Raw genomic sequence first — 57,671 nt, 5'->3', positions numbered from 1 at the left:
TGGTCGGGCGGTCGAAGTCTCCTGGGTGGCTGCCGCGGGTCAGGGTGGAGTCAAGTGGGCTGGGCGGATGGACTGGGCGGCGGTCCACCAGATGCTGAGGATCAGGGCGAGTTCGCCGAGGTTGCCGGTCCAGAAGGCGACCGCGCCCAGTGCCGCTGCCACGAACATGGTGACCGCGCCGGCCAGGAGCCACGGCCGGCGGGCTCGGAGTTGCAGGGTGAGGCCGATGCCGATCAGCACCAGGATGGTGATCACGGCCGGGATCGGGGCGCCGTGGGAGGCGGCGTTCGTGTAGCGGAGGGTGTCGGCGTACCGGGTCGGTTCGAGATCGAGGTCGAGGATGTCGAGGTAGACGCCGGCGGCGATCAGCAGCACGGTCAGGGCGCCGAAGATGGCGGGGGCGGTGCGGCCGGTGAGCGACTGGATGCCGTGCCGGCGGCCGAGGCCGACGCCGACCATGATCAGCAGGGGCACGAGTAGCCCGTGTGTGATGTAGCGCGGGTAGGACAGGGCTTCCAAGGTGTCGCCCTCGCCGATCGTGGAGCCGAGCGCGATGATCGTGTTGTCCCAGATCAGGGCGAGGATGACGAGGATCAGCAGGGTGAGTGCCCAGTCCGGGTGCCGTCGCCGCATGGTGAGGACGAGGGCGAGCAGGACGACTTCCGCGACGGCGATCATGCCGAACAGCGCGCTGAGCATCCGCGACCCCATGTTCCATTGAGGGAAACGATGTTCCGTTAACGTAGGCGGAGCTTCGCCGTGAGGCAAGGTCCGCAGAGCGCGGTAACGGTATCTTCACGGACCGACGGAGGAAGCCGGCCGGCACCGGAAAGCGCCGGCAGGAAAAACGGTCGGCAGGGGAAAGGATCGGCAGGGGAAAGGGTCGGCAGGGAAGCCGGCCGACAGGGCAAACGGCCAGCACCAGACGCGCCGACAGGGCAAACGGTCGGCAGGCGAAACGGTCGGCAGGCGAAACGGCCGGCGGGTGAAAGCAGCCGGCAGGGGAAAGCGGCCGCCGGGGGAAACGGTCGGCAGGGGAAAGCGGCTGGCGGGGGAAAGCGGCCGGCCACCTCCGAGGGTGACCGGCCGCGAGTGTGGGGAAAGCGGTCAGCCGACCGGCAGCGGCTCCGGGGCGGACGGAACCGGCGCCTCGACCGGGAGGCGGCGCAGGCGGCGGGCCTCCCGGCGGGACTCGATCATCGTGTAGAGGACCGGGATCAGCACCAGCGTGAGCATGGTCGAGCTGACCAGGCCGCCGATCACGACGACGGCCAGCGGCTGGGAGATGAACCCGCCCGCCCCGGTGATGCCGAGAGCCATCGGCAGCAGGGCGAAGATGGTGGCCAGGGCGGTCATCAGGATGGGCCGCAGCCGCCGCAGGCCGCCTTCGACGACCGCCTCGGTGACCGTCATGCCGCGTTCGCGGTACTGGTTGATCAGGTCCATCAGCACGATCGCGTTGGTGACCACGATGCCGATCAGCATCAGGATGCCGATCAGGGCGGCCACGCCGAGCGGCGTGCCGGTGACCAGCAGCAGGGCGATCGCGCCGACGAACGCGAACGGGATCGACACCAGCAGGATCAGGGTCTGCCGGATGCTGCGGAACACCGCGACGAGGATCAGGAAGACCAGGGCGATCGCGACGGCGATCGCGAGTCCGAGCTGCGTGAAGGCTTCCGACTGCTGAGAGGCCACACCACCCATCTCGTACGAGGAACCGGCCGGCGCTGTCAGCTTGTCGAGGGCGGCCCGTACCGCCGAGCTGGCCGCCCCGGTGTCGTCGCCGACGGGGGTGGCGGTGACGGTGTTGGTGCGGTCGCCGTCGACGCGGGTGCGCTGGACCGGCCCGTCGACCTCGGTGACGGTGGCGACCTTGTCGAGCCGGACCGGCCCGGCCTGGGTCATCACGGTGACGGCCTTGAGGTCGGCCAGGTCGTCGGGCGCGGTGGCGCCGGTGCTGACGACCACGTCGTGCTGGGTGCCGTCGACGGTGACGCGGGTGACGGTGGCGCCCTGCACGGCCTGCCGGAGCGCGCCGACGATGGCCTGGTCGGTGAGCCCGTACCGGGCAGCGGCCTCGCCCTTGGCGACGATGCTGATCTGCGGGGCGCTCTCGGACAGGTCGCTGGTCACCTCGGTGACCTCGGTGACACCGGCGAGGGCTTCGGTGACCTGTGCGGTGGCGGCTTTCAGGGTGGCGTCGTCGTCGGCGTGCACGGACACCTCGATGCCGCTGCCGCCGAAGCCGCCACCTCCGCCGCCGACGCTGATCTCGCCGGCGCCGGTGATCGTGGCGAGTTTCGTCTCCAGGGCGTCCTCGACGGCTGTGGCGTCGGCGTCGTCGGTCAGGTTGAGCGTGTAGGAGACGTTGTTGCCGCCGCTGCCCCCGCCGAACAGGCCGCCCGAGGAGCCGATCCGGACCTGGTACGACGCGACGCCGTCCAGCCCGGTGAGGGCCGCCTCCACCTGCTGGGCGGCCTTGTCGGTGCTGGCCAGGTCGGTGCCGGCGGGCAGGGTCTGGGTGATGCTGAGGGTGCCTTCGCCGGACTGGTCGATGAAGCTGGTCTTGAGTCCGCCGGCCATCGCGACGGTGGCGACGAGCAGGGCCGCGGCGATGCCGAGGACGGTTTTGCGGCGGCGCACCGAGAAGGCGATCACCGGCAGGTAGATCCGCTGGAGCCGGCCCTGCCGCTCTTCGGCTTCGACCCGCTGCCGGTAGGTCTCCGGGTCGACTCCGGTGGCGTCGGCCGGGGCCTTCAGGAACCAGTAGGCCAGCGCCGGCACGACGGTGAGCGACACCAGCAGTGACGCCAGCATGGCCACGGTCACCGTGATCGAGAACGAGCCGAAGAGCTCACCGACCATGCCTGAGACGAACGCGATCGGCAGGAACACGGCGACCGTGGTCAGGGTGGACGAGGTGACGGCCGACGCGACCTCACGGACGGCGGTGATGATGGCGTGGCGGCGGTCTTCGCCGTACCCGAGATGGCGTTTGATGTTCTCCAGGACCACGATGGAGTCGTCGACGACCCGGCCGACGGCGATGGTGAGCCCGCCGAGGGTGAGGATGTTGAGCGAGTAGTCCTGCCACCACAGCACGATCAGCGCGATGAGCAGGGACAGCGGGATGGACACCGCGGTGACCAGGGTGGACCGTGCCGACCGCAGGAACAGCACGATGATCAGGACGGCCATGAGCAGGCCGAGGGCGCCCTCTTCGAGGAGGCCGTCGACGGATTCCTTGACGGCGGGGCCGTTGTCGGACACGACGGTGAGGGCGGCGCCGGTGCCGAGGGCGGTGGTCAGTTCGGGCAGCAGGTTGCGGACGTCCTCGGAGATCGAGGAGGAGCTGCCGCCGTGGTCCATCGTGATCGAGACGCCGAGGCTGGGCTGCCCGTTGGTACGCGTGATCGAAGCTGTCTCACCGTCGGCTAGCCGTACGTCAGCCAGGTTTTGAAGTTGCTCGGGGTTGGCTCCGGTTTTGATCCACAGGCTCTTGACCTGGTCGATCGATGTCACCGGGCCGCCGACGGCGAGACTGAGGTCGCGGCCGCCGGAGGTGATCGAACCGGCTGACGAGGTGCCGCCGAGGCTGCTCAGCGCGTTGATGATCGCGCTGGTGTTCGCCGGATTCTCCGGGGTGATCGTGAGGATCTGGCTGCGGGCGCCGGAGATGGAGACCTCGTTGACGCCGTCGACGGCCTGGAGGGCCGGGACCACCCGGTCGGTGAGGGCGTCGGCGGTCGTTCCGGTGGCCGCCAGCGTGATCGTCGGCAGGTCGCCGGTGCTGCCGGTCATCACCTGCGGGTCGACGTCCTGCGGCAGCCGGGCGCCGATCTTGGAGACGGCCTGTTCGACCTCGGCCGCGGCGTCGTCGATGTCGGTGTCGAACCCGAACGACAGCATCACTGTGACCGTGCCCTGCCGGGAGGTGGAGGTCATGCTCTCCACCCCGGTGAGGTTCTGCACGGCGTCCTCGATCGGCACGGTGACCTGCTGCTCGACCACCTCGGGGGAGGCGCCCGGGTAGGTGGCGACCACGGTGACGGCCGGGAACGACAGGTCGGGCAGCAGTTGCTGCTTGAGGGAGGCCGCCGCGTAGCAGCCGAGGGCCACGACGAGGGCGGCGACGATGGCCACCAGTTTGCGGTTGGCCAGACTGAGACGAGCGAATATCGACACCCGGAAAGTGTCGAATCCACGGGGTGCCGGATTCGTCGTCCAGCGGCGGACGAAACGGCTACCGCGAGTGCGGTAACCGGGGGCTTGGCAATACCGCCACCGTGGGCGCTGACAGCGGCGTCTCAGCCGGCTCTCAGCTGGGGGCGGGGCGGGACACGTTGACCAGGCCGCTCTGGTAGGCGACCACCACGAGCTGTGCCCGGTCGCGTACGCCGAGCTTGGCCATCGCCCGGTTGACGTGGGTCTTCGCGGTCAGCGGGGACAGGAACAGCCGTTCGCCGATCTCGTCGTTGGTGTAGCCGTGGGCGACCAGGACCAGCACCTCGCGTTCCCGCTGGGTCAGCTCGTCGAGCGGCACCGCCGTGACGGCCGGTCCGGGGCCGGGCTGGCTCTGCAGGTGGTCGAGCAGGCCGCGGGTGGCACGCGGGGAGAGCAGGGCGTCACCGGCGGCCACCACCCGGACCGCGTGGATCAGCTCGTCGGCGCCGACGCCCTTGCCGAGGAATCCGCTGGCCCCGGCCCGGAGTGCGAGCATCACGTTGTCGTCGTTCTCGAACGTGGTGAGCACCAGGATGCGCACTCCGGCGAGGTCGTCGTCGGCGGCGATGCGGCGGGTCGCCTCGATGCCGTCCATGCCCGGCATCCGGATGTCCATGAGCACCACGTCGGCGCGCTGCTGCCGGGCGAGTTCGACGGCTTCGCGGCCGTCCATCGCCTCGCCGACGATCTCGATGTCCGGTTCCGAGTCCAGGATCATCCGGTAGCCGGCGCGGATCAGCGTCTGGTCGTCAGCAAGTAGAACGCGAATCACTATTTTTCCCTCGAGAATAGGGCGGAACGCACCGTGAACCGGCCGTCCGTGGTCTCCTCCACCGACAGCGTCCCGTCCGCCGCCGCGGCCCGCTCCCGCATGCCGACGATGCCGTATCCGGAGCCCGGCCCCCGCCCGGCGGCGACATCGTTGGCGACGGTGATGGTCAGGCCGCCCGCCGTCCAGGCCAAGGACAGCGAAGCCGACCCGGTGCCGTGTTTGTGCGCGTTGGTCAGTGCCTCCTGCACGATCCGGTAGGCGGCCAGGTCGGTCACCGCCGGCAGTTGCCGCTCGTCGCCCGTGGTGTCGACGGTGACCACCAGCCCGGCGGCCGCGACGGTCTCCAGCAGCGCCGGGAGCCGGGACAGGCCCGGCACCGGTTCGGTGCTCACCACCGGATCGTCTGATTGCCGCAGCACCCCGACGATCGACGACAGCTCCTTGAGCACGTCGTCGCCGGCGTGCCGGATCAGGTCGAGCGCCGGGCGCACCTGCTCGGGCCGCTTGTCGAGCAGATGGCTGGCCGCCGCGGCCTGCACGCTGATCACCGCGATGTGGTGGGCGACCACGTCGTGCAGCTCCCGGGCGATGCGCAGCCGTTCCTGGATGACCCGCCGCTGGGCCTCCTCCTCGCGGGTCTGCTCGGCGCGGCGGGCACGTTCCTCGACCTCGGCCAGGTAGGCGCGGCGGCTGCGGGTGGCGTCGCCGAACGCGGTCGCCATCCCGATGAAGAAGAGCGTCGGCAGGCTCTGGAACGACGCCGGATGGCCGTGCGCGACGGCGTTGCCCACATAGACCGCGACACCGCATCCGGCGGCGAGGCTCAGCGCGGTCCGGCGGTCGGTGGTGACGGCGACGGTGTACGCGACGAAGCCGCACGCCAGCACCAGCAGCGGATGCCCGTGCTGGGTGACGGCGTTGTGCCCGATCACACCGGCGACGACGACGAGCAGCAGCGTCCGTGGCCACCGGCGGCGCCCGGCGATCGCCACCATGGCGAGCGCCGCGCCGAGCACGTCGGCCGTGGTGAGTTGCGGTGTCGGGACCCGGGCGGCGGTCATCTGGTAGAGCGCGAAGGCGCCGCCGGTCAGCGCGGTGGCCAGCGCGAGGTCGAACGCGTGCGGGTGTCGGCTGATCATGGCCTGGTCAACGGTAGTGCCCCCGGCCCGGGCGGGGCGTCATCCAGCGGCGGTAGCGGGCGGTACCGCCGCTGAAGTAATCACACCCCCGTCCACCTGGGGTTCATCTGCCGTTCCCATGAGATTCACAGGATTCATCGAGGTTGCTCTGTCCTCGCTATCCATAGATATGGGGCATGACGTCCCTGCACTCGTTCAACCGGTACGAGATCAAGTACCTGCTGCCCAGCGATCAGGTCCCGGACCTGCGCCGGGAACTGGTCGCCCGGATGGATGCCGACAGCCACAGCACCGACGGCGGTTACGGGGTGTGGAGCACCTACTACGACACCCGTGACCTGCGGTTCTACTGGGAGAAGATCGAGGGTCTGAGGTTTCGCCGGAAACTTCGGGTCCGCCACTACGGCGACCGGAACGACGTCAGCGACGACACCACCGTGCACGTCGAGATCAAACAGCGGGTCAACCGGGTCACCCAGAAACGGCGGGTGGCGCTGCCGTACCGCCTCGCTCGTGATCTTTGTGACGGCCGGCAGATGGTCGACCACGAACCGCGACAGGCCGCCTTCCTGGAGGAGGTCCTGGAGTTGATCTCGGTGCTCGACCTGCGGCCGGTCGCGATGACCGGCTACCAGCGGGAGGCGTACGTCGGCCGGGACGCCGACGTGGGCCTGCGCGTCACCCTCGACCACCGGGTCCGCGGCCGGGACCGGGATTTCGACTTCGCCGCGGACGCGGAGAACCGGCTGATCGTGCCGGCCCGCCTGTCGGTGGTCGAGTTCAAGGCCAACGAGCGGGTGCCGTACTGGCTCACCGATCTGGCCGCCCGCATGAACATGCAGATCGTGCGGGTCTCCAAGTACTGCCAGAGCGTGGAGGCCTTCGGCCGGGCCCCGCGCTCGATCTTCCACATCCCCGATTCCGAGACTGTCGAGGTCTGACCCATGCCCTTCGAAGTACAGGACCTGTCCGGCACGTTCAGTGTCGGTGACATCGCGATCGCGCTGTCGCTGTCGTTCGTGCTCAGCGCGTTCATCGCCTGGGTCTACCGGTTCACCCACCGCAACGTGTCGTACTCCCAGTCGTACGTGCAGACGCTGGTCATCCTCGGCATGCTGATCGCGCTGATCATGCTGGTCGTCGGGTCGAACATCGCGCGGGCGTTCGCGCTGGTCGGCGCGCTGTCGGTGGTCCGGTTCCGGAACGCGATCAAGGAGACCCGCGACGTCGGGTTCATCTTCCTGGTGATGGGCGTCGGCATGGCCGCCGGCACCCGCTTCTACACCCTGGCCATCGTGGCCGCGGTCGCGATCAGCCTGATCATCCTGGTGATGTACCGGTTCAACTGGTTCGCCTCCAACGTGCAGCGTCAGGTGGTCAAGGTGCAGGTGCCGCCGGACGGCAACTACACGCAGAACATCCAGGACGTGCTGATCGGGCTGACCAGCGAGTTCGAGCTGATCAGCATCGAGTCGATCCGGGGCGGGGCGCTGACCGAGCTGATGTACACGGTCCGGTTGAAGAAGGGCACCGAGCCCGGCGAGCTGATCAGCAAGCTCGGGGAGCGCACCGGCGGGCAGCGGGTCACGGTCCTGACCGGGTACGACCAGACGGACCTCTAATGAAGCGCCGGCTGGTCCACCGGATCCCGGTACGGGTCCGGCACTACTGGAAACTCCTCGCCACCTGCGCGGCCACTCTGCTGGCGTTCGCCGTCGTGTTCAGCACCGTCCGCGTCGCGCCGCTGGTCACCAGCGCCAGCAACGAGGACGGCGACAAGGTGACGGTGAACCTCGCCGGAACCGTCGACCTGTTCGACGCGACGCAGGCGCACAGCCTCAAGCTGACCTTCCACGACGACGACTACCAGCGGGTGCTCGACGCCTTCTGGAACGACGACGAGAAGGAGTACCTGGAGGCCGACCTGACCCTGGACGGCACCGTCATCCCGAGCGTCGGCATCCGGCTCAAGGGCAACTCGACGTTGCAGAGCGTCACCCGCAACGGCGAGTCCCGCCAGCGCGGCGGCTTCGGCGGCGCGCGTCAAGGCGGTCCGCAAGGCGGGGCTGCTCCGCAGGGTGGGGCCGCTCCGCAAGGTGGGGCTGCTCCCCAGGGCGGGGCTGCTCCGCAAGGCGGTGGCGGCTTCCGAGGTGGCGGCGGCATGGGCGGCCGCGCCTCGCTCAAGGCCGAGGAACCGGAGAACCTGCCCTGGCTGATCCGCTTCGACGAGTTCGTCGAGGGGCGCCGCTACCAGGGCCATCGCGAGGTCGCGGTGCGGGTCGGCGGCATGGGCGGCGGCGCCGCGGTGCTCAACGAGGCGGTCTCGCTCGACGTCCTCGCGGCGGCCGGGGAGATCACTCAGCGGTACGCCTACACGAGCTTCACCGTCAACGACCGCCCCACCACGGCCCGGCTGCTGGTCGAGCACCCGGACGACGAGTTCGCCGACACCGTGGCCACCGCCACCGGCCACTCCGGGGTGCTCTACAAGAGCCTGTCCACCAGCCAGTTCACCGACCAGGGTGACGACCCGACGGAGTACGCCGACGACTTCAAACAGATCAACAAGAAGGGCAGCCAGGATCTCCAGCCGGTCATCGACCTGGTCCAGTGGGTGAACAGCGCCAGTGACGCCGAGTTCGACGCGAAGCTGGCCGACCACGTCGACGTCGAGTCGTTCGCCCGTTACGTCGCCACCCAGAACCTGCTGGTCAACTTCGACGACATGGCCGGCCCCGGTCGCAACTACTACCTCTGGTACGACCTGGACACCAAGAAGTTCTCGGTCGTGGGCTGGGACTACAACCTGACCCTGTCCGGCTCGGCCACCCAGGACCCGTCCCAGTCGGTGAGCATGGGCGGCGGGATGCGCGGCGGCGGAGGCTTCCCCGCCGGGGGCGGCGACTTCCAGCTACCCGAGGGCATGCAGTTGCCGGAGGGCATGGAGCCGCCACAGGGCGGGCAGATGCCGCAGGGCGGCGGCCGGGGCGGTTTCATGAGCGGTCACAAGCTCAAGGAGCGTTTCCTGGCCAGCGCCGCCTACCAGGACGACTACCAGAAGGCGTACAAGGAGCTGTTCAACAAGATCTACGGCAACGCCGCGGCGCTCAACAAGATCACCGCGATCACGAAGGTGATCGGCACCGTCGACGGGGCGAACGCCGCCGCGGTCAAGACCGAGGCCGACAACCTGACCACCCTGATCCGGGAACGCACCCAGTTCCTGGCCACCCATCAGTTCATCACCGGGTGAGCAGGTGATACCCGGCCGGCTGTCCATGGCCCCCCATGACAGCCGGCCGGGTCTTTCCACCCGGTAACGATCGGGTCGACCGTCGGCACGGCCGGCCCCGAGTTGAGGAAATCAGCGAACCGGTTCGGTCAGGCCCAGCAGCCGGTCGAAGAGGCGGAACCGGAAGACCACGGTCAGGGTGAGATACCAGAGGATCAGCGCCGGCAGCACCACGAAGAACACCGGCCTCGACGGGCCCATCAGACCGAAATAGTTCCACAGCACAGGTACGCACAGGATCGCGCTGAACACCACGCACAGTCCCAGCACCAGCAGCGCCGGCCGCTTGTCACCGGTCGGTGCGGTCCACGCCGCGAACGCCCGGGACCGTGGCGCCAGGAACAGGATCAGCAGGAACGACGCGAAGCAGAAGAACGTCGACAGGCCGGTCTGGGCCAGGATCGTCGCCGACGCCGTGGTGAAGTCGGCGTCCACCCCGTACCGCAAGCCGGTGGTCTTCTCGAACTCGTGGATGATCCGCGCCGGGGTGCGGCCGGGCTGGAACCCGTGCGAGATCATGCTGTACAGCGCCGTGTAGATGGCCGTGCCGAAGGTGGCCGTCACCACCGACGCGGGCGCCACGAACCGGACCAGGTTGCGCAGCAGGTCCGGGTCGGGACGGCCGCGCCCGGCCCAGAACGTGAGGAACACCGTGGGGATGCCGACGGTGAACATGGTCAGGCCCACCTGCGTCGGCGAGTACGGGAACCCGAGCTGGAGCATCGTCACGGCCAGGATCACCAGGCCCTGGCTGGCCACGCGGGCCAGGAACACGTACAGCGAGATCCCGATGCCGTTGATGATCTTGCGACCCTCGTGCTGGGCCGGCGGGAGCGCCGCGAAACTGTCGTCGACCAGCACGATGTCGGCGACGTCCCGGGTCACCGCGCTGCCGCTGCGCATCGCCACGCCGACGTGCGCCTGCTTGAGGGCGCGGGCGTCGTTCACCCCGTCGCCGATCATCGCGACGTAGCGGCCCTGCCGGCGCAGCGACCTGACGATGCGCTCCTTGTGCTCCGGGGCGACCCGGCCGAACACGGTGGTCCGGGCGACGAGCCGGTCCAGCGCCGGATCGTCGAGATCGTCCAGGTCACGGCCGGGCACCGGGTCGGCGCCGTCCAGCCCGGCGCGGGCCGCGATGGCCGCGACCGTGCGCGGGTCGTCGCCGGACAGCACCTTCAGGTCCACCCCGTCGGCCTGGAACCGGGCCACCGTCTCGACCACGTCCTCGCGCAGCTCGTCGGCGAGCACGGCGAGGGCCATCGGCTCCAGCATCGGCAGGTCCGGCCGGCCCGCCGCGTCCCGCAGCCCGGCCTCCGGGTCCTCGGTCCGGGCCAGCAGCAGCACCCGCAGCCCGCGCCCGGTCCGGTCGGTGATCTCGGCGGCCTCGACCGGCTGCCGCAGCCGGCCGGCCAGCGCGTCCGGGGCGCCCAGCACCCACGTGCCGGACTCGGTGACCATTCCGGACCAGCGCAGCGACGACGAGAACGGCACCTCGTCGCGGACCGCCCAGACCGGCCCGCCCAGTGACCCGGCGATGGCGAGGCAGGTCAGGTTCGGGGTGACGGCGTTGTGGGCGAGGCCGCCGAGCACCTCGGCCGCCTCGTTGTACTCGCGCGCCCCGAGCGGGACGATCTCCTCCAGGGTCAGCTGCCCGGTGGTCAGCGTGCCGGTCTTGTCGGTGCAGACCACGTCCACGTTGCTGACCGACTCGACCGCGTTGACCTGCTGCACCAGCGCGCCGCTGCGGGCGATCCGGACCGCTCCGGCGGTGTAGGCGAGGGCGATCAGAAAAAACAGCCCATACGGTACGAGACCCGACAGCACCGCGGTGATCTGGACGACCCGCAGCACGCTGAACCCCTCCAGCGCCGCCTGCGCGAGGATGCACCCGCTCATCAGCGCGGTCAGCGCCATCACGACCCGCACGATGAACTCGATGCTGCGCTGAAGCGGCGTCCGGTCGGTGGTGGACCGCCGGGCCTCGGCGGTCAGCCGGCCCGCATAGCTGTGCACGCCGACGTCCCGGGCCTGCTGATGCCCGTCCCCGGCCACACACAGGCTGCCCGAGCGCAGATCGTCGCCCGAGTGCTTGACCACCGGGTCGGACTCGCCGGTCAGCAGCGACTCGTCGGCCTCCAGCCGGCCGCCGTCCAGCAGCGGCCCGTCCACCACGATCTGGTCGCCCGGCCGGACCCGCAGCACGTCGCCGCGGACCACCCGGTCGGCGGCGATCTCCACCTCGTGGCCGTCCCGGATCACCAGCACCCCGCCCCGGTCCAGCAGTTGCAGCCGGTCCAGTTTGCGTTTGGCGCGGATCTCCTGGGCCGCGCTGATCACCGCGTTGATCAGGCCCAGGCCGACGCTGATCAGGGCGTCGCTGTACTGGCCGAGGCTGAGCAGGGCGGCCCCGATCACGAACAGGATCAGGTTGAAGAACGAGAAGACGTTGGTCCGCAGGATCTCGGCATAACTACGCGACCCGCCCTGCACAGCGGTGTTCGCCTCACCGCGCCGCCGCCGTGCCTCAGCCTCCGCCTCGGTCAGCCCCTCGACCGGTGCGAGCATCACCTGTTCCATCAGATCGAAACCCCTGCCTTAAGGTACATATCGGGCAGGTGGCTGGGATCTGTTTCGGTGTCATTCGTAGTGGTAGCGGCAGGAGATGATGGTGATCTCGGCAGTCTCCACCGCGTACACCAATCGATGTTCGTCGTCTATCCGACGGGATCGGAGTCCGGCGAGATTGTTGCGCAGGACTTCAGGCTTGCCGATCCCCGTACCGTCCGGATCGCGTTTGATGTCGGCGATCAGCGCGTTGATTCGCTTGAGTGTCTTCCGGTCCTGGGTCTGCCAGTAGACGTAGTCGGACCAGGCCTTGTCGGTCCAGGACAGCTTCATTCTTCCGGACCGAGGTCGCGCTCCCGGGCCTGGCCCGCTCGCCACTGCTCGACACTCTCCATCAGATGCCGGGCGTTGGCGGGCGACCGTAGAAGATAGTTCGTCTCGACGATCGCGTCCCAGTCCTCCTTGCTGACCAGCACCGCGTTGCCGTGCTTGGAGACGATCTCGATCGGCGTGTGGTCCTGGTTGACGCGCTCGATGAGCGGGAACAGGGTCTTACGGGCCTCGCTGGCGCTGATGGCGCTCATTCTGCCTCCCCAGTGGTACCAGATACCGTACCACTGGACGGATGGTGTCCGGGCATGAGGAACTGCTCCATCCCGGCGATGAAGATGTTCAGGTCGAAGTCGAGCTGGGCGTCGCCGGGGGCGAACTGGTAGGGCTGCAACCGCCGCAGGACCGGGTGCTCGCCGGGTGGGGCGGCCTCCAGGGCCCGGTTCAGTTCGGCGGTCTGCGGGTGCACGCCGTCGTTGCGGGCGATCATGATGGCGTCGCGGGCCGCGGAGAACACGAACTCGGCCACGAAACCGATGCCGCGGGCCGCCTGCTCCTCGGTGAAACCGGCCGCGAGCAGGATCTCCGCGTAGCGCTCGGCGGGGGCGAACGCGGACAGGCCGCCACTGGTCGCCGGCACCCGCACGTACTCGAAGAGGGCGCCGGTGCGCACCATCCCGTCCCGGATGCCGTAGGCGAAGGTCCGGGTCGCCTCCCGCCAGTTCCCGGACGGCAGCCGGGCCTCGGAGACCTCCAGCTGCAACGTCTCCAGGGCGACCAGCTCGAGCAGGCCGTCCCGGTCGCTGACGTGGTAGTTCAGCGCCTTGCGGTCGACGCCCAGCTCCTCGGCGACGGCCTGCATGGTCAGGGTGGCCGGGTCCATCGCCCGGGCGGCCGCGACGATCCGTTCCCGGCTGATCCGCGGTGGGCGTCCCCGGCGGCGCGGTGCCTTGTTCTCCACCACGCCAGCATATTTCCCCGTACGGGAATTAAAAAGCTCACCCTCTTGACCAGCGGCGTCATCTGCTCGTAATTTTCCCGCCAGGGAAAATAAGAGCCTCCGAGAGGACCCGACGTGACTATGCGGTCACCCATCGCGCCGGACGCGCCGCCGCGCGGCTCCGTGCGCCGCCTGATGATCACGATCTTCCCCGCCAACGTCGCCATGTTCGCGCTCTGGGGCGCGATCCCGGGCATCCTCCTGCCGTTGCAGATCGAGGCGCTCGACCCGGCGAACAAGGCGGCCAACCTCGCCGTCGTCGCCACCATCGGCGCCTTCGCCGCGATGCTCGCCCAGCCGCTCGCCGGCGCCCTCTCCGACCGCACCCGCAGCCGGTACGGCCCACGCGGCCCGTGGATCGTCGGCGGCGCCCTGACCGGCGGGCTCGCCCTGATCGGCATGGCCTCGGCCAACGGTCTCGTGCAGATCGGCATCGCCTGGGTGATGGTCCAGATCGCCTACAACTTCGCGCAGGGCCCGCTCAGCGCGATCATGCCGGACCGGGTGCCGGTCGCCGTCCGGGGCACGTTCGCCGCGGTCGCCGGTTTCGGCTCGATGTTCGGCGCGCTCGGCGGCCAGATCGTCGGCAGCGCCTTCGCCGAGAAGGTCGGCGCCGGATACCTGGTCTTCGCCGGCATCGCCGCCGTCCTGCTGACCCTCTTCGTGGTGCTCAACCCGGACCGCGACAACCGCACCGGCGAGCGCCGGCCCTTCGACCTGCCCGCCCTGCTGCGCACCTTCTACTTCAACCCACGCCGGCACCCGGACTTCGGCTGGGCCTTCATCGGCCGGCTGCTGCTCTACCTGGGCTACTTCATGATCTCCAACTACCAGCTCTACCTGCTCCAGGACCATGTCGGACTCGGCGCCGACGCGGCTGCCTTCGTGCCGGTCGTCGGGATCGCGGGTCTCGTGCCCATCCTGATCGCCACCGCCGTCGGCGGACCGCTCTCGGACCGCTTCGGCCGCCGCAAGATCTTCATCTACCTGGCCGCGATCATCTGCGGCATCGCCCTGGTCATCCCCTGGGCGATGCCGACCAGGACCGGCTTCCTGATCTACGCGGTGGTCTCCGGTTTCGGCTTCGGGCTCTTCCAGTCGGTCGACACCGCCCTGGTCACCGAGGTCCTCCCGGCGCAGGAGGACGCCGCCAAGGACCTCGGCGTCGTCAACATCGCGGCCACCCTGCCGCAGGTCCTCGCCCCCGGCGTGGCGGGCGCCATCGTCGTCGCCACCGGCTACGCCGCGCTGTTCCCGGTCGCGATCGTCCTCATGATCCTCGGCGGCTTCGCCGTCGCCCCCATCAAGAAGGTGCGCTGATGTACCCGTACCAGGACGCCGTCCTGCCCATCGAGCAGCGGGTCGAGGACCTGCTGTCCCGGATGACCGTGGAGGACAAGGCCGGCCTGCTCTTCCAGCAGATCGCCGTGATCGGTGACTTCGACGCCCCCGGCCTGTTCGGTTCGGCGTCGGTCCGCGACATGCTGGACCGGCGGCTCACCCACTTCAACATCCTGTTCGCCCCGCAGGCCCGGGAGATCGCCGAATGGCACAACGCGCTGCAGGACGCGGCCCGGCAGCACCCGCTCGGCATCCCGGTCAGCATCTCCACCGACCCGCGGCACCACTTCACCGACAACCCGGCCACCGCGCTGATGGCCGGACCGTTCGCCCAGTTCCCGGAGACCCTCGGATTCGCCGCGATCGGCTCCGCGGAACTCGTCGAACGGTTCGCCGACCTGGTCCGGCGCGAATACCTGGCGGTCGGCATCCGGGCCGCCCTGCACCCGCAGATCGACCTGGCCACCGAACCCCGCTGGGCCCGGCAGAACACCACGTTCGGTGAGGACGCCGCGCTCACCACGCGGCTCGGGGTGGCGTACATCCGCGGTCTTCAAGGTTTTGAAGTGGGCCCGGAGTCGGTGTCCGTGATGGCCAAGCACTTTCCCGGCGGCGGACCGCAGAAGGACGGCGAGGACCCCCATTTCCCGTACGGGCGGGAGCAGGTCTACCCGGGTGGTCTCTTCGACCTGCACCTTTCGCCGTTCAAGGCGGCCATCGACGCGGGTGTCGCCCAGCTGATGCCCTACTACGGCATGCCGGTCGGGCTCCCGGGTGTCGAGGAGGTCGGCTTCGGGTTCAACCGGGACATCATCACCGGCCTGCTGCGTGAACAGCTCGGCTACGACGGCATCGTCTGCACCGACTGGGGCATCCTGTCCAACACCTGCTGGGGCGTCGAGCACCTGACCTTCGAAGAGCGGATGATCAAGGCGCTCGGGGCCGGTGTCGACCAGTTCGGTGGCGAGACCCGCGCCGACGTGCTGGTCTCGCTGGTCAAGAACGGGCAGATCGCCGAGTCCCGGGTGGACGAGTCGGCCCGCCGGCTGCTGCGCGAGAAGTTCCGGCTCGGGCTCTTCGAGAACCCCTACGTCGACGCCGATCGCGCCGGGTCCCTGATCGGCTCGGCCGCCGCACGGTCCGAGGGCCTTGCGGCCCAGGCGGCGGCGCACACCCTGCTCACCAACGCTGCCGCCGGTCCGGCCCGGTTGCCCCTCGGCTTTTTGAAGTTGTACGTCGAAGGCATCGCTCCCTCCGCCATCGGCGACCGCGCGATCGTGGTGGACACGCCGGGGGAGGCCGACGTGGCGATCCTCAAACTGGCCGCCCCGTTCGAGAACCGTGGCGACGGCATGTCGATCGAGTCGTTCTTCCACGCCGGATCCCTCGACTTCCCGGCCGCCGAGATCGAACGGATCCAGGGCATCGCCGCCACCGTCCCCACCGTCGTCGACGTCTACCTGGACCGGCCGGCCGTCCTCGCGCCGATCGCCTCCGCCGTGGCGTCGCTGGTCGTCAACTTCGGCGCGTCCGACGAGGCGATCGTCCGAGTCCTGTTCGGCGAGGCCGAACCCGAGGGGAACCTCCCGTTCGACATCCCGTCATCGATGGCCGCCGTCGAGGCGAGCCGCCCCGACGTGCCGTTCGACACAGTGGATCCCACGTTCCGCTTCGGGCACGGTCTGCGCTACCGACCGTCCCGGGGTTAACCTCGCGTTCGGCTGGCCGTGGTCCGCCCGGCTCGCTGTCAACCCCAGGTCCGGCTGGCTCGCACGGCTGTCTCGACGCCCGTGAGAGCCAGCCGGACTCGTTTCTGACACCGGCTGTTCGGCTTCTGTGCGCTGTCCGGCACGCTTCTGCTCGCCATTGCGGCGTCCGGCATTCACTTCGCCGCCGCCCGCCGCCCATAGCTTCGACTCGATCACGCCCGGCCGCGCCCGCTCCCCGGTGGCGCCCCTGCCCAAGCGAGTCGACTCATGCCTGCACACCCGGACGTCAGCGTCGTCATCCCCACGTGCAACCGCCCGGACCTGGCCGTCCGCGCGGTCCGCAGTGCCCTCGCGCAGACGCACGGTGACCTCGAGGTGATCGTCGTCGTTGACGGTCCCGACGACGACACCACCACCGCCCTCGCCGCCGTCGGCGACGACCGGCTGCGCGTCATCGTCCTGCCCCGGCGCGGCCGCGCCCCGCACGCCCGCAATGTCGGCGCCGCCGAGGCCCGCGGCCGGTTCACGGCCCTGCTCGACGACGACGACGAATGGCTGCCCAACAAGATCGAGGCGCAGCTCGCGCTGGCCGCCGGCTCCGGCGCGACCCACCCGGTCGTCGCCACCCGGCTGATCAACCGGACGCCCCGCGCCGACTCGGTCATGCCCCGCCGGCTGCCCGCCGCCGGTGAGCCGCTCAGCGAGTACTTCACCGTCCGGCGTGGCCTCTTCTACGGCGACGGGTTCATCCAGACGTCCACGATCATGGCGCCGACCGACCTGTTCCGGCGGGTGCCGTTCACTGTGGGCCTGCGCCGCCAGCAGGAACTCGACTGGGCGCTGCGGGCCGTCCGCGAGGAGGGTGTGGAACTGCTCTACGCCGAGGAGCCGCTCGTGCTCTGGCACCAGGACGAGGACCGGGACCGGATCAGCCTGCACAACCCGTACGACGAACAGCTCGAATGGCTGCGCGACAACCGTCATCTGTTCACCCCGCGGGCGTACGCCGCCTTCACCCTCAGCGTGATGAGCTCGATGGCCGCGCCCGGCCGGGAGGGCCGCCACTTCCGCGAACTCCTCGCCGAAGCCCGCCGCCACGGCCGCCCCGGCGCCCTCGACTACCTCACCCACCTGCAGATCTGGGCCCTGCCGCCGGCCGTCCGGGCCCGCCTGCGCGACCTGATCGTGGGCCGCCGGGCCGCCGCCGGCGCCGGCACCCCCGCGCCCGAGCCGGTCGATGTCGCCTGACCGGCGGCGGGTGGCCGTCTGGCGCAGCGCGATGCTGCTCGGCTCGGAGACGTTCATCCGCGCCCAAGGCGACGCCCTGACCCGCTGGGAACCGGCCTATCTGGGCGCCACCCGCATCGACTCGCCGCTGTCCCGCCCGGACGACGTGATCGTCTTCCCGGACGGCCCGGCCGGCCGCCGCGAGTTCCTCGGCCTGCGGCTCGGCGGCACCTCACCACGCCTGCGGGCGGTCCTCGCCCGGGTCCGCCCGGAACTGGTGCACGCCCACTTCGGTGGCGACGGCTGGCTGATCAGCCGAACCGCCCGGCAGCTCGGCATCCCGCTGATCGTCACCGTCCACGGCCACGACGTGACCCGGCAGCCGCAGAGCACCGGCCTGCACGGACTCCGCTACCGACGCAACCTGCGCGCCGTCTTCGACAGGTCCGCCCTGATCATCGCCGTCTCCGAGGTGATCCGCGGCCGCGCCGAGGCGTGCGGCGCCGACCCGGCCCGGTTGCGCGTCCACTACACAGGCGTGACCGTCCCGCCGTCGGTGCCGGTCGTGCCGAAACGCTGGGACGTCACGTTCGTCGGCCGTCTCGTGGCCAAGAAGGGCGTCGACGACCTGCTCACCGCCCTGTCCCTGGTCGACACCCCACGCCCGCGCGCGTTGCTCATCGGCGACGGCCCGCTCCTGACCGAGATGCGCACGCTCGCTTCCCGGCTCCGCGTCGACGCCACCTTCGTCGGCGCCCAGCCACCCGAGTCGGTCCAGCGGCACCTCGCCGAGTCCCGGATGCTCGCCGCCCCCTCCAAGACCGCCCCCGACGGCGACACCGAAGGCCTGCCCACCACCATCCTGGAGGCCGCCGCCCTGGGCCTGCCGGTGGTCGCGACCAGACACAGCGGCATCCCGGAGGCGGTCCGGCACGAACGAACCGGCCTGCTCACCCCGGAAGCCGACCCACCCGCCCTGGCCGCTTCGATGTCCCGCCTGCTCGGCGACGCTGAGCTGCGCCACCGGATGGGCACACAAGCCCGCGAACACGTGAGCGCCCACTTCAACCTGGACGCCCAAACCGCCCGCCTGGAGTCCCTCTACGACGAGGCCGCCGTCCTCATCACCCACCCCCGGTAGCCGAGGCCCCGACACCCGCCCGACGCGTCCCGCCACCGTCACTGAAGCCCGCCGCCCCGTCACTCGGCCGCCGTGTCCCGGCCACCGTCACTGAAGCCCGCCGCCCCGTTTCCGGCCACCGTTTCCGGCCACCGTTTCCGGCCACCGTTTCCGGCCACCGTTTCCGGCCACCGTTACTGAAGGCCGCCGCCCCGTTTCCGGCCGCCGTGTCCCGCCACCGTCAGTGCAAGGCCGCGGCCCGTCTCCGGTCGCCGATTCCGGCCCGACTCCACCCTCGTGGATCTTGCACGATCGTCCACCCTCGACTTTCGTACTTTCTGGTTCCCCTTCGCCGCACGCGGTGTTCCGGCGTCGGCGAGGCCCGTCATCCCGCATCTCATCCACCGGCTGGGGCAGGCCTGAACCGTGCACCACAAGATCTACTTTCGCGTGGGTGCGGGGCTGGGTGCGACGGCGCGGTCTCCATGGGGTTGCGCGGCCGGGCTCGTGGAGGTTGCTGCGACGACGGGAGCACACGTTGGCGTTACGTGTGCCGACGTCTTCGCTGGGACGTGGATGAACGCACGCGATCGGCCCAGCGCGTGCGCCTACCTTTGTCGGGGCGACGATGAGCGATCACGATCGGCCAACGTGTGCGCTGACCACCGCCACCGCCACCGCCACCGCCATCGCCGGAACAGGGAACGCGGACGAGTCCTTGCCGGCGGATCCTGCCGCAGCGATGGATCTTGCGTCACTGTTGGCCGGCATGCAGTCGCAATACCGCCGGGGCTGAAGTCCGCGACCGGTGTGATCTGCGGATGCGGGGCCGGGCAGCGGTTCACAAGTGCGAAAGTCGAGTCCACCCGCGTTGTCCGGGAACTGCTCCACCCGCGCTGCCCCGGAACCGCGCCACCCCATGCTGTCCAGGAGCTCCGTCGCCCCACGCTGTCCAGGAACTCTGTCGCCCCGCGCTGTCCAGGAGCTCCGTCGCCCCATGCTGTCCAGGAGCTCTGTCGCCCCGCGCTGTCCAGGAGCTCCGTCGCCCCATGCTGTCCAGGAGCTCTGTCGCCCCGCGCTGTCCAGGAGCTCCGTCGCCCCATGCTGTCCAGGAGCTCTGTCGCCCCGCGCTGTCCAGGAACCGCGCCGTCCATGGTGTCCAGCAACTCCGCCGAATCCTCGTGGATCTTGCAAGATTCTCCAGGCTTGTCGCGATCTTGCATGGTTCTTCACGTCTGGGCATGGTCTGTCGTGCAAGATCCACTGCGTCGGGGAGACCTTGCAGCTTTCTTCCCGTCGGGACGTGGAAAGGGCTGCAAGATCGGCGCGAGGGTGGGAATTCGTGCAAGATCCGCTGGGCGAGGCAAGGGCGGCGGCCCCGGTTGTGGCTCGGTGCCGGCCGTGGCTCAGGCGTCCTTGGGCCCGTCGAAAAACAACCCGTCGGTTTCCGATTTGTCGCGTGCCACCCGTGGCAACTGGCGTTCCTGCTGCTCGGAGCAGCCGCGCCAAGCAGCCTGCCCGGAGTCCGCGGCGTGAACTGCTGCTGAAAATCAGCGAGTTGTTCTTCGACGAGCCCTTCCGGGTCTGGAGTGTCCGCTCTGACTGACAACGGGCGGGCGACGACGGCCGACGGCCGATCAATGCCACTTAGCGTAAGTTGATCTTGCGCGGGCGCACTTCGGGTTCCAGGGGCTTGACCTGCACACATGCGGTTGCGGCATGAATTGTGGCCGGGCCGGACGCCGACGGCACTCGCCGAGGACCTGCAGGTCATAGCCTTGATCAACTTAAGCTAAGTGGCATTGACGGCCGATGGCCGACGACGGCCGACGGCCGATGGGCGGCGACTGCCGACTGCCGATGGCCGATGGGCGACGACGGTCGATGGGCGATGACGGTCGGCGGTGGGTGGGTTTGGGGTCAGCGGAGGCGGCGTAGGGCGGCTGTGGCCAGGTGTTTTCCTCGGCGTACACCGCCCAGGACGACGGTTGCCGCACGGCCGCCGGTCGTCGCCTTCAGCACGGTGATGATCTTGTGGGCTCGGGACAGGTCCGATTGCAGGGCGGCGGTCCTCTGCTCGTACCACAGCAATTGCGCCTTGGCCTCGGCCAACTGCTCAGCGAGACGGTCGTGGGAGGCGGTGAGCTCCCGCAACGTCGACGGGGTCGGCCTCGGCGCCGGAGCCGGGTCCACCGGAAGGCCCGACATGGCCGCCAGCAGCGAGTCCGTGCCCTCGGCGGGCCACCGGTGGGCCAGGCCCTCGTCGTGCAGGGCGGCCGCGAGCAGCTGAAGCGGCGGCATGCCGTCGTCGGCCGACGCGACAGCCGGGACCAGGGCGCCGTCCGGGGTGCGCAGCAGGGCGTCGGCCGGCAGGGTGGCGTGTGGGCCGGACTGCCAGGTGGTCAGCATGGCGCGGAACTCCGGCTGGTCGCCGGAACGGGCGGCGGCCAGCAGGGCGTCGTGGAGACAGATTCCGGCCGGCGCCGGGCCGAGGGCGGAGACGGTCCAACCCGATGCGGTACGCACCAGCGGCCCCGCGGCGAGCAGCCCGTCCGGCAGGGGCGCCGGATGATGGCCGGGGTAGGCGGCGACCACGATCCAGGCGGGCGCGAGCTCACCGGCCAGCCCGTGACGCAGCAGGCCGGCGGCGAGCGGCCGGAAGTCGGCGAGCAGTGGCCCGGCCGGCAGCCCGGCCCGGCGCAGTGTGGACGTCAGGAACCCGTGCAGGGCGGGTTCGGTCAGCGCGTCCTCGTTGAGCAGCGCCGACGGTGATTCCGGGGACGGGTACGCCGACCAGTCCCGCAGCACGTCGAGCCCGGCCGACCGCAGGTGGGCGCGCAGGGGTTCGAGGCCGGCGGGCCGGGTCGGGTCGGTGGCCGGGTGGTCCGACCAGGCTTCGTCGCCGGGGCCGGTGGCGCCCGCGTAGAGCCGGTGCAACCCGACCGGGTTCGGCACCGACAGCAGCAGCCGCCCGCCGGGGCGCAGCACGGCCAGCAACTGGGCGATCCCGGCCGCCCAGGGCAGGTCGGCGGTCTCGGTGGAGCCGGTACGGTCCAGCCCGTCCAGTGCCACCACGGTGTCGTACGCCGGAACCGCCGCCAGTTTCTCCAGGCTCCCGCAGCAGACCTGCACCCCGGCGCGCCCGGCCCAGCGTCCGGCCAGCGCGTCGGCGTCCGGCACGCCGCGTACCAGCACGGTCACCTGCCGGGCCGGGATGGCGTCGATGAGTTCCGGCTCGTGCGGGCCGACCACGAGCACGTGCCCGTGTGCGGTTGCGGCGAGTTGCCGCAGCACCGCGCCGCGCGCCGGGGATCTGTCGGACCAGTGCGGCATCTCGCCGCCGAGGAGGAGCGCCGTCATGTCTCGGTCCAGTGGAAGAGGTGCCGGAGCTCGGCAGCGGACAGGGTGCGGTCGGCGCCGAGCTCGTCGACGGCGATGGCGTGGGCGGTGGCCGTGTCGATCTTCGGGCCGTGCAGGTCGGCCCACTGCCGGCGGATCCGGTTCCGTCCGCCGAACAGGTCCTGTTCGCCCTGGAGCTGCATCGGATCGCCGTAGACGGCCGGTTCGCAGCCGGCCAGGATGCCGTAGAAGACGGCGGAGCACAGCCGGTTCGACGCGACCCGCCGGTGCCGGCGCTGTTCGGCGAGCTGCCGGGCCAGGAAACCGGGGTCGAGGTCCTTCCACCAGCCGCCCCGGTAGCCGTGGCAGATCACCCGGAACCCGGCCTGCTCGTAGCCGCGGCGGACCCGCGCGGTGCGGTACTCCTGCCAGTAGAGGCAGACGGTGACCGGGCCGGGTTCGGTGTCGCGGATCTCGGCGATCAGCCGGTCGTGGTCACCTTCGACGTGCTGGCCCTCCCAGCCGTGGAACGGGTACCAGATGGTGCCGTCCCGAGGGCCGTCCGGCGAAGGTTCCATCGCGGTCAGGTACGCCCACGGCGCCCCCACCACGTGCACCTGCCGGCGGCCCATCGACCAGGCCCGGCGCCGGGTCCGCTCACTCCAGACGAACGCCGGGATGCCGGGGACGAACTCGTGGTCGGGGGCGAGGCCGTCGCCGATGTTCCACCCGTGCTGGAGATAGCCGTGGATCCGCGGCGGATCGGCGTCGAATCCGCAGTAGCGGGCCAGCACGTAGGAGTGCCCGTAGTAGTGGTTGGCGTGGTGCACGCCCCATCCCACCGTGGACAGGCGTACACCACGCAAACAGCAGGAGATCAGCCGGTGACGGCGAACAGGGCGGCGGCGTACGCCTTGTGGCCCTCCGGAGTCGGGTGGTACGACTCGGACAGGTTGTCCCGCAGCCCGTGGATCCACGGCTCCTTGGTGCACGCCTCGTGCCCCTCGAACGCCTTGCGCACGTCGACGAAGGTGAACCCGGCCGCGGTGACCCGGCCCTTGATCACCTCGTCGAGCGAGTCGGCGCCGTCGTTGAGGGCCGTGCGCCGTGCGTCGCTGAGCGCGTCACAGGACACTCCGGCGGCGCCCGGGGCGGCCACCAGGTGCGGGTACCCGGTGACGAACACCTTCGCGTTCGGCGCCGCCTCCTTGATCATCTGGTAGAGCGCGTCCAGCTCGGCAGGCAGGTTGCTCTCCACCGCGGTGACCGCGGTGGAGACCGACGTCTTGCAGGTCTCGTCGGTGCCCAGCAGGCACGTCTGGAGCGACTTGGTCCAGCCGGCGTCGTTGCCGCCGACGGTCAGGGTCACCCACCCGGTGTTCTCGTTCAGCGCCCGGAGCTGCTCGAACCGGACATCGTTGATCTTCGCCCCGGCGCAGGTGGCGTCGGTGATGGTGCCGAACGAGGCGACCGTGCGCAGGGCGGCCCACAGGTGCGGGTAGCCGCCGTCCTTGCTCTGCACACAGTCGGGTTTGTCCCCGTAGTTCCCGGCGCCGAGACCGGCCGCGTACGAGTCGCCGAGCGCCACGAAATCACGGGCTTCCACGGCTTTCGTGGCGGCCTCCTCGGCGCCGCTACAGGCCGTGAGGGCGGTCAGCACCGCCACGGTGGTCGCGACCGGTATCCAGCGTCGCTTCAAGGCAACTCCTTAACGAAAGATAGATCCCGTGAATAATGCATGACGGCCGCGGTCCGGCATACTGCTGACCTGTGACGACTCGCGAACCCCGCCTGGAGATCGAGTACTGCACGCAGTGCCGCTGGCTGATGCGCGCGGCCTGGACGGCGCAGGAGCTGCTCACCACGTTCACCACCGACCTGGGCGAGGTGGCCCTGGTCCCGGGGATCGGTGGGGTGTTCGAGGTGCGGCTCGGCGAGGAGACCCTGTGGTCACGCAAGGCCGAGGGCGGCTTCCCCGAGCTGGCCCACCTCAAGCGCCTGGTCCGTGACCGGATCGCCCCGGGTCGATCACTGGGGCACAGCGACGGGCACAAGCCCGGCGAGCCGGCCGGGAGTAGGGCAGAGTCGGACGGGTGATGTCCCGCTGGACGATCCACGTCCCACTGCTGGCCCTGCTCACTCTGATCGCGACCTTCGGCCGGGACCTGCCGGTGGCGGTGGTGGCCGTGGTGTCGCTGCTGCTGGCGGGCGCGGTGCTGGCCGCCGTGCACCACGCCGAGGTGGTGGCGCACCGGGTCGGGGAGCCGTACGGCTCGCTGATCCTGGCCGTGGCGGTGACCATCATCGAGGTCGCGCTGATCGTGACGCTGATGGTCAGCGGCGGTGAGAAGGCGCAGTCGCTGGCCCGGGACACCGTCTTCGCCGCCGTGATGATCACCTGCAACGGCATCCTCGGCATCTCCCTGCTGGTCGGGGCGCTGCGCAGGCGGTTCGCGGTGTTCAACCCGGAGGGCACCGGCGGCGCGTTCGCCACGGTCACCGCGATCGCCACGCTCAGCCTGGTGCTGCCGACGTTCACCACGAGCCGGCCCGGACCCCAGTTCAGCCCGGCCCAGCTGGCCTTCGCCGCGGTCGTGTCGCTCGGCCTGTACCTGCTGTTCGTGGCAGTGCAGACCCGCCGGCACCGGGACTACTTCCTGCCGATCACCACGGCCGGCGAGGTGATCGACGCCGAGGAGCACGTCGACCCGCCGTCCGCGCGGACCGCCCTGCAGAGCCTCGGCCTGCTGCTGGTCGCCCTGATCGCGGTGGTCGGGCTGGCCAAGGGCGTGTCACCGGCGATCGAGTCGGGAGTGGCCGCCGCCGGGCTGCCGCAGTCCGTCGTCGGCGTGGTGATCGCTCTGCTGGTCCTGCTGCCGGAGACCATCGCCGCGGTCCGGGCCGCCGCCCGCGACCGCATGCAGACCAGCCTCAACCTGGCGCTCGGCTCGGCGATGGCCAGCATCGGCCTGACCATCCCGGCGATCAGCGTCGCCATGATCTGGCTGGAGGGCCCGCTGCTGCTGGGCCTCGGCGGGACCGAGACGGTCCTGCTGGTGCTGACCGTCGCGGTGGGCACGCTGACGATCGTGCCCGGCCGTGCCAACATCCTCCAGGGCGGCCTGCACCTGTCCCTTCTGGCGGTCTTCCTGTTCCTGGCCGCGAGCCCGTGAGCCGTGATCCACGCAGCACGGTAGATTGCTGCCGGTGAACAAACAGGCCCAGGCCGTCGTGCTGTTCCTCTTCGGCGGCGCGATCCTGAAGGCATCGCTCACCGACCTCTACCTGCGCTATGTGCAGGAGGCGCTGCGCCCGTTCCTGATCGCCTCCGGCGCGCTGCTGGTGTTCGCCGCCGCCGCCACCCTCTGGTACGACCTGCGCCGCCGTAAGGACCCGGACGAGGAGCACCACCACCATCACGAGCCGCGGGTCGGCTGGCTGCTCATCCTCCCGGTGCTGGGCCTGCTCCTGATCGCGCCGCCGGCGCTCGGGTCGTACACGGCCGAGCAGACCGGCACCGTGCAGATCGGCGCCGAGTCCGACTATCCGCCCCTGCCGGAGGGCGACCCGGCCACGGTCAGCCTGCTCGACTACGCCTCCCGGGTGATCTACGACGAGGGCCGCAGCCTGACCGGCCGCCGTCTCCAGCTCACCGGCTTCGTGGCGGCCGGCGGCGACGGTGTGCCGATGCTGGCGAGGATCGTGGTGAGCTGCTGCGCCGCCGACGGCCGCCCGATCAAGGTGGGCCTGACCGGCGGCCCGCCGATGGACGTGCCCGCCGGGACCTGGCTCCAGGTCACCGGGACGTACACCGACAAGCGCGGCAAGGACCCGGTCAACCAGGCCGACATCGCGTTCCTCCAGGTGCACGAGTGGCAGCCGGTCAGCCCACCGAAGCAGCAGTACGAATGAGCGCCCGCTCCACGGTGGCCCTCGGGGTCGCCCTGCTCGCGGCCGGCGCCCTGCTCGCCGGTGGCCTGCCCGAGCAGCCTGTCACGCCGGTGACGTCGGCTGCCCGGCCCACGGCCGAGCAGGAGTGGCCCCGGGCGGCCCGCGCCGACCTGCGGGACCTGACCGTCGAGCCGCTGCTGTTCCTGGACGCGACGACAGCGGTCGGCCAGGTGACCGACGGCGACTTCGTACGGCTGCTGGTGGAGAAGGACGGCATCGCCCGCGAGTTGCGCCGCCTGCCGGCCGCCGACGACCCGCGCTTCGAGGCGATGACCGTCTCCGGTGACGAGCTGATCTGGGCCGAGTCGTCGGGCAGCCGCCCGGTGGAGATCTGGGCGGTCCGGCGGGACGGCGGCGACGCCCGGCTGGTCACCGCCGACACCGGCAACACGCTGTTCTACGGCAACCAGTACGACCTGGTGGTCGACGGCGGCCGGGTGCACTGGGTGGCCGGCGAGGGCGACAAGACCACCCAGATCCGGTCGGTGGCGCTGACCGGCGGCAAGGTCGACGTGCGGGAGGAGCCCGGCCGCTGGTCGTTGTCGGCCTGGCCGTGGCTCACCGACGACACCGGCGCGCAGTCCGGCCAGGTCCGGATGCTCCAGATGACGACCCGCCGGGAGTTGCGGGTGCCGTTCTCCGGCGCCGAGTGGGGCATGTGCGCTCCCACCTGGTGCCGGGTGATGGTGATGAACGGCGAGGGCCTGGCCCGGATCGACGTGATGCGCCCGGACGGCGCCGACCGGCGGCGGGTGGCCGGGCCGGGCACCCAGGCCGCGGTCAGTGACGTGGCCGTGCTGGACCGGTTCGAGATCCTCTCCGAACCGGGGCCCGATTTCGACCTGACCGGCACGGCCGGCCTCGTCGTCCACGACCTGACGACGGGCCGGACCGTGACCCTCTCCGCGGCCGCCGACCTGGCCGCCACCAAGGACGGTGTGCTCTGGTGGTCGACCGGCACCCAGGAGACGGCCGTCTGGCACACCCTGGATCTACGAACCGTCTGACGGCCTGCCGCGCAGCGACATCAGGGCGTCCACCACCAGGAAGACGGCCAGCGGGATGCCGAACAGCGGCAGCGCCCAGCCGAGCGCGAAGACCACCGGCACCCCGGCCACGATCGCCCAGGCCGGCAGCCCGAGCCAGGCGCCCCGGGCCGGCGCCGCGCCGACCAGGGCACGGCGGTCGTCGCGGGTCGGCCGCCGCTGCCACCACATCCGGTAGCCCCACAGGATCACCGCGAGCAGGCCGATCGCGAGGGCGGCCAGCAGCAGCTGGTTGACGATGCCGAACAGGATGCCCATGTGCGCCTGCACGCCGAGTTTGGTGAGCTGGGCCAGCACCGGCCAGTCGGCGAAGTCGCTGCGCGCCACGACCGTGGCGGTGGCCGGGTCGACGGCGATCCGGTCCAGGCTGACCGGCCACGTGTTGTCGATGCCGGCGACGGTCCAGGCGGCGCCGCCGGTCTCCGGCAGGCTCAGCTCGACCGGGCCGGACAGGCCGCTGTCGCGGGCCACCTTCAGGACGATGTCGGCCTGGGCCGGGTCGACCGCGACCGGGGCCTCGCTGCCGGCGCCGTGGTGGCCACCGGCCGACGGGGTGGCGCCGGGAACCTCCAGGGCCGGGCGGCGGCCGTCCAGGGCGTCGAGCGCGATCTCGAAGTTGCCACCCGCCCAGCGCGACCAGGTGAGGCCGGTGGCGGCGAGGATGAGCAGGCCGAGGCTGATCCACAGGCCGGTCGCGGCGTGCCAGCCCCGGGTCCGGCGCACGCCTTTCTTCGCCGACAATTCCGGAGCGAGCATCTTGCGTACGCTGCGCCGGCGCCGCCACCACAGGACGATCCCGCCCAGGGTGAGCACCCACAGCCAGCTGGCGGCCAGTTCGGAGTAGTTGCGGCCGAGGTCGCCCAGGTGCAGGTTGCGGTGCAGGTCGTCGAGCCAGGTGGTGACCGGCGTCGAACCCCACCAGGTGGTGAGCTGGCCCTGCACCGCGCCGGTGTGCGGGTCGACGTAGACGGTGTGCTGGTTCTCGCCGAGGTCGGGCTGGGCGAACACCACCCGGGTGGTGCCGTCGCCCTCGGCCGGCTGGACCGCCGCGATCGTGCCGTCCGGGTGTGCGGCCCGGGCCGCAGCGATCTGGCCGGCCAGCGGGAGGACCGGGCCGCTCGTGGTCGCGGCGGTCAGCTTGTCGCCGTACAGGATGCCGTCGAGCTGGGGTGTCGCCGTGTAGAGCAGCCCGGTCACGGCCGCCACCACCAGGAACGGGGCGACCAGCACACCGGCGTAGAAGTGCAGGCGCAGCAGCAGCGCGCCGAACGCGCCGGTGCGGCGGGAACCGCGGGCCGGCGGCGCCGCCGGGGTCACCGGCGCGGTGGTCAGTTCGGGTGTCACGGCCATCGGCTGTCCTCGTCAGGGTGTCGGCGGCGCGGGAGTGCGCCGGCATCCAGGGGGAAACGCAGTCGACGCCCGGGCCTGGCGGCGTCGCACCATTGGTCGCCGCATGTGGCCCCGAAGTTCCCAGTGACTTTTCAGGGACTTGAGATCGATGAGCCGGGAACTACGTCCCGCCGTCCGGCGACTAACGGGCGTCACCGAGCTTGAGGAAGATGATGCTGACTCGTACCGTTCTCGCCGTCGCGGCCGTCACCTGCGCCGTTCTCACCGGCTGTGGCGGCGCCCCGGAAGCGGAGACCGCGACCGCGCAGGCCCCGGCTCAGGCGTCGTCCGCCCCGGCCGCCGCGCTCACCGTGCGTGACCCCTGGGTGAAGGCGGTGGACACCGGGATGACCGCGGCGTTCGGCACGCTGGTCAACAACACCGGCGCGGACGTGACGATCACCGGGGCCACGTCGCCGGCGTCGCCGATCGAGCTGCACACCATGGCCATGGAGGACGGCAAGATGGTGATGAAGCCCAAGGAGGGCGGCTTCACCATCAAGGCCGGCGGCACCCATGAGCTGGGCCCCGGTGGCGACCACCTGATGCTGATGCAGCCGTCTGCGGCGATCCGGCCGGGCGACGAGCTGTCCTTCACGCTGACCCTGTCCGGCGGCGGGACGGTGGCGTTCACCGCGATCGCCAAGCCGTTCGCGGGCGCTCAGGAGAGCTACGCCCCGGGCATGCACGGCATGCCGTCGGCCACGGCGACGGCTTCGGCGGGCGCGCACTCGTGACGCTGCGCAGGCGTGCCCTCCTGGCCGGCGGCGCGGTCGCCGGCCTCGGCGCGGTCGCGGCCTGTTCGTCCGCCACACCGTCGCCGGGCGGCGAACGGGAGGCGATGGTCCCGGCTTCCGATATCGGTACGGGCGTCGTGCCCTTCCACGGCATGCGGCAGGCCGGTGTCACCACCGAACCGCCGGCGCACGCGGTGTTCCTGTCCTTCACCGTGGCCCGGGGAACCGACCGGGCCGCCGTCGGCCGGATGCTGCGGCTGCTCACCGACGACGCGGCCCGCCTGACCCGGGGCGAGCCGGCGCTCGGCGACACCGAGGCGGAGCTGGCCCGGCACCCGTCCCGGCTCACCGTCACGTTCGGGTTCGGCCCCGGGCTGTACCGCGCGGCGGGCCTGAAGTCCCCGGTAACCGACCTGCCGGCGTTCCCCGTCGACCGCCTGGAGGCCAGATGGAGCGGCGGTGACCTGCTGCTCCAGATCTGTGCCGACGACTCGCTGACCGTCACGCACGCCCAGCGGATGCTGATCAAGGACGCCCGGCCGTTCGGCGCGATCCGCTGGGCGCAGCGCGGCTTCCGGCGCAGCGCCGGCGTGCACCCGGCCGGGTTCACCCAGCGCAACGTGCTCGGCCAGCTGGACGGCACGGCGAACCCGCGGGACGCCGCGATGGACACCGCGGTGTGGAACCCGGACGGGTCGACGAGCCTGGTGGTCCGCCGGATCCGGGCCGAGATCGAGACGTGGGACCTGCTCAGCGTCGCCGACAAGGAGAGCGCGGTGGGCCGGCGGATGGTGTCCGGCGCCCCGCTCAGCGGCACCGCCGAGTTCGACGAGCCGGACTTCACGAAACTCGACGACACCGGGCTGCCGGTGATGCCGGACTTCGCGCACGTCACCCGGGCCCGGCAGACCGATCCGCGGCTGAAGATCCTGCGCCGGCCGTACAACTACGACGAGGCTCCGGACGCGCAGGGGCGACCCGACAGCGGGCTGGTGTTCGCGTCGTACCAAGCTGACATCGACCGGCAGTATCTCCCCATCCAGCGGCGTCTCGCCGAGAAGGACCTGTTGAACGAATGGACAACACCGATCGGATCCGCGGTCTTCGCCATTCCTCCGGGCTGCGCCGAGGGCGGCTGGATCGGCGAGCAGGCGTTCGCCTGAGCCGGCCCCTGCTGGCCCTGGCCGCGCTGCTCGCCGTGCTGCTGCCCGGCGTCCCGGCGTGGGCGCACAACGCGCTGGCCGAGGCGAACCCGGCGAAGAACGCCACCCTGAAGAAGTCGCCGTCCGAGGTGAAGCTGCGGTTCCTCCAGAAACTGGACCCGAAGTACACCACGATCACGGTCAGCGACGCCGCCAAGGCGAAGGTGGAGACCTCGGCCCCGAAGGTGGACGGGGCGACCGGCTCGGTGACCTTCGCCGCGCCGCTCACCAACGGCGCCTACACGGTCGCCTACCAGGTGGTCTCCACGGACGGGCACACCGTGAAGGGGTCGTACCAGTTCACCGTGAACGACCCGGCGGCGGTCGAACCCTCGTCGGCCCCGCCGTCACTCCCGGCCACCACCGAGCCGGCGCCCGCGGCGACGACGGCGGCCGCGCCGACGCCGTCCGCGGTAAGCGATCTGGTGGAAAAGTCCGAAGAGTCGTCAAATTCTACGCTGTATGGTCTGATCGCCGGCATCGTGGTCGTCCTCGCCGCCGGCGCCGCTTTCCTGTTCATCCGTCGCCGCAAGGCGTGAAGGGGTCCCCCATGAAGCAGTCCGCGCTGCGGCGCGTCGCCACCATCTCCGCCGTCGCCGCCGTGTTCGTGCTCGGCGTGGCCGGTCCGGCCGCCGCGCACGTGACCGTCAACCCGGGCACGGCCACCCAGGGCGGCTACACGAAGGTGTCGTTCCGGGTGCCCAACGAGAGCGACAGCGAGTCGACCACCAAGCTCGAGGTCAACCTGCCGGTGGAGAGCCCGATCGGGTCGGTGTCGGTCAAGCCGGTGCCGGGCTGGACCGCGGTCGCCGAGAAGTCGAAGCTGGCCACCCCGGTCAAGGTCCACGAGAGTGAGATCACCGAGGCGGTCACCAAGATCACCTGGACCGCGGCGGCCGGCTCGGAGATCAAGCCGGGGACGTTCCAGGAGTTCGACGTGTCGCTCGGCCCGCTGCCGGAGGTCGACCAGCTGATCTTCAAGGCGCTCCAGACGTACTCCGACGGCACCGTGGTCCGCTGGATCGACGAGCCGGCCACCGACGGCACCGAGCCGGAGAGCCCGGCCCCGGTCCTGAAGCTCGCCGCCGCCGGAGCGGCTCCGTCCGCGGCGGCCCCGGCCCCGGCCACCGAGGCGGTCGCCGCCGAGGAGGGCGACACCGGCGACAGCGGCGCGGCCTGGGGCATCGCCGGTCTGGTCGCCGGTCTGGCCGGCCTGATCCTGGGCCTGCTCGCCTACCGCAAGGCCGCGACGGGCCCTACGCCGGCCCCCTGATCACCGCAGTTCGTTGTCGAGGCCGGCCGTGAGGCCGGCCTCGACGTCGTCCGGGGCCCGCATCCGCCAGGCATCCGTGATCAGCTCCCTCAGCCGTTCGGGTGAGACCTTCTCCAGCCGCAACATCACCAGTGGCAGCCCGTCGTAGCCGGGTGTGGTGAAGAACATGTCGGGCTCGCCGAGCAGCAGAGCCTGTTTCTCCGCTTCGTCGCCGACGAACAGAACCGCCACATCCGTACGGATCACACGCGGTTTTCCGGGTAGACGTTCCGGATATGACCAGACGAATCCCTTCCCGGAGACCCGGAAGTCGAAGCCGTCACTGTCGATCTCCTCGACCTCGGGCAGGCCGAGCGCGACCCGGCGCACGTCATCAGCGTCACTCACGGTGGTCATTCTGCAACATGTCTGTAGACATCTGTGGCAATTGATTGCTTGCCTACTGGTCCAGTAGGCTTCTATTCTCCGATCCAAGAACTAGGAATTCCCCCTCCCACTCCGGCGGTCCGACATGCAGAAGCTCCTCCTCCTAGCCCTGGTCGGGCTGGGTGCTCAGCTCGTCGACGGCAGCCTGGGCATGGCCTACGGCGTCACCTCGACCACGCTCCTCCTGGCGATCGGCACGAACCCGGCGGCCGCCTCGGCCACCGTGCACCTCGCCGAGATCGGCACCACCCTGGTCTCCGGCATCTCGCACTGGCGGTTCGGCAACGTCGACTGGAAGGTCGTCCTCAAGATCGGTGTCCCGGGCGCGATCGGCGCCTTCGCCGGGGCCACCGTGCTCTCCAACATCTCCACCGAGGTCGCCGCGCCGCTGATGGCGGTCATCCTGCTGGTCCTCGGCCTGTACGTGTTCATCCGGTTCACCTTCCAGGGCCTGCCCAAGGGTCAGCTCGGCAAGCCGCTGCGCAAGCGGTTCCTCACCCCGCTCGGCCTGGTCGGCGGTTTCGTCGACGCCACCGGTGGCGGCGGCTGGGGCCCGGTCGGCACCCCGGCGATCCTGGCCAGCGGCCGGCTCGAACCCCGCAAGACGATCGGCTCGATCGACACCAGCGAGTTCCTCGTCGCGATCGCCGCCAGCCTCGGCTTCATCTGGGGCATCGGCAGCGAGAACATCGACTACGGCTGGGTGCTCGCCCTGCTGATCGGTGGCGTCATCGCCGCCCCGCTGGCCGCCTGGCTGGTCCGGCACATCCCGCCGCGCGTCCTCGGCGCTGCGGTCGGCGGTGTGATCATCCTGACCAACACCCGCTCCCTGCTCCGCAGCGACTGGATCGACGCCCCCGACGCCGTCCGCTACGTGTTCTACGGTGTCATCTACGTCGCCTGGGCCGCCGCGATCGTCTACTCGGTGCTCCAGTACCGCAAGCACGCCGCCGAGGACCGCCAGATCATCGCCGAGGCCGAGGGCGCCACCACCGGCGCCACTCCCGACGACAAGGCCACCGCGAACGCCTGAGAAAGCGGCCCGCGGTCCGGAGGCGGCTGCGGCTCGTCGTTGCGGGCCCTCGCCGCGGCCCGGAACTGGCTGCGGGTCGTCGCTGGTGGCCAGAAGTCCGCGGGCTGAATTGAAGTAGATGCCGGGGTCCGCTGCGGACCCCGGCATCGCGCTTCTACGATGCGCCGATGTGGTGGAGGCGAAAGAAGCGCACGTTGCCGGACTTCTGTGAAGATCTGGCCCGGGGTGTCATGGCCCTCGACGAGGACGCGTCGGCGGCGGCGATGCGCGGGATCATCGGCTCCCTCGACGGGGCCGGCCCGGCCGAGCTGACCGAGGGTGTCCGCCGGCTGCTCCCGGCGGTCCAGCAGGTCTCGATCGGCAACGGCGGCCAGCTGGCCCAGGTCGCGGCCGGGCTGATCGAGGCCGGCGCCGACCCGTTCGTGCTGCTGGAGGTGCTGGTCGAGCGGGTGACGGACGGGCTCGAGCAGGCCGCCCGTTTCCCCGTCCTGGTCGACAAGGACGGCGGCGGATTCGACGCGCCGGGCAGCCAGGAGGAGGCCGACGCGCTGATCGACCGGGCCGCCCGGGCCGCCGCTTCGGCCGGGATCTCCCGGGAGGAGGGCATCCGGCTGACCGAGTCGTTCTTCACCATCGACGAGTGGATCCCCAGCCTGCTCCTGCCCCTGCAGCAGAAACGGGTCCGGCAGGCGTTCCCCGGCCGGGAACGACTGGCCGCCGCAGCCGACGCGATGACCGATCACGCGGACGCCGCACCGTGGATGTTCGGGCTGCTCCAGGTGCTCGACGACGAGCCGTTCCTGGTCATCCACCGCCCCACCGGGCGGGCGTACCGTCTGACGGTCAGCGGAGTCGGTGACAACTTCCAGCTGCACACGCTGCTGGCCGCGACCCTGATCGGCGATCCGGCCGAGGGCCTGATCGAAGGCGCCCGGCCCGCACCGGCCTGGATCGCCGCCGCCACCGACGGCCCCGACCTCCAGCCGTCCGGCGGGGTCCGCGGCCAGTTCGAGCTGTTCGGCGCGGACGGCGAGCGGATCTGGGGCGAGGGGCGCCCCGCCGACATCCCGGTGCTCGACGGCCACCGGGTGGTGGTGCTGGACAAGCCGTCCTACGCCCGCTCCTGGAACACCGGCCGCGTCTACCCACTGATGCACCCGGAGATCAGCCTCGACCAGAAGCTGCCCGAGCCCGAGGCGGCCACCTGGCTGAAAAAGATCACCGACCCCGAGGCGGGCCACTGACCGACGTCCACAAGATCGCCGACGGCGCGGCGCGTGGCGGTGGGGGGTCAGTGGTCGGGGGTGCCGGGCGGAGCCATGATCCGTAGGGCGTTGGGGTCCACCGCCACGCGTAGCGGGGTCGCGCCGCACGGTTCGCCGTCGACCTCCACGTGGGCCGGCCGGTCGGTCTCCAGCCACAGCTCGCCCACCGCCAGGAACGGCTGCTCACGCAGTGTCCGCCGGTGCCCGGTGAGCGCGTTGCGGGCGGTCTCGCGGACCAGCTCCAGCTTCGAGGCCCCGCCCACCGGGTACGCCACGAGCAGCCGGTCGTCAGCGTGCGCGTCCGCGGTGATCGGGCGCCCGGCGTGGAACCCGCCGTTGGCCACGTACACCTGGTGGGTGTGGTAGACGATCTCCCGCCCGTCGGCCCGGACCGTGACCTTCAGCGGCCGGTGCCGGGTGAGCAGCCCGAGCGCGGTGATCGGGTAGGCGATCCGCCCGATCACCCGTTTCAGCCGGCTCGGCACGTTGATCATGATTTCGGCGGACAGCCCGGCGCCGACATGGTTGGTGAACGGCATGTCGCCGGCGATGCCCAGGTCCACGTCGATGACCTTGCCGTCGACGAGCGTCGAGACCGCCTCATCGAGATCCGGGAGGATTCCCACCGTACGCGCGAAATTGTTTGTCGTGCCGAGCGGAAGCAGACCGAGAGCCACGTCGCGGTGGGCGAGCACCCGGCCGGCCGTGCTGATCGTGCCGTCGCCGCCGCCGGCGACCAGCAGGTCCGGGTGGTGCGCGAGAGCCGCCGCCAGGGATTTCTCCAGCTCGCCGGGCCGGTCCACGGCATAGGCGCCGAGCAGCTCGAACCCGGCGGCGAGCAGACGGGCGTGCGCGTCGGCGTAGAGCTGCCGCCCGCGCCGCGACCGCGCGTTCACGACGAGCGCCGCCCGCCGTTCGCGCCGGATGTCCTCGGTCAGCTCCTGCTTCGTCCGCACCGGCCGACCCTACCGTCCGGAGATCACATCACGTCCAGCCGGACCGACTCGTATCCACGCAGCACGAACCCCGGGTTACGGACCGGTTCCGCGGCCAGTTCCAGCCGCGGCGCGTGATCGAGCAGGGCGGTCAGGGCGGCCTGCATCTCGATCCGGGCGAGCGGGGCGCCCAGGCAGAAGTGCAGTCCCGCCCCGAAACTCATGTGCGTGTTCGGCACCCGGCCGGCGTCGAACCGGTCCGGGTCGGCGAACACCGCCGGATCCCGGTTCGCGGCCCCCAGCAGCGCCGCCACCTCGGCCCCCTGCGGAACCGTCACCCCGCCGATCGCCACATCGGCCGCGGCCGTCCGCACGAACAGCTGCGACGGCGAGTCGTACCGCAGCATCTCCTCCACCGCGGTCGGCACCAGCTCGCGGTCGGCCCGCAGCCGCGCCAGCTCCCCGGGATGATCGAGCAGCGCCACCATCCCGTTGCCGAGCCCGTTGACCGACGCCTCGTGCCCGGCGTTGAGCAGCAGGATCGCCGACGCCACGAGCTCCTCCGCGGACAGCCGGTCCGAGCCGTCCCGCACCGACACCAGATGGCTGATCAGATCGTCCCCGGGGGCGGCCGCCTTACGCTCGGCCAGCTCCCGCATGTAGTCGGCGAACTCCCGGCACGCCTCCAGCGCGGCCGCCTCCACCTCGGGGGTGCGGCCCACCTCGTACATCCGGACCATCGCCGCCGACCAGGGCCGCAGCCGGTCCCGCTCCTCCGCCGGAACGCCCAGCAACTCGGCGATCACCGTCACCGCCAGCGGCTCGGCGAGATCGGTCAGCAGATCGAAATCGGACCCGGCCGCCTCGACGAGCGCGGCCGCCTCCGCCACGACGGTGGCCCGCAGCCGCTCGATGTGCCCACGCGCGAACGCCTTGGCCACCAGCGCCCGCAACCGGGTGTGCACCGGCGGCTCGTTCTCCATCATCTGATGCCGGTGCAGCAGATTGAACGGCTCGAAGACCGCGGCCGGCTCCTCGTCCCGCCAGAACCGCCCGAGCCGCCGATCCCGCAGAACAGCGTCGACAGCCGCGTGGCTCACCGCCAGCCAGCGCCCGCTGGGCTCATGAAAACCCAGGTCGGCCTGCTCCCGCAGCCGCGCCAGAGCGGGATACGGATCCCGGACGAACGACGGGTCGGAAAACTCAAGGTCCACCCGGCGCAGACTATCCCTTTTCGGTACGCGCCAGCCCGCCCCGCCAGAACCAGACAGTTCCGTGAGCACACCGCGGCGCAGTCCCGGCGCAGGCCCGCCAGCGCGCCCGCCGGGCTGTCCTGCCCACTCACCGCCCTACCCCGTCCACACCCGCAATCAACCGAGCACATGCCCCTGACCTGCCCAAACGCAGTGCCGCGCGGTCGAGGTCTCGCACCGGTGCGCAACGCCGTCCCGCGTGGGCATCTGTGGCCCGAATCGAGCCGTATGTCACCACGCGGTTCTCCTCGCCCTTACGGATCTTGCACGGTTCTCCGGGCTCCTGGCGATCTTGCACGGTTTTGCATTTTCTGGGGTGAATTGTCGTGCAAGAACCACTTGGCGACGCGGATCTTGCAGTGCTTTGCATGCTCCGATGTGGAGAAACCTGCAAGATCCGCCCGAGGGTGCATATTCGTGCAAGATCTGGACGATGGCCGCTGTGGCGCGATCCGAACCATGGACTGGACGATGGCCGCTGTGGCGCGATCCGAACCACGGACTGGCGGGTTTGTACTGGTGAGGGCTATGAGACCGGGACGGGTTCTGCCGGGATGGTGGTGACCGGGCCGGCGAGGGCCTGGCGGTAGTGGCCGATCAGCTCGTCACCGATCGCCGCCCAGCTGCGGTCCTGCACCGCCGCCCGCCCGGCCGCGCCCATCGTGTGCCGCAGGCCGGGATCGGCGGCGAGCCGGGTGACCGCCGCGGTGAACCCCTCGGCGCGATGTGGTGGCACGAGGAAACCGGTGTGGCCGTGTTCGACCAGGTCGAGCGGACCGCCGGCGGCCGGTGCGACGACCGGCAGGCCGCTGGCCATCGCCTCCTGGACGGCCTGGCCGAACGTCTCGTACGGGCCGGTGTGAGTGAACACGTCGAGGCTGGCGTAGATCCGGCCGAGCTGGGCGCCGTGCCGGGCGCCGAGGAACACCGCGTCCGGAAGCGCCCGCCGCAGCTGGGGCGCGGCCGGGCCGTCACCCACCACCACGAGCCGCACCCCGGGCAGCCGTGAGACGTCGGCGAGCAGCCCGATCTCCTTCTCCGCGGCGAGGCGGCCGACGAATCCGGCCAGGATCTCGCCGTTCGGGGCGAGCGCCCGGCGGAGCCCGGAACTGCGATGCCCGGGGTGGAAGCGTCCGATGTCGACGCCGCGCCGCCACAGGTGCACCCGCCGCACACCGTTCGCCGCCAGGGCGGCCACCGATTCGGACGACGGCGCGAGGGTACGCCCGGACGCGTTGTGGACGGTGCGGATCCACCGCCACGCCATCCGTTCGGTGAGCCGCACCCGGTAGACGCGGGCGTAGGACGCGACGTCGGTCTGGTAGACGGCGACCGACGGCACCCCGAGGGCACGCGCGCTGGCCTGTGCCCACGCGCCGAGCACGAACGGGCTGGCCAGGTGCACGACATCCGGCGCGTGCCGGCGCAGGGCGGCGTGCAGGGCGGGGGCGGGCAGCCCGAGCCGTAGCTGTGGATAGCCGGGCATCGGCAGCGACGCCACCCGTGTCACCGGGTACGGCAGCCCGGTCACCGGCGCCCGTGATCCGGGTGGCGGCAGGGGCGCCACGACGAGCGGTTCGTGACCGGTGCGGGTGAGGTGGTCGGCCATCCGCGCCACTGAGTTGGCGACGCCGTTGACATCGGGAAGGAACGATTCGGTGACGAGCGCGATGCGCATGGGACCAGGGGAACCGGAATCACGATCCGGCAGGAGACCACCCTGTGACACCCGGCCGAACGATCAGCGGATTCTCAGCATCGGCCGAGGCGAGGCGAGGCGGGATGAGGCGGGGCGGGGCGGGGCGGGGTGAGGCGGGGCGGGGTGAGGCGGGGCGAGGCGAGGCGAGGTGGAGGGAAGCCGGGGTGAGGTGAGGTGAGGCGGAGGGGAGGCGAGGCGGAGGGGAGGCGAGGTGGAAGGAAGGCGGGGTGAGGTGAGGCGGGGCGAGGCGGAGGGGAGGCGGAGGCGTCAGCGCATGCGGAGGGTCACCGTGAGCAGGATGGCCGAGGTGATCTGGGCGCCGCCCAGCACCAGCGCCAGCAGGGCCGGCGACTGCTCGTAAAGAGCGCCCGCCAAGCCCCCGCCCACAAGCGCGGCCACACCCTGAACCGCGGCGAAGACGCCGTAGGCGGTGGCCCGCCGGGGTGCCGCGACCAGGTCGGCGACCAGCGCCTTGACCGTGGAGTCCTGTACCCCGACAGCAGCGCCCCAGAGCAGCGTGCCGGCGACGATGGCCGCAGTGCTGCCGGACAGCGCGAGCGCGGGAGTGGCGGCGGCCAGGACGGGCAGGGCGTACAGCACCCGGGCGCCCCACCTGTCGTACAGATGCCCGCTGACGAGAGCGGCGAGCGCCCCGGCAGCCATCGCACCGGCGTAGAGGACCGGCACCAGGGCGACCGGAAGCCGTCCGGTGAGGCTGGCGTGGTAGGAGATGAGCCCGAAAGTGACCAGCCCACCGGTGGCCGCCGCGGCCGACGCGGCGAACCAGTGGAACCGCCGCGGCAGCCGCCCGCCGTCGACGGCGCCGGATGCGGCCTTGGGAACGGGCGCCGGGAAGCGCCGGCTGATCCAGACCAGCAGCACCATGGCCGCCGCCCCGGGAACGGCGAGCGCCGCCAACGCCGGCCAGATCACCCCAGCCGAGGCTGTGACCAGCGCAGCGACCAGCAGTGGCCCGGCGAACGCGCCCACCTGATCGAGTGCCTTGTGGACGGCGAACCCGCGCCCCCGCCCGACCGCTCCGGCGGCTTCGGCGAGCAGCGCCGACTTGGCGGGGGAGCGGATCGCCTTGCCGATCCGCTCGGCGACGATCAGCGCGGCGGCGACGGCGAGTCCGGCACCGCCGAGGGCCGGCGCGAGAGCCAGCAGCGGTACGCACACCGCGGTCAGCCCGTAGCCGGCGATGGTGAGCGCCCAGTAACGGGCGGTGCGGTCGGCGAGCGGCCCGGACACGAGGCGGAACAGGAGTGCGGCAGCTTCGCCGGCGCCGGTGACGAGGCCGACCACGAGCGCGGAGGCGCCCAGTGCGGCGAGCAGCGGCCCGGTGATCGACCGGGCGCCCTCGTAGACCATGTCGGCGGCCAGACTGACCAGCCCGAATCCGAGGATGGCCCGCCACGGAGTGAGGGGCCGCGCGTTGGTCAGAGCAGAGGACACGGTCGTAACCATACGGACCGTGCACCGGAGTGGATCAATTCCGGCCAATGTTTGGTGGACCGGGGGAGACCAGCGCATGTTTGGTGTCCCCCCGAATCAGGAAGACCATCGCCGTGCATCCTCAGCCCCCGCGCCGCACCACCCACGCCTACGGAACGCCGAAGAATCTGCTCGTCTACGACCGCTGGGGCCGGTACGGCCGGCCGGTGGTGCTGTTGCACGGCCTCTTCTATGACCGGACCACCTGGTGGCCGGTCGCGGCCGAGCTCGGTGACACGTGCAGTGTGATCGCCGTCGACCTGCCCGGGCACGGGCACTCGGCGGCCCGCAACGAGAACGATGTGGCGGGCCTCGCCCGTGACCTGTCGGTGCTGGTCAACGGCTTGGACCTGCATCGCGCGCCGGTGCTGGTCGGCCAGGGCGAGGGCGCGCTGCTGGCCGAGGCGTTCGCCGACTCGTATGCGACCCGGGCGGTGCTGACCTTCGACGAGCCGGCCGCCGAGCCACCCGACTGCCCGGAGCGGCACCGGGCGGCCACCGACCTGGCCGGGGTTCCGGCGCCGTACCGGCAGTTCGCTCAGGCACGCTGGGACAGAAGCCTGCTCCGCTCGTACAAATGCTGGTTTGCCGATCGCAAGCAGACGATGAGCCGGAAGCGGCCCTGTTTTCCGCACCTGCGCGCCCCGGCGCGGTTCGCCGCGACCCTGAAAGATCTGATCTGACCGGAGAGCGGCCGCTCTGGAAGGGCGGCCGCTCCCGGTTCAGAGTCAGTCAGCCGTGCCGATGCCGGCGATGCCGATGCGTCGGCGGCGTCAGAGCGGCGGCGCTGATCACCAAGCAGACGATCAGAAGCGTGCCTACCAGGATGTCGACGAACATGGCGGTACCTCCCTCGGAACCGCTGGTCGGCTGCGGTGACAGCCGAGCTTCAACGGTCCACCCGTGGCTCCGGCCCGTCAACCGGAATGCCGGAAATACCAAGGTTGGCCTGGCTCATCGGGCGGCTCGTGCTTAAGCTGGCCGCGAGGGGAGTACCTCCGCGAGAGCGTGGCGGTCACCACGGGCATCCATATGCCCTCGTGCGTTCGCCCGCCGATGGCGGGTGAGGGAGACCTCGGACGATGACTCGTGTCCGAGGGGGCTCCGTGTTCCATTTACCGACCATCGCTTCTCCACAGCTCTGGGCGATCTCCATCGCCGTGCTGCTGGCCCTGCTGGCCGTCGATTTCGTGATCACCCGCCGCCCGCACGAGGTGGCGATGCGCGAGGCGGTCGGCTGGTCGCTGTTCTACCTGGCGCTTCCGGGCGCGTTCGGGGTTCTGATCTGGCAGCTGTACGGCCGTCGCCCGGCCGTGGAGTTCTACACCGGATACGTGGTGGAGAAGTCGCTGTCGGTCGACAACCTGTTCGTGTTCATGCTGCTGCTCGCGGCCTTCGCGGTGCCGCCGCAACTGGCCCAGCGGGTGCTGCTCTACGGCATCGCCGGCGCTCTGGTGCTGCGCGGGATCTTCATCGCCGCCGGCGCGGTCGTGATGCAGAGCGGCACGTGGGCGTTCCTGCTGTTCGGCGGGATTCTGCTGCTGACCGCGGCGAAGGTGCTGCGGGAGGCGATGCGCCACGAGGACTACCAGGTCGACATCGATTCGATGCGCAGTGTCCGGTTCATGCGCCGGCTGATGCCGGTGACCGGTGACTACCGGGGCGGGAAGCTGACGGTCCGGGAGGGCGGCCGTCGGGCGCTGACCCCGCTGGCGCTGGTCGTGGTCGCGGTGTTCATGACCGACGTGGTGTTCGCGGTCGACTCGGTGCCGGCTGTCTACGGGGTGACCGAGGACCCGTACCTGGTGTTCGCCACGAACGCGTTCGCGCTGCTCGGGCTCCGGGCGCTGTACTTCGTGCTGCACAACGTCCTGGACCGGCTGCGGCACCTGAACTACGGCCTCGCGATCATTCTGGCGTTCATCGGGGTGAAGCTGGTGCTGCACTGGGCGCACGGCCTCTGGGACGGCGTGCCCGACATCCCGATCGACGCGTCGCTGGCCGTCATCGCCGGCACCCTGGCGGTGGTGACCGCGACCAGCCTCTACGCCGACCGCAAGGAGCGCGCCTCCGCCCCCTCCTAGCGCCGAGCCGGGCCTACTCTGGCCGCCTGACCACCGATTTCGGTGTCCAGGCGACCAGGATCGGCCGAGGAGGTGGTGAGCGGAGCGCGGCGGATCTGGTCGGCGGCGTCCCGGGCCATCATGATCAGCGGCCGGGCGGCGGTGAAGGTGACCACCGCCGCGTCCAGGTCACCGGCCCGGGCAGCGGTCTCGATCCGGCCGCATGCGGTGGTCGCCGGCCCGGCTCCCAGGTTCGCCAGCACCCCCATCAGCTGGTGCGCCTCGATACGGAGCTGGTTCGCGTCGTCGAAGGCGAGGGCCTGCTGCATCCGGTCCAGGTGTTCCGGGATCTTCGCCGACAGCGACGCGAGCAGGCCGGCGAGCGCTCCTGCGGTGGCCGCCGGGTCGGGGCCGCGCAACTGGTCCAGCCGCCGTTCGATCTCGGCGACCATCGCCGGCAGATCGGCGGCGGGTTCGGCGCTGATCCAGTGCTCCAGCACCCGGGACACGTCGGCGGGGATGAGCGGCTTGGCGATGTGCTCGTCCATGCCGGCGGCCAGGCAGCGGGCCCGGTCCTCGGCGAGTGCGCCGGCGGTCAGCGCGATGATCGGCACGTGCCGGTCGGGCGGTTCCCGGCGGCGGATCTCGGCGGTCGCCGCGTAGCCGTCCATCTCCGGCATCAGGCAGTCCATGAAGATCGCCTGGTACTCCCGGCGGGCGGCCAGATCGACCGCCTCCCGGCCGTTGACCGCCACGTCGGCGCTGTAGCCGAGGTTGGCCAGGATGCCGAGCGCGACCGTCCGGTTGATCTCGTTGTCCTCGACCACCAGCAGATGCCCGCGACCGGGCTGTGCCTCGGTGGTGGCGCTGACCGTCCGGTCGCCGGCCCGGTCGCCGATCACCCCGACCAGGGCGTCGTAGAGCTGCGACTGGCGTAGCGGCTTGGCGAAGGCGGCCGCCACCCAGGCCGAGTCGGGCTCGTCCGGCAGGTGCTGGGCGTCCTCGGCGAGCAGGATCGTCCGGGGCGGCGGGCAGTCCGGCGGGGTGATCGCCGCGGTGTCCTCGGGCGACGTGTGCATGTCGACGATGAGCAGGTCGATCGGCCGTCCGGCAGCGGCCGCGTCGCGCATCACGGCGATCGCCTCGACCGTGTCGGCGACCCCGATCGCGTCCATCGACCAGGCGGCCAGCTGTTCGGCGAGGACCGTACGATCCCCGGCGTCCCGGTCCACCACGAGCACCCGCAGCCCGTCCAGGGCGTGCCGTTCGACGAGGTCCAGGTGCTCCTGTGCGGTGCGCAGCGTGACCGTGAACCAGAACGTGCTGCCCCGCCCCGGTTCGCTCGCCATCCCGATCCGGCCGCCCATCAGCTCGACCAGGTCCCGGCTGATCGCCAGGCCGAGCCCGGTGCCGCCGAACCGCCTGGTGGTGCCCGCGTCGGCCTGGGTGAACGCCTCGAACAGCTCGCCCTGCCGGTGTTCGTCGATGCCGATGCCGGTGTCGTGCACCTCGAACCGGATCGGCACCGCCTCCGGGCCGCAGTTCTGCGTGGTGTCCAGGCGCGCGGCGACCGTGATCGTCCCGTGTGGGGTGAACTTGACCGCGTTGCCGGCCAGGTTGAGCAGCACCTGCCGCAGTTTGGCCGGGTCGCCGCAGACCGTGGCAGGCAGTCGCTCGTCGCAGATCGCGGTGATCGAGACCCCGTCGTGCGTGTCCGGCGGGGCGACCAGCGACACCACGTCGTCGAGCAGTTTGCCGATCCGGAAGTTCGCCTCCTCCAGCAGCACCTTGCCGGCTTCCAGTTTGGAGAAGTCGAGGATGTCGTTGATCACCGAGAGCAGCGCCGAGCCGGCCGAGCTGATCCCCTCGGCGTAGCGGCGCTGGCGTTCGTCGAGTGTGGTGCCGAGCAGCAGCCCGGTCAGCCCGATCACCCCGTTCATCGGGGTCCGGATCTCGTGGCTCATCGACGCGAGGAACTGCGACTTCAGCCGGGCCGTCTCGACCGCCTGGTCCCGGGCCTGGCCGAGGGCCTGCTCGGTCTGGCGGCGGGCGGTGATGTCGCGGACGAACCCGTGGAAGTGCGCGCCGTTGTTGTGCCTGATGCGCCACATGGTCAGCTCGACCGGGATCTCGTGGCCGTCCCGGTGCGCCGCGGTCATCTCGGTGGGCCGGTCCAGCAGCCACTCCCACCGGCCGGCGAGCAGCCGGTCCAGCGCCGGGTGGTAGCGGGCGGGCAGGATGGTGCCGGTCACGTCGCGGCCCAGGATCTCCGGGCGCCGCCAGCCGAAGACGTGCTCGGACTGCCGGTTCCACTCGGTGATCACGCCCTCGCCGTCCATCGTGAAGAACGGGTCGCTGGCCGCCTGCATGATCATTTCGAGCTGTTCGCGCTCCCCCCGGCGGCGCTGGTCGGCCTGGACCCGGGCGGTGATGTCGTGTGCGACGGTGGCGGTGCCGATCACCTCGTGGTCGGGGTCGCGCATCGGGGCCATGCTGAGCGACACCTCGATGACCGTCCCGTCCTTGCGGCGGCGGCGGGTCTCGTACCTGGTGAGCGCCTGGCCGCGGCGGACCCGGGCGAGCAGTTCGCGCTCCTCGCCGAGCCGGTCCTCGGGCAGCAGCCGGCACACGTCGCTGCCGACCATCTCCTCGGCGGTGTATCCGTAGAGCCGTTCGGCCCCGGGGTTCCAGCTCTTGATGGTGCCGTCCGGGGTCTTGCTGACGATCGCGTCCTGGGAGGCCTCGACGATGGCGGCGAGCCGGGCGTTCTCCAGGGCTTCGGTGCGCCAGCCCGCCTCGGCCCAGGCCGCCGCCTTCCGGGAGCGGTGGGCCAGCAGCACCGCGGTGACGCCGGCGGCCACTCCGGCCAGCAGAGAGACGGCCCTACGCAACACTGCGGCCTCCGAGGATCCGAATCCGATTCAGCATCAACGTACATGCGACCTTCTTCTGCTTTAGCCTTATTACGGACATAGCACCCACCGACTCGCCGCAAGGGAGCCGACGTGGCGACAGTGATGGTCGTCGACGATGTGGCCGCCAACCGGGAGATCGTGCGCATGCTGCTCGGTTTCCGCGGTCACGACGTCATCGAGGCGCACGACGGGGCCGACGCGCTCCGGCTCGCCCACGCCCACCACCCGGACGTGGTGGTCTCGGACGTCCTGATGCCCGGCATCGACGGCCTCGAACTGGTCCACCGGCTCCGCGCCGACCCGGACCGGGAGGCCGCCCAGGCGCCGGTGATCTTCTACACCGCCAACTACCTGGAGCCGGAGACCCGGCCGATCGCCGAGGCCTGCGGGGTCAGCCAGGTGGTGCTGCGCTCCCAGGACCCGGACGCGCTGCTCGACGCGATCGACATGGCGCTCGCCGCCGGCCCGGTCGACGTCAGCGTGACCACCGACGAGGTCTTCGCCCAGGCCCACCTCCAGACGGTCAACGCCAAGCTGATCGAGAAGGTCCGGGCGCTGCACGACACCGAACGGCTCTTCGAGGCGATGGCCGTCGCGTCCCCGGTCGGGATCGGGATCATCAACCGGCGGGGCAGCGCCGACTACCTGAACCCGCGGCTCGCCGAGATCCTCCAGCTGCCGATGGACCACCTCGCCGATTCGCCCGCCTGGCTGTCCCGCCTCGGTCTCGCCGGCCCCGACGAGACAGCCGTCCGCCGGCTCCTGCGCGGCGACGGCGCCGGCGAGGAGTTGCGCTACAACCACCGGATCACCTGGCGCGACGGCACCGTCCGCACGCTGCGGATCCACCTGCGGCAGACGCACGACGAGGACGAGGGGCTGACCGGCGGCGTGCTGATGGTCGACGACGTCACCGACGTCACCCTGGCCGAGGAACGGCTGCGCGAGGAGAGCCAGCGCCGTCAGGACGAGGCCCGGCACCGGGACGCCGAGCGCCTGGACAGCCTGCGCCGGATGGCCGGTGGCACCGCCCACGACTTCAACAACATCCTGGGCGCGATCCTCGGCTACACCAACCTGGCCATCGAGACGATCAGCGACGGCCGCGACGACGGCAGCATCCCGGCCGAGACCGTCGAGTCGCTGCTCGGCGACCTGGCCCAGGTGGTCAAGGGCGGCGAGCGGGCCAAGGCGCTGACCCAGCACATGCTGGCGTTCGGCCGTCGCGAGGTGAACAAACCGGCCGCGGTCAAGGTCAACGCCCTGCTCGAGGAGTACCAGGAGGCGCTGCGCGCGGCCGCCGGCCCGGAGTGCGAGGTGCGCTTCGTGCTGCGCGCCGACCTGCCCGAGATCAAGGCCGACCCGGTGCAGCTGGCCCGGGCGCTGGACAACCTGGTCCGCAACAGCGGCGAGGCGATGCCGGACGGCGGCACGGTCACCGTCACCACGGCGACCGAGGGCGCGAACGTCACCGTCGAAGTACGCGACACCGGCCCCGGCATGGCCCCGGACGTGCTGGAACGCGCCTGCGAGCCGTTCTTCAGCACCAAGTCGACGACCGGCACGGTCGGGCTCGGCCTGTCCACCGTGCACGGCATCGTCAGCCAGGCCGGCGGCCAGCTCCTGCTGCGCTCCGGCCCGGGCGGGGGCGCGTCGGTGACCATCTCGCTGCCCGCGGTGGCCGGAACCGTCCCGGCGCCGCCGCCCCCGCCACCGCCCGCGCCGCGGGAACCCGGCGGAGGGGAGACCCTGCTGCTGGTCGACGACGAGGACGCGGTGCTCCAGGTGACCGCCCGGATGCTCGGCGGCGCCGGGTACCGGGTGCTGACCGCCCCGGACGCGGCCGAGGCGCTGCGCCTGCTGGAGCGGCACGGCGGGGAGATCGCCGCCCTGGTCACCGATGTGGTGATGCCCGGGATGGACGGCCGTCAACTGGCCCGGATCGCCTCCGGCCGGCGGCCCGACCTCTGCGTGGTCTTCGTCTCCGGGTACGCCGAGTCGCTCTTCGACGAGAAGGGCAACAACCTCGAACCGGGATCCACCATCCTGGCCAAACCGTTCGACCGGGAGAGGCTGGTGAGCACCGTACGAACGGCCCTTTCCCTGGCCCAGCGCAGCTGACCGCCTGTCGGTCAGCCGTCCGCTATCGATTAGGATTCCTGGCTCACCGCCCCCGACCCCCGAGGAGGCACGGTGGCCACCGCCAGTGACCGGCAGCCCGTCGACGGTCAGCCGACCGTCCGGCTGCCCCAGCAGGCCACGCCCACGCACGACGACCTGGAGATCGCGCCCGTCCCACCGGCGCCGCGCCGTGGCCGCCGCCTGCTGGTCGCCGGCCTCACCGCCGTGGCGGTCGCCGCCGCGGCCGGTGGCGCCGCCCGCTGGGCGCTGATCGGAGACGTGCCGCGCGGCGTGACGGTGCTCGGCCTCGACCTCGGCGGGCTGGCCCGGGCCGAGGCGGCCGCCGCCCTGCGCGCCCATCTGGCCGGCGACCCGCGAGCCACCGCAGCGGTCCGGGTCCAGGTCGAGGGCAAGGGCGCCGCCCTCAGCCCGGCAGACATCGGCCTGGTCGTCGACGTGGACGCGACTGTCGACGCCGCCGCACAGGGCCGCCCGGCACTGTTCCGGGACCGGGCCGTCGCGCCGGTGATCGCCGTCGACGCCGACCTGCTCGACGCGGCGCTGCGAAAGGCGGTCGGCACCGTCGGCGCCGCCATGCGGCCGCCCGCGGTCACCTTCACCGGTCTCACCCCGAAAGCCGTGCACCCGCGGCCGGGCCGGGGCCTCGACCCGCAACGGTCGGCCGAGGCGGTCAAGGCCGGCTGGCTGTCCGGCGAGCCGGTCGCCGTCCCGCTCGTCGACCTGCACCCGGCCACCACCGCCGAGCAGGTGGACCAGCTGGTCGAGACGGTCGCCCGGCCGGCCGTCGCCGCGCCGGTCACGGTCACCTCCGAGCGGGGCGTCCTCACCATCCCGCCCGCCGCGATGGCGAAGAGCCTGGTGCTGACCGCGGACCGGACCGGGCTGATCGAACCCCGGATCGACCCGAAGAGACTGCGCGCCGCGGTCGCCCCGGCCCTCGCGAAGATCGAGGTGCCGGCCGAGGACGCGAAGTTCGCCTTCGCCGGCGGCAAGCCACGGATCGTCACCGGCGCCCCCGGGCAGGGCCTCGACCTGACCGCGCTCGCGCCCCAGCTGCTCACCGCGGCGACCAGCGCGGACGCCCGTACCGTGAAAGCCACCCTGACCACCGCCGAACCCGCCACCTCGGTCGCCGACCTGGAGAAGCTGGGCGTCTCGGAGAAGGTCTCTACCTTCACCACCAAGTTCACCGGCGGGCTGTCGTCGTCGCGCAGCCAGAACATCGTGACCGCCGCCAAGCAGGTCCGCGGCGCCCTGGTGCTGCCCGGCAAGACGTTCTCGCTGAACAAGCACACCGGCGAGCGCGGTTACGCGCAGGGCTACAAGGACGCGCCGGTGATCGTCGGCGGGCACCTGCAACCGGGCGTCGGCGGCGGCGTCTCGCAGTTCACCACGACGCTCTTCAACGCCAGCTACTACGCGGGGCTGCAGGACGTCGAGCACAAGCCGCACTCGTACTACTTCGACAGGTACCCGGCGGTCATCGAGTCCACGATCTTCTGGCCCGACCTGGACTTCAAGTTCAAGAACGACAGCCCGTACGGCGTGCTCATCGACACCGCCTGGACCAGCGACTCGATCACCGTGTCGATGTGGAGCACCAAGGTGTGGGACAAGGTGACCACGGAGTGGAGCGCCCGGCGCAACATCACCTCCCCGCCGACGATCACCAAACCGGACGGCCCGGACTGCATCTCCACGAGCGGCCTGATCGGGTTCACCCAGGACGCGTGGCGGCTGTTCCACAAGGACGGCAAGGTCGCCAAGCGGGAGAAGTTCACCTGGAAGTACGACCCCGAGCCGCGCTTCATCTGTGGCGGCCCGGCCACCGACTGAGGTCGCCGAACTCCGGTCCGGTGGGGAGAGCGGCCGCAACAACAATCCAGTAGCGCCTGTCCGGCAACCGTTCCGCAATCCGGGCGGGCGACGGTGGTTCGATGGGCTCTCCGACGGATCGGAATCGCGGCTGGTACTGGCTGCTGCTCGCCGGTGCGCCGCCGGTGGTCGCGGCGCCGCTGCTGGGTGACGTGGCCCGCCAGGCGGCGTACGTCCTGGTGGCGGTGACCGCGCTGGTCGCCGTCCGGAACGGGGTCCGCCGGCACCACCTGGCCCGCCGCCGCGCGTGGTGGCCGCTGGCCGCCGCGATGCTCTGCTGCGGGATCGCGAACGCGATCTGGGGCGCCGGGATGGCGCTGGGACATCCGGCGCCCACCGGGATGAGTCTCGTCGATGTCGTCTACCTGCTCATGTACCCGTTGCTCGCGGCCGGTCTGCTGAACCTGGCGCAGGGCCGGGGCGGCTCGCCGTGGGCCGGGATGACCGAGGCCGGGATCATGCTGTGCACCGGCACATCGCTGGCCTGGATTCTGCTCTACGACCCGTTCGTGATGGACCCGGGTCAGTGGCCGGGGCCGGCCTGTGCGCTGGCGTACCCGGCCCTCGACCTGCTGGTGCTCGCCGCCGCCACCCGGATGATCGTCGTGCACGGGCGGCTGACCTGGCCGGACCGGCTGCTGCTGGCCGCGGCGTGTGTGCTGACCGCCGCCGACGTGCTCTACTTCCTCGCCGCCGCGGCCGGTGGCGGATGGTCCGGGCCGGGTTGGAGCGCGGCCGGCTGGGTGCTCGCGTTCCTGCTGATCGGGGCTGCGGCGCGGCATCCGGAGGCGGGCGAGCCGGTCGACCCGGAGACCGTTCCGGCCCGCGGCCGGACCCGGATGGCGCTGGTCGGCAACATCGTGCTGGTGATGGTCGGCCCGGCCGCCACCGGCTATCTGCTGGTCACCGAGAACCACCGGAAGGACCTGGTGGTCCCGGTGGTCGCGACCGCGCTGACCGCGCTGCTGCTGGTGCTGCGGCTCACCCACACCACGGTCCTCGCCGGCCAGCGGGCCGCGAGCCTCCGGGACGCCCTCGCCGAGCAGGCCGAGCTCCAGCGCACCCTGACCCACCAGGCCCGGCACGACGCGCTGACCGGCCTGCCCAACCGCACCCAGTTGGAGGAACTGCTCGCCGGCCAGGCCGAGGGCGCCCTGCTCCTGGTCGACCTCGACGGGTTCAAGGAGGTCAACGAACGGTTCGGCCACCCGACCGGCGACGACCTGCTGACCTCGGTGGCCGGTCGGCTGTCCGGCCTGATCGGCGACGGCGACACGGTGGCCCGGCTCGGCGGTGACGAGTTCGCGCTGCTGCTGCCGGGCGCCGGACCGGCCGAGGCGGCCGCCCGTGGGGACGCCGTGCTGGCCGCGCTGCGTGAGCCGGTTCCGGCCGGCGGCCAGCCACTGCACGTCACGGCGAGCGCCGGCATCCGCGTCTTCTGCGCCACGGCCGACCCGGTGCAGGTGCTCAGCGACGCCGACCTGGCGCTCTACGCGGCCAAGGCGGCCGGCAAGGACCAGGCGTCGGTCTTCGACGTGGCGATGCGCCAGGAGCAGGCCGACCGGATCCGCCTGCTGGAACGCCTGCGTGCGGCGGTCGACGCCGACGAGTTCGCGGTCCACTACCAGCCGATCGTGACGCTCGGCGACGCCCACCCGGTCGCCGTGGAGGCGCTGGTCCGCTGGCTGCCGCCGGGCCGGGCGCCGATCGGGCCGGACCTGTTCATCCCGGCCGCCGAGGACAGCGGCCTGATCGTCGCGCTCGGCGAATGGGTGCTGCGCCGGGCCTGCGCCGACGCCGCCGCCTGGCATCGCCGCTGGGGCACCACGGTCACCGTGAACGTCTCCCCGCGCCAGCTCGCCGACCCGCATTTCACCGTGAAGGCGCTGGCCGCGCTGCGGGCGAGCGGCCTGCCGGCCGCCGCCCTGACCCTGGAGATCACCGAGGGCGTCCTGGTCCGTTCCGGCGCGCACGCGGCGCAGGCGTTGCTGCACCTCTCGGCATTGCGAGCCGAGGGGGTACGGGTGGCGATCGACGACTTCGGCACCGGCTACTCGTCGCTCGCGTACCTGCGGGACCTCCCGATCGACGTGCTGAAGATCGACCGCTCGTTCATGCCCGCCGACGACACCGACGTGCAGCAGTCCGTGCTGGTCCGGGCGATCGTCGACCTGGCCACCGGGCTGGGCCTGACCACGGTCGCCGAGGGGGTGGAGACCGGCGCCCAGGCCGCGTTGCTGCATGACCTGGGCTGCCACCGGGCCCAGGGCTACCACTTCGCCCGTCCGGTCCCGGCCGGCGCCGCCACCGAACTGCTGGCCCTGGCGGGGAACGTTCAGATCGACCAGATAACTGCCGATCAGCACAGTGACGCCGGACGCGGAATGAGTGTCAAGTGACGGAAACAGGGCTGACCGGCCCCGAATTGACCGGCCCCGAACTGACCGGCCTCGAACTGGTCGACGAGCTCGGCCGTGGCGCGTTCACCATGGTCCACCGGGCCCGGCGGGGCGACCGCTGGTACGCGGTGAAACGCCCGCTCGCCGACGCGGGCGCCTACCCGGAGATCCGGACCGATTTCAGCCGCGAAGCCGCCCTGCTGGCCTGCATCGACGACCCGGGTGTGGTCCGGGTGCACGCGGTCGGCGACCTCGACGGCGTACCGGCCATGGTGCTCGACCACCTGACCGGCGGCTCCCTGGCCGACCAGCTCGGCGGCACGCTCAGCGAGGAATGGGTGGTCACCATGGCCGCCCGGCTGGCCCGCGGCCTGGCCGCCGCACACCGCCTCGGCCTGGTGCACCGGGACATCAAACCCGGCAACATCATGGTCGGCCCGGACCAGCCGGCCACCCTGATCGACTTCGGCCTGGCCCAGATCGGCGCCGAACGCGGCGACACCGACGAGGCGGTCGGCACCTTCCTCTACAGTTCGCCCGAGCAGTCCGGGATGCTGAAACGCCCGGTCGACGGGCGTTCCGACCTGTACTCGCTGGGCGTGGTGCTGTTCGAGTGCCTGGCCGGGCGGCTGCCGTTCGAAGCCGACGACGTCGGTGAGCTGCTGCGCCTGCACCTGGCCGCACCGGTCCCCGACCTGGCCGGACTGCGCCCCGGCATCGACCCGGCCCTGCACGCCGTGGTGACCCGGCTGCTCGCCAAGGACCCCGACGACCGCTACCCGGACGCCGCCACCCTCCTGGCCGACCTGCGCGGCTGCCCGGGCGGCGCCGCCGCCGAACAGGCCGCCGTCACGAGCTGGCCGATGCGTGGCCGGGCCGAGGAAGCCGGCCGGCTCAGCCGCCGCTGGGAACGCGTCCGCGCCGGCCAGGGCGGGCTCGCCGTCATCCGGGGCGCAGCCGGCGCCGGCCGGACCCGGCTCGCCCAGGAGCTTGCGGCCGAGGTCGCCGCGGCCGGGCTCCCGGTGTTCTGGGCGACCTGCCGTCCCGACGAGGCGTCCCCGCTCGCCGCCGCCCGCGAGGCGGTCACCTCCTGGCAGGCCTGGGTCCGCCGGCTGTCGCCGGAACAGCGGGCCACCGCCGACACCCAGATCGCCGAGGCTTCCGCGGCCGCCGGAGCGGGTCTGCTCGCCCGGCTCTTCGGCGACCTCGTGCCGGCGATCTCCGGGGAGCCCGCGCCCGGCGGTGACGAGCACGTGCTCGGTGCCGGGGTGGTCTTCCTCGGCGAGTTGGCCACCCGGGCCGGTGGGCTGTTGCTCGTCGTCGACGACGCCCAGCACCTCGACTCCGGCACCCGCCAGCTGATCGAGAAACTCGCCGCCGAACTGGCCGGCCTGCCGGTCCTGGTGCTGTTCACCGCCCCGGACGGAGCCGACGACCCGGCCGCCGGGCTGGAGAGCGCCGGCACCCTGGAAGTGTCCTGCGCCCTGCTGCCCGCCCCGGCCGTCGCCGACGTGATCGCGTCCCGGCTGCCCGGTGCCGAGGTCGGGGTCGACCTGGTCCGGCACGTCACCGCGCGTACCGACGGCACCCCGCTCGCGGTCGTCAGCTACCTGCTGCGCCTGCTCGACGCCGGCCTGCTCAGCCCGATCTGGGGCGGCTGGCGGCTGGACATCCCCGGCGCCGACGCGCTGCCCCCGGCGGCCGACGTCCGTGACCTGATCGCGGCCCGGCTCACCGGCCTGTCCGGCGACACCCTGGAGTGCCTGACCGTGGCCGCGGCGGCCGGCACCCGGTTCCGGCCGGAGCTCCTCTTCCAGATCGGCGAGACCGACCGGGTGCTCGCCGCGCTCGCGGCCGCCGCCGACCGGCACGTCCTCGAACCACGGCCGGGCGGCTGGTACGCCTTCGTCCACCCGCAACTGCGTGACGTCCTGCTGGACCGGGTCGGCGAGTCCGACCTGCGGCAGCTCAACGCCGACCTGGCGGCCGCCCTGGAACGGCTGCCCGAGGACCTGCGCGACGAGGGGCACGCGTACGCCGTGGCCCGCCACCACCGCCGGGCCGGTGACGCCGCCAGCCCCGAGGACCGCCGCCGCAGCGCCGCCACGGCCGGTCGCCGTGCGCTCGCCGACCAGGCCCCGGCCGAGGCCATCGACTACCTGACCGACGCCGTCGACGGGGATCCGGCCCCGGACAGCCGGCTGCTGCACGTGCTGGCCCAGGCCTACCTGGCGGCCGGGCGGCTCGACGACTGCGACGCCGTCCTCGACCGGGCGCTCGCCGTGGAACCCGATCGGCTCCAGCGGGCCCGGCTCCTGACCACCCGGATCGAGTTGCACCACACCGTCTGGGATGACGGGAAGGCACTGGAGACGGCCCGGACCGCGCTCGCCGAACTGCGGCGGCCACTGCCCGGGGCCGGGCTGCTCGCCCTGGTGCAGACACTCTTCATCGCGTTCGCCGGTGGGCTCGTACGGCGTACCGGAATAGGTTTTGGAACCGCCCGGGGCCGCGACCGGGAGACTCAGGCCGCGCTCGCCGCCGTCCTCGATGCCGGTGGCTATGCCGCCGGTCTCGGCATCCGCCTGCGCGAGGCCGGCACCTTCGGGATGCGGGCCATGTACGCGGTGAACCGGCTCGGCCCGTGCCCCGAGTACGTCCGCGTGTACGCCCTGCTCGGCTACGTGACCGCGGTGATCAGGCTGCGCGGCACCAGCGAACGTTGCCTGAAACGCGCGGCCGAGGTGGCCGCCGGGCTCGGTGACCCGGGCCTGGTCGCCTACGTCGAGTGGATGAGCGGCTGCGCGCAGCTGTTCAGCGGTGTCGACGACGGCAGCGCCTGGGAGCGGACGATCACCCGGAACTCCCGCTGGTACGTGCCCGCCCAGCTGATCCCCGGGTACGCCACCCTGGGCCTGCGCTTCCTGCTGCGCGGTTATGTCGACGAGGCGGCCCGCGAGTACGAGCGAGGCGTACAGCGGCTCGGCGACCAGGACTTCGCGCTCGGCACCTCGCTCGGCATGCTCAGTGTGATGGTCCCGGCCGGGCAGAGCCGTTTCGGTGACGCCGCGGCCGCCCTGAAACACCTGCGGAAGGTGTTCCCGCCCGGCGCCGGCACCCGGGTGCAGCGGGCCAACATGCTCACCGCGGCCGCCTGCACCCTGATCGAGCAGGGTGACGTGGGACCGCAGCTGGAGGAGATCTTCACCGAGTTCCACGCGCTCGGCCTGCGCCACAGCGAGCTGATGCCACAGCACCGGTGGATCTACGTCTACATGGCGCACTCCCGGCTGATCCAGTTCCGGTTCGCCTCCGACGCCGACCGTCCGGTCAAGCTGGCCGAGGCGGCCCGGGCGGTCAAGGAGCTCGGCAAGGTCGGCGGCACCCCGCTGCTGCGCTGCGTCCACCTCACCACGAAGGCGTCGCTGCACCTGGCGTCGGCCGAGCCGCAGAAGTGCCTCAAGGTCGCCGACGAGGCCGAACGGAAGCTGCGCAAGGTCGACGCGCCGTTCATCCAGTACGAGGTGTTCCGCATCCGGGCCCGGGCCATGCGTGCCCTGGGGCTGGCCAACGAGGCCGACCGGCAGGCGCGGTTCGCGCTCGGGATGGCCATCTTCCACGGCTGGGAGCAGCGGCGCCGGCAGACCCGTACCGAATTCGGGGTCGACGAGGGCGCCGGCACGCATCGCCGGACCGTCGCCGAACGCCGGCCGGCCTCCGGCCGCAACCGCCACCTGGACGCGTTGCAGCAGGTCGGCTCGGCCGCGGCCACCATCCTCGACCCGCAGCAGCTGGCCAGTGTCGCCCTCGACGAGATGCTGCGCATCCTCGGCGCCGAACGGGCCATCTTCTTCCTGCTCGACGACAACGGCGAACCGGTCCGCTACGCCGGCCGGGACGCCTCCGGTGACCTCCCGGAGACCGGCGAGTTCGGCAGCAGCCTGGTCCGGCGGGTCGCCGAGAGCGGCGAGCCGTTGGTCATCACCGGCACCGAACAGGGCGCCGCCCTCGGTTCCCGCAGCACCGTCGTGCACGGCCTGCGCAGCATCCTGATCGCTCCGGTCCAGTTCAAGGGCCGGATGGTGGCGGTCGTCTACCTGGACAGCCGGCTCGCCCGCGGCATCTTCACCGACGAGGACGTCGCCGTGCTCACCGCGGTCAGCAGCCACGTCGCCGTCTCCCTGGAGACGGCCCGGGCCGCGCAGCTGCACTCGGCCGTCCAGGCCGCCCGCCAGCAGCAGGCGTTCGCCGAGATGCTGCGGGCCAGCCACGCCGAACTCACCGCCATCCTCGAACCCGACAAACTGCTGCGCCAGCTCTGCGGCACGCTCCAGACCGCCCTCGGCGGCACCGCGGCGTGCCTGATCGGCCGGGACGGCGAGGTGCTGGCCGTCGACGGCGCCGCGTCACCGGAGACCATCGCGACACCCGTGCTGCTCACCGCGGGCGAGGCCGTCGAGCTTCTCGATCCGGCAGAGACCGCGGGGGTACGGGAGAGGCTGCTCGCCGGCGCACCGACCGCCCTCGTCGTCCCGTTGACCGGACGTGACGGCCCGGTCGGGATGGTCCTGGTCGGCGGTTCCGGACTCGACGACACCAGCCGTCAGGTGGCGGCCGCGCTGGCCGCCCAGGGCATGGCCGCCTACGAGAACGCGCGCCTGTTCAGCCGGGTCCAGGAACTGGCCACCACCGACGAGCTGACCGGGCAGCACAACCGGCGGCACTTCTACGCCATCGCCGGGGCCCTGGTGCAGGCGGCCGCGCGCAACGGACGCCAGCTCGCGGCGGTCATGCTGGACATCGACAAGTTCAAGAACATCAACGACACGTACGGGCACGGGGTGGGCGACGAGGTCATCCGTACCGTGGCCGCCCGGATCCGCAGCCGCCTGCGGCACTCCGACGTGCTCGGCCGGTACGGCGGCGAGGAGTTCGCCGCGGTCCTGCCCGACCACGAAGGACACGCCGCCGACCTGGCCGAACGGATCCGCCTGGCCGTCTCGTGCGAGCCGGTGCCCACCCAGGCCGGGCCGATCACCGTCACCATCAGTGTCGGGCTGACCAGCCTGTCCGACGACGACGGCACCCTCGACGAACTGCTCGCCCGCGCCGATCATGCCCTTTACCGGGCAAAAGAGGCAGGACGCAACAGGGTGATGATCGACTGACGGGCTTGATCCCAGGATTTACGCTCTGCGGTCATGTACATGCTTTCAGTGGGAGCGACCGGGGAGGAACGCGCGAAAGCCGTCCTCTCCGGTCTGTTCGCCGGATTGATCGGGCTCGCAGTCGCGGTCTTCGGGTTCTCCTTCGCCTACGCCTTCTACCCGCGCGACTACTTCCCGCGCAGCCTCTTCCAGGAGGACCCCGCTGAATTCGACCCCTCCGGCTACGGCGTCCCCGGCTTCGGGTCGTCGGTCTCCTACTCGTCCGAGCTCTTCGGCATCGAAGGAACCGGTTCCGCCTCCACCGATCTGCTCTTCGCCGGCGTCGGCCTGGTCTTCTTCACCATCGGCATGCTGTGGGCGACGTCGTTCCTGCTGCTGATCGTGCGGACGTTCCGGGCCGCGGCCTGGCTCGACGGCACCCGCGCCCATGTCCGGGGCACGTTCCGCACCCGCAGCATCGACCTGGCCACCGCCTACGTCTCCAAGGGCGCCGTCACCTCCCGGATCGGCCACCGGCTCATCTCCACCCCCGTCCTGGAGGCCCGCGACCCGGCCACCGGCAACCGGCTCACCATCCGCCTCGAAGGCCTCGGCTCCGGCGGCCTGCCCCCGAACGAACTGCGCGCCCTCGCCGACGCGATGTCCACCGGCCGGGGCGATTCAGCCGACGACCGGGACGTGCTGGCCGTCGCCGAGAACCTGCGCGCCGGCCGGCCGTAACAGCGCCCAGACCACCTTCCCGTCGGTCGTCGGAGCGGCGCCCCACCCGGTCGCTGCCGCCTGCACCACCCGCAGCCCACAACCGCGTTCGTCGAGTGGCCGCCCCCGCTTCGGCGGAGCCGGCCGCCGCAGCCGCGGAAGCCGCCGGTCACCGTCACCCACCGCGAGACAGAGCCCGTCGCCACGGCGGGTGAGGGTCACCCGCACTTCGGTGCCGGCATGCTCGACGGCGTTCCGCACCAGCTCGGACAGGACCCGCCGGGCCGGATGCAGAAGCCCCGGCAGCCGCCAGGCCAGACAGGCGTCAGCGACGAGGGCCCCGGCCAGGCTCGCCGCTTCCGGTTCCGGAGCCAGCACGACCGTAAGCGTCTCCATGCCCGAACGCTAAGCCTCCCCAGCGCCGCGACGATTACCCCCACTAATCACCCGCCCCGCCCAGCCGCGCCCTTGGTGTGTGCCGAGGTGTGGCGCGTTTCGGGCCGTGGGTCGGCACGTTGTGGGTGGTGCGTTGATGTGTGCCGAGGCGCGGCGCGTTTCGGGCCGTGGGTCGGCACGTTGTGGGTGGTGCGTTGATGTGTGCCGAGGCGCGGCGCGTTTCGGGCCGTGGGTCGGCACGTTGTGG

At 71.5% G+C, this 57,671-nt stretch carries 43 protein-coding genes; 24 read left to right on the top strand and 19 right to left on the bottom strand.

Annotation, left to right across the window (positions count from 1 at the left end; genetic code table 11):
- Positions 1-39 precede the first annotated feature (39 nt).
- The 4 genes from AB0E94_RS21265 to AB0E94_RS21250 form a co-directional block, all read right to left on the bottom strand.
- Complete coding sequence (locus AB0E94_RS21265) at positions 40-699, bottom strand: hypothetical protein (protein ID WP_360328613.1); 660 nt, start codon at positions 697-699, stop codon at positions 40-42.
- Between the two features lie 408 nt (positions 700-1,107).
- On the bottom strand, positions 1,108-4,188 hold the full coding sequence (locus AB0E94_RS21260) for an efflux RND transporter permease subunit (RefSeq protein WP_360328611.1): 3,081 nt from the start codon (positions 4,186-4,188) through the stop codon (positions 1,108-1,110).
- Between the two features lie 133 nt (positions 4,189-4,321).
- Positions 4,322-4,999, bottom strand: a complete 678-nt coding sequence (locus AB0E94_RS21255; protein WP_360328610.1) for a response regulator transcription factor — start codon at positions 4,997-4,999, stop codon at positions 4,322-4,324.
- The gene (locus tag AB0E94_RS21250) at positions 4,999-6,138 is read right to left on the bottom strand and encodes a histidine kinase (RefSeq protein WP_360328608.1); all 1,140 of its coding nucleotides are present in this window, start codon (positions 6,136-6,138) and stop codon (positions 4,999-5,001) included. Before AB0E94_RS21250 ends, AB0E94_RS21255 begins: the two co-directional genes overlap by 1 nt.
- Positions 6,139-6,314: 176 nt before the next feature.
- Here AB0E94_RS21250 and AB0E94_RS21245 point away from each other — a divergent pair, with 176 nt between their 5' ends.
- Genes AB0E94_RS21245 through AB0E94_RS21235 form a run of 3 tightly spaced genes read left to right on the top strand, consistent with a single transcriptional unit; the run spans position 6,315 to position 9,391 of the window.
- Positions 6,315-7,079, top strand: coding sequence for a polyphosphate polymerase domain-containing protein (locus tag AB0E94_RS21245; protein ID WP_360328606.1), 765 nt, complete (start codon positions 6,315-6,317; stop codon positions 7,077-7,079).
- A gap of 3 nt (positions 7,080-7,082) precedes the next feature.
- Positions 7,083-7,760 (top strand): DUF4956 domain-containing protein, encoded by a 678-nt coding sequence (locus tag AB0E94_RS21240; RefSeq protein ID WP_360328605.1) that lies wholly within the window; start codon positions 7,083-7,085, stop codon positions 7,758-7,760.
- Entirely contained in the window at positions 7,760-9,391 is a 1,632-nt protein-coding gene (locus tag AB0E94_RS21235) for a CotH kinase family protein (protein WP_360328603.1), read from the top strand. The genes AB0E94_RS21240 and AB0E94_RS21235 overlap by 1 nt, the downstream gene beginning before the upstream one ends.
- Before the next feature lie 111 nt (positions 9,392-9,502).
- Here the strand turns inward: AB0E94_RS21235 and AB0E94_RS21230 are convergent, their stop codons facing one another.
- The 4 genes from AB0E94_RS21230 to AB0E94_RS21215 are packed head-to-tail and all read right to left on the bottom strand — an operon-like array spanning position 9,503 to position 13,289.
- Positions 9,503-12,010: an HAD-IC family P-type ATPase gene (locus AB0E94_RS21230; RefSeq protein ID WP_360328601.1), complete on the bottom strand. Its 2,508-nt coding sequence runs from the start codon at positions 12,008-12,010 to the stop codon at positions 9,503-9,505.
- Between the two features lie 60 nt (positions 12,011-12,070).
- Entirely contained in the window at positions 12,071-12,331 is a 261-nt protein-coding gene (locus AB0E94_RS21225) for a Txe/YoeB family addiction module toxin (protein WP_360328599.1), read from the bottom strand.
- Positions 12,328-12,582: a type II toxin-antitoxin system prevent-host-death family antitoxin gene (locus AB0E94_RS21220; protein ID WP_360328597.1), complete on the bottom strand. Its 255-nt coding sequence runs from the start codon at positions 12,580-12,582 to the stop codon at positions 12,328-12,330. Before AB0E94_RS21220 ends, AB0E94_RS21225 begins: the two co-directional genes overlap by 4 nt.
- Positions 12,579-13,289: a TetR/AcrR family transcriptional regulator C-terminal domain-containing protein gene (locus AB0E94_RS21215; RefSeq protein WP_360328595.1), complete on the bottom strand. Its 711-nt coding sequence runs from the start codon at positions 13,287-13,289 to the stop codon at positions 12,579-12,581. The genes AB0E94_RS21220 and AB0E94_RS21215 overlap by 4 nt, the downstream gene beginning before the upstream one ends.
- Positions 13,290-13,409: 120 nt before the next feature.
- On the opposite strand from AB0E94_RS21215, the gene AB0E94_RS21210 reads away from it, so the two are divergent.
- The 4 genes from AB0E94_RS21210 (at position 13,410) to AB0E94_RS21195 (ending at position 18,746) form a co-directional block, all read left to right on the top strand.
- Positions 13,410-14,648: an MFS transporter gene (locus AB0E94_RS21210; RefSeq protein ID WP_360328704.1), complete on the top strand. Its 1,239-nt coding sequence runs from the start codon at positions 13,410-13,412 to the stop codon at positions 14,646-14,648.
- A complete protein-coding gene (locus AB0E94_RS21205; protein ID WP_360328594.1) occupies positions 14,648-16,378 on the top strand; it encodes a glycoside hydrolase family 3 N-terminal domain-containing protein in 1,731 nt (576 codons plus the stop codon). Before AB0E94_RS21210 ends, AB0E94_RS21205 begins: the two co-directional genes overlap by 1 nt.
- Positions 16,379-16,645: 267 nt before the next feature.
- On the top strand, positions 16,646-17,626 hold the full coding sequence (locus AB0E94_RS21200) for a glycosyltransferase family 2 protein (RefSeq protein WP_360328592.1): 981 nt from the start codon (positions 16,646-16,648) through the stop codon (positions 17,624-17,626).
- On the top strand, positions 17,616-18,746 hold the full coding sequence (locus AB0E94_RS21195) for a glycosyltransferase (protein ID WP_360328591.1): 1,131 nt from the start codon (positions 17,616-17,618) through the stop codon (positions 18,744-18,746). The genes AB0E94_RS21200 and AB0E94_RS21195 overlap by 11 nt, the downstream gene beginning before the upstream one ends.
- Positions 18,747-20,645: 1,899 nt before the next feature.
- Here the strand turns inward: AB0E94_RS21195 and AB0E94_RS21190 are convergent.
- The 3 genes from AB0E94_RS21190 to AB0E94_RS21180 are packed head-to-tail and all read right to left on the bottom strand — an operon-like array spanning position 20,646 to position 23,763.
- Positions 20,646-22,085 carry a hypothetical protein gene (locus tag AB0E94_RS21190; RefSeq protein ID WP_360328590.1) on the bottom strand — a complete coding sequence of 480 codons (1,440 nt, stop codon included), beginning with the start codon at positions 22,083-22,085 and terminating at the stop codon, positions 20,646-20,648.
- Positions 22,082-22,894, bottom strand: a complete 813-nt coding sequence (locus AB0E94_RS21185) for a hypothetical protein (protein WP_360328588.1) — start codon at positions 22,892-22,894, stop codon at positions 22,082-22,084. Before AB0E94_RS21185 ends, AB0E94_RS21190 begins: the two co-directional genes overlap by 4 nt.
- 47 nt (positions 22,895-22,941) lie before the next feature.
- Positions 22,942-23,763, bottom strand: a complete 822-nt coding sequence (locus AB0E94_RS21180) for an SGNH/GDSL hydrolase family protein (RefSeq protein ID WP_360328586.1) — start codon at positions 23,761-23,763, stop codon at positions 22,942-22,944.
- A gap of 71 nt (positions 23,764-23,834) precedes the next feature.
- Between AB0E94_RS21180 and AB0E94_RS21175 the strand changes: the two genes are divergently transcribed.
- From AB0E94_RS21175 to AB0E94_RS21160, 4 genes are read left to right on the top strand one after another with little or no spacing between them, the layout of a single operon-like run.
- Entirely contained in the window at positions 23,835-24,161 is a 327-nt protein-coding gene (locus AB0E94_RS21175; protein ID WP_360328584.1) for a SelT/SelW/SelH family protein, read from the top strand.
- A complete protein-coding gene (locus tag AB0E94_RS21170) occupies positions 24,161-25,237 on the top strand; it encodes an ionic transporter y4hA (RefSeq protein WP_360328582.1) in 1,077 nt (358 codons plus the stop codon). The genes AB0E94_RS21175 and AB0E94_RS21170 overlap by 1 nt, the downstream gene beginning before the upstream one ends.
- 34 nt (positions 25,238-25,271) lie before the next feature.
- Positions 25,272-25,976 (top strand): TIGR03943 family protein, encoded by a 705-nt coding sequence (locus tag AB0E94_RS21165; protein WP_360328580.1) that lies wholly within the window; start codon positions 25,272-25,274, stop codon positions 25,974-25,976.
- Positions 25,973-27,022 (top strand): hypothetical protein, encoded by a 1,050-nt coding sequence (locus AB0E94_RS21160; protein WP_360328579.1) that lies wholly within the window; start codon positions 25,973-25,975, stop codon positions 27,020-27,022. Before AB0E94_RS21165 ends, AB0E94_RS21160 begins: the two co-directional genes overlap by 4 nt.
- Here AB0E94_RS21160 and AB0E94_RS21155 read toward each other — a convergent pair.
- A complete protein-coding gene (locus tag AB0E94_RS21155) occupies positions 27,008-28,411 on the bottom strand; it encodes a PepSY-associated TM helix domain-containing protein (RefSeq protein ID WP_360328577.1) in 1,404 nt (467 codons plus the stop codon). The two genes, AB0E94_RS21160 and AB0E94_RS21155, sit on opposite strands and share 15 nt — an antisense overlap.
- A 209-nt stretch (positions 28,412-28,620) precedes the next feature.
- Between AB0E94_RS21155 and AB0E94_RS21150 the strand changes: the two genes are divergently transcribed.
- The 4 genes from AB0E94_RS21150 to AB0E94_RS21135 are packed head-to-tail and all read left to right on the top strand — an operon-like array spanning position 28,621 to position 31,662.
- Positions 28,621-29,187, top strand: a complete 567-nt coding sequence (locus AB0E94_RS21150) for a copper chaperone PCu(A)C (protein WP_360328575.1) — start codon at positions 28,621-28,623, stop codon at positions 29,185-29,187.
- A 2-nt stretch (positions 29,188-29,189) separates the two neighbouring features.
- Positions 29,190-30,350, top strand: coding sequence for a Dyp-type peroxidase (locus tag AB0E94_RS21145; RefSeq protein ID WP_360328702.1), 1,161 nt, complete (start codon positions 29,190-29,192; stop codon positions 30,348-30,350).
- On the top strand, positions 30,263-30,928 hold the full coding sequence (locus tag AB0E94_RS21140; RefSeq protein WP_360328573.1) for a copper resistance CopC family protein: 666 nt from the start codon (positions 30,263-30,265) through the stop codon (positions 30,926-30,928). Before AB0E94_RS21145 ends, AB0E94_RS21140 begins: the two co-directional genes overlap by 88 nt.
- A gap of 11 nt (positions 30,929-30,939) precedes the next feature.
- Positions 30,940-31,662 (top strand): YcnI family protein, encoded by a 723-nt coding sequence (locus AB0E94_RS21135; protein ID WP_360328571.1) that lies wholly within the window; start codon positions 30,940-30,942, stop codon positions 31,660-31,662.
- On the opposite strand, the gene AB0E94_RS21130 is transcribed toward AB0E94_RS21135, so the two are convergent.
- Positions 31,663-32,049, bottom strand: coding sequence for an MmcQ/YjbR family DNA-binding protein (locus AB0E94_RS21130; protein ID WP_360328569.1), 387 nt, complete (start codon positions 32,047-32,049; stop codon positions 31,663-31,665).
- A 124-nt stretch (positions 32,050-32,173) separates the two neighbouring features.
- Here AB0E94_RS21130 and AB0E94_RS21125 point away from each other — a divergent pair, with 124 nt between their 5' ends.
- Together AB0E94_RS21125 and AB0E94_RS21120 are read left to right on the top strand one after the other, a co-directional pair.
- Positions 32,174-33,121: a sulfite exporter TauE/SafE family protein gene (locus tag AB0E94_RS21125; protein WP_360328568.1), complete on the top strand. Its 948-nt coding sequence runs from the start codon at positions 32,174-32,176 to the stop codon at positions 33,119-33,121.
- Positions 33,122-33,288: 167 nt separating this feature from the next.
- Complete coding sequence (locus AB0E94_RS21120) at positions 33,289-34,365, top strand: hypothetical protein (protein ID WP_360328566.1); 1,077 nt, start codon at positions 33,289-33,291, stop codon at positions 34,363-34,365.
- A gap of 47 nt (positions 34,366-34,412) precedes the next feature.
- Here AB0E94_RS21120 and AB0E94_RS21115 read toward each other — a convergent pair whose 3' ends face one another.
- The 4 genes from AB0E94_RS21115 to AB0E94_RS21100 form a co-directional block, all read right to left on the bottom strand.
- Entirely contained in the window at positions 34,413-35,342 is a 930-nt protein-coding gene (locus AB0E94_RS21115) for a YegS/Rv2252/BmrU family lipid kinase (protein WP_360328565.1), read from the bottom strand.
- Positions 35,343-35,365: 23 nt separating this feature from the next.
- A complete protein-coding gene (locus AB0E94_RS21110; protein WP_360328564.1) occupies positions 35,366-36,535 on the bottom strand; it encodes a cytochrome P450 in 1,170 nt (389 codons plus the stop codon).
- Positions 36,536-37,100: 565 nt separating this feature from the next.
- The gene (locus tag AB0E94_RS21105; RefSeq protein ID WP_360328563.1) at positions 37,101-38,252 is read right to left on the bottom strand and encodes a glycosyltransferase family 1 protein; all 1,152 of its coding nucleotides are present in this window, start codon (positions 38,250-38,252) and stop codon (positions 37,101-37,103) included.
- Between the two features lie 288 nt (positions 38,253-38,540).
- The gene (locus AB0E94_RS21100; protein ID WP_360328561.1) at positions 38,541-39,740 is read right to left on the bottom strand and encodes an MFS transporter; all 1,200 of its coding nucleotides are present in this window, start codon (positions 39,738-39,740) and stop codon (positions 38,541-38,543) included.
- Between the two features lie 101 nt (positions 39,741-39,841).
- Here AB0E94_RS21100 and AB0E94_RS21095 point away from each other — a divergent pair, with 101 nt between their 5' ends.
- Both AB0E94_RS21095 and AB0E94_RS21090 read left to right on the top strand, forming a co-directional pair.
- Positions 39,842-40,450, top strand: coding sequence for an alpha/beta fold hydrolase (locus AB0E94_RS21095; RefSeq protein WP_360328560.1), 609 nt, complete (start codon positions 39,842-39,844; stop codon positions 40,448-40,450).
- Between the two features lie 423 nt (positions 40,451-40,873).
- Complete coding sequence (locus AB0E94_RS21090; protein ID WP_360328558.1) at positions 40,874-41,851, top strand: TerC/Alx family metal homeostasis membrane protein; 978 nt, start codon at positions 40,874-40,876, stop codon at positions 41,849-41,851.
- Here the strand turns inward: AB0E94_RS21090 and AB0E94_RS21085 are convergent.
- Entirely contained in the window at positions 41,848-44,724 is a 2,877-nt protein-coding gene (locus tag AB0E94_RS21085) for a PAS domain S-box protein (RefSeq protein ID WP_360328556.1), read from the bottom strand. The two genes, AB0E94_RS21090 and AB0E94_RS21085, sit on opposite strands and share 4 nt — an antisense overlap.
- Before the next feature lie 111 nt (positions 44,725-44,835).
- Between AB0E94_RS21085 and AB0E94_RS21080 the strand changes: the two genes are divergently transcribed.
- The 5 genes from AB0E94_RS21080 to AB0E94_RS21060 all read left to right on the top strand — a co-directional run bounded on the left by AB0E94_RS21080 (position 44,836) and on the right by AB0E94_RS21060 (position 57,049).
- On the top strand, positions 44,836-46,866 hold the full coding sequence (locus AB0E94_RS21080) for a response regulator (RefSeq protein ID WP_360328554.1): 2,031 nt from the start codon (positions 44,836-44,838) through the stop codon (positions 46,864-46,866).
- Between the two features lie 72 nt (positions 46,867-46,938).
- Positions 46,939-48,723 carry a VanW family protein gene (locus AB0E94_RS21075; RefSeq protein ID WP_360328552.1) on the top strand — a complete coding sequence of 595 codons (1,785 nt, stop codon included), beginning with the start codon at positions 46,939-46,941 and terminating at the stop codon, positions 48,721-48,723.
- Positions 48,724-48,824: 101 nt separating this feature from the next.
- Positions 48,825-51,161 carry a bifunctional diguanylate cyclase/phosphodiesterase gene (locus AB0E94_RS21070; protein WP_360328551.1) on the top strand — a complete coding sequence of 779 codons (2,337 nt, stop codon included), beginning with the start codon at positions 48,825-48,827 and terminating at the stop codon, positions 51,159-51,161.
- Complete coding sequence (locus AB0E94_RS21065; RefSeq protein WP_360328549.1) at positions 51,158-56,329, top strand: diguanylate cyclase; 5,172 nt, start codon at positions 51,158-51,160, stop codon at positions 56,327-56,329. Before AB0E94_RS21070 ends, AB0E94_RS21065 begins: the two co-directional genes overlap by 4 nt.
- Positions 56,330-56,362: 33 nt before the next feature.
- Positions 56,363-57,049 carry a hypothetical protein gene (locus tag AB0E94_RS21060; protein ID WP_360328547.1) on the top strand — a complete coding sequence of 229 codons (687 nt, stop codon included), beginning with the start codon at positions 56,363-56,365 and terminating at the stop codon, positions 57,047-57,049.
- On the opposite strand, the gene AB0E94_RS21055 is transcribed toward AB0E94_RS21060, so the two are convergent.
- Positions 56,990-57,424, bottom strand: coding sequence for an ATP-binding protein (locus AB0E94_RS21055; RefSeq protein ID WP_360328545.1), 435 nt, complete (start codon positions 57,422-57,424; stop codon positions 56,990-56,992). The two genes, AB0E94_RS21060 and AB0E94_RS21055, sit on opposite strands and share 60 nt — an antisense overlap.
- Positions 57,425-57,671: the final 247 nt, after the last annotated feature.

Source organism: Actinoplanes sp. NPDC026670 (genome assembly GCF_040638175.1).
Lineage (GTDB): Bacteria > Actinomycetota > Actinomycetes > Mycobacteriales > Micromonosporaceae > Actinoplanes.
This window is presented reverse-complemented; position numbering and strand designations above follow the sequence as displayed.

Bases quoted from the DNA above. Each gene is read 5' to 3' on its own strand.
- AB0E94_RS21265 (WP_360328613.1), bottom strand. From the start codon at position 699: ATGCTCAGCGCGCTGTTCGGCATGATCGCCGTCGCGGAAGTCGTCCTG.
- AB0E94_RS21250 (WP_360328608.1), bottom strand. From the start codon at position 6,138: ATGATCAGCCGACACCCGCACGCGTTCGACCTCGCGCTGGCCACCGCG.
- AB0E94_RS21245 (WP_360328606.1), top strand. From the start codon at position 6,315: ATGACGTCCCTGCACTCGTTCAACCGGTACGAGATCAAGTACCTGCTG.
- AB0E94_RS21240 (WP_360328605.1), top strand. From the start codon at position 7,083: ATGCCCTTCGAAGTACAGGACCTGTCCGGCACGTTCAGTGTCGGTGAC.
- AB0E94_RS21235 (WP_360328603.1), top strand. From the start codon at position 7,760: ATGAAGCGCCGGCTGGTCCACCGGATCCCGGTACGGGTCCGGCACTAC.
- AB0E94_RS21230 (WP_360328601.1), bottom strand. From the start codon at position 12,010: ATGGAACAGGTGATGCTCGCACCGGTCGAGGGGCTGACCGAGGCGGAG.
- AB0E94_RS21225 (WP_360328599.1), bottom strand. From the start codon at position 12,331: ATGAAGCTGTCCTGGACCGACAAGGCCTGGTCCGACTACGTCTACTGG.
- AB0E94_RS21220 (WP_360328597.1), bottom strand. From the start codon at position 12,582: ATGAGCGCCATCAGCGCCAGCGAGGCCCGTAAGACCCTGTTCCCGCTC.
- AB0E94_RS21210 (WP_360328704.1), top strand. From the start codon at position 13,410: ATGCGGTCACCCATCGCGCCGGACGCGCCGCCGCGCGGCTCCGTGCGC.
- AB0E94_RS21205 (WP_360328594.1), top strand. From the start codon at position 14,648: ATGTACCCGTACCAGGACGCCGTCCTGCCCATCGAGCAGCGGGTCGAG.
- AB0E94_RS21200 (WP_360328592.1), top strand. From the start codon at position 16,646: ATGCCTGCACACCCGGACGTCAGCGTCGTCATCCCCACGTGCAACCGC.
- AB0E94_RS21195 (WP_360328591.1), top strand. From the start codon at position 17,616: ATGTCGCCTGACCGGCGGCGGGTGGCCGTCTGGCGCAGCGCGATGCTG.
- AB0E94_RS21190 (WP_360328590.1), bottom strand. From the start codon at position 22,085: ATGACGGCGCTCCTCCTCGGCGGCGAGATGCCGCACTGGTCCGACAGA.
- AB0E94_RS21170 (WP_360328582.1), top strand. From the start codon at position 24,161: ATGTCCCGCTGGACGATCCACGTCCCACTGCTGGCCCTGCTCACTCTG.
- AB0E94_RS21160 (WP_360328579.1), top strand. From the start codon at position 25,973: ATGAGCGCCCGCTCCACGGTGGCCCTCGGGGTCGCCCTGCTCGCGGCC.
- AB0E94_RS21155 (WP_360328577.1), bottom strand. From the start codon at position 28,411: ATGGCCGTGACACCCGAACTGACCACCGCGCCGGTGACCCCGGCGGCG.
- AB0E94_RS21150 (WP_360328575.1), top strand. From the start codon at position 28,621: ATGATGCTGACTCGTACCGTTCTCGCCGTCGCGGCCGTCACCTGCGCC.
- AB0E94_RS21140 (WP_360328573.1), top strand. From the start codon at position 30,263: ATGGACAACACCGATCGGATCCGCGGTCTTCGCCATTCCTCCGGGCTG.
- AB0E94_RS21135 (WP_360328571.1), top strand. From the start codon at position 30,940: ATGAAGCAGTCCGCGCTGCGGCGCGTCGCCACCATCTCCGCCGTCGCC.
- AB0E94_RS21125 (WP_360328568.1), top strand. From the start codon at position 32,174: ATGCAGAAGCTCCTCCTCCTAGCCCTGGTCGGGCTGGGTGCTCAGCTC.
- AB0E94_RS21120 (WP_360328566.1), top strand. From the start codon at position 33,289: ATGTGGTGGAGGCGAAAGAAGCGCACGTTGCCGGACTTCTGTGAAGAT.
- AB0E94_RS21105 (WP_360328563.1), bottom strand. From the start codon at position 38,252: ATGCGCATCGCGCTCGTCACCGAATCGTTCCTTCCCGATGTCAACGGC.
- AB0E94_RS21100 (WP_360328561.1), bottom strand. From the start codon at position 39,740: ATGGTTACGACCGTGTCCTCTGCTCTGACCAACGCGCGGCCCCTCACT.
- AB0E94_RS21070 (WP_360328551.1), top strand. From the start codon at position 48,825: ATGGGCTCTCCGACGGATCGGAATCGCGGCTGGTACTGGCTGCTGCTC.
- AB0E94_RS21060 (WP_360328547.1), top strand. From the start codon at position 56,363: ATGTACATGCTTTCAGTGGGAGCGACCGGGGAGGAACGCGCGAAAGCC.
- AB0E94_RS21055 (WP_360328545.1), bottom strand. From the start codon at position 57,424: ATGGAGACGCTTACGGTCGTGCTGGCTCCGGAACCGGAAGCGGCGAGC.